This window comes from Arthrobacter sp. RT-1, from assembly GCF_003367205.1.
Taxonomy (GTDB): Bacteria; Actinomycetota; Actinomycetes; order Actinomycetales; family Micrococcaceae; genus Arthrobacter.
This window is the reverse complement of sequence record NZ_QRGQ01000014.1, coordinates 57,672-111,232: the sequence shown is the minus strand read 5'-3', so window position 1 is coordinate 111,232 and position 53,561 is coordinate 57,672. Positions and strand designations below refer to the sequence as shown.

63 protein-coding genes and 1 pseudogene (2 of these 64 cut by a window edge) are annotated in these 53,561 nt (G+C 66.2%); 30 read left to right on the top strand and 34 right to left on the bottom strand.

Features of this window, described 5'->3' with window-relative positions; translation table 11 throughout:
- Window positions 1-1,004, top strand: the 3' portion of a protein-coding gene (gene chrA / locus DXK94_RS13740; RefSeq protein WP_115525397.1) for a chromate efflux transporter. Its footprint begins 220 nt before the window's first position; 1,004 of the gene's 1,224 nt are visible here — the last part of the coding sequence; its start codon lies beyond the left edge, outside the window; it ends in the stop codon at window positions 1,002-1,004.
- 87 nt (window positions 1,005-1,091) lie between these two features.
- Window positions 1,092-1,610: a DUF2243 domain-containing protein gene (locus DXK94_RS13735; protein WP_258868550.1), complete on the top strand. Its 519-nt coding sequence runs from the start codon at window positions 1,092-1,094 to the stop codon at window positions 1,608-1,610.
- 87 nt (window positions 1,611-1,697) lie between these two features.
- Here DXK94_RS13735 and ctaD read toward each other — a convergent pair whose 3' ends face one another.
- Together ctaD and DXK94_RS13725 are read right to left on the bottom strand one after the other, a co-directional pair.
- Entirely contained in the window at window positions 1,698-3,449 is a 1,752-nt protein-coding gene (gene ctaD / locus DXK94_RS13730; protein WP_115525396.1) for a cytochrome c oxidase subunit I, read from the bottom strand.
- Complete coding sequence (locus DXK94_RS13725) at window positions 3,449-4,342, bottom strand: cytochrome c oxidase subunit II (RefSeq protein WP_115525395.1); 894 nt, start codon at window positions 4,340-4,342, stop codon at window positions 3,449-3,451. The genes ctaD and DXK94_RS13725 overlap by 1 nt, the downstream gene beginning before the upstream one ends.
- Window positions 4,343-4,511: 169 nt before the next feature.
- Here DXK94_RS13725 and DXK94_RS13720 point away from each other — a divergent pair, with 169 nt between their 5' ends.
- Window positions 4,512-5,318, top strand: coding sequence for a carbon-nitrogen hydrolase family protein (locus DXK94_RS13720; RefSeq protein WP_115525394.1), 807 nt, complete (start codon window positions 4,512-4,514; stop codon window positions 5,316-5,318).
- On the opposite strand, the gene DXK94_RS13715 is transcribed toward DXK94_RS13720, so the two are convergent.
- Window positions 5,302-6,633: a cytochrome P450 gene (locus DXK94_RS13715; RefSeq protein WP_115525393.1), complete on the bottom strand. Its 1,332-nt coding sequence runs from the start codon at window positions 6,631-6,633 to the stop codon at window positions 5,302-5,304. The genes DXK94_RS13720 and DXK94_RS13715 overlap by 17 nt on opposite strands.
- 196 nt (window positions 6,634-6,829) lie before the next feature.
- Here DXK94_RS13715 and DXK94_RS13710 point away from each other — a divergent pair, with 196 nt between their 5' ends.
- Window positions 6,830-7,567, top strand: a complete 738-nt coding sequence (locus DXK94_RS13710; protein WP_115525392.1) for a GAF and ANTAR domain-containing protein — start codon at window positions 6,830-6,832, stop codon at window positions 7,565-7,567.
- Window positions 7,568-7,580: 13 nt separating this feature from the next.
- Here DXK94_RS13710 and DXK94_RS13705 read toward each other — a convergent pair whose 3' ends face one another.
- From DXK94_RS13705 to DXK94_RS13685, 5 genes are all read right to left on the bottom strand, one after another.
- The gene (locus DXK94_RS13705) at window positions 7,581-7,898 is read right to left on the bottom strand and encodes a hypothetical protein (protein ID WP_079598739.1); all 318 of its coding nucleotides are present in this window, start codon (window positions 7,896-7,898) and stop codon (window positions 7,581-7,583) included.
- An 11-nt stretch (window positions 7,899-7,909) separates the two neighbouring features.
- Window positions 7,910-8,626: a GAF and ANTAR domain-containing protein gene (locus DXK94_RS13700; protein WP_115525391.1), complete on the bottom strand. Its 717-nt coding sequence runs from the start codon at window positions 8,624-8,626 to the stop codon at window positions 7,910-7,912.
- On the bottom strand, window positions 8,623-8,868 hold the full coding sequence (locus DXK94_RS13695; protein ID WP_115525390.1) for a hypothetical protein: 246 nt from the start codon (window positions 8,866-8,868) through the stop codon (window positions 8,623-8,625). The genes DXK94_RS13700 and DXK94_RS13695 overlap by 4 nt, the downstream gene beginning before the upstream one ends.
- Window positions 8,868-9,125: a hypothetical protein gene (locus DXK94_RS13690; RefSeq protein ID WP_115525389.1), complete on the bottom strand. Its 258-nt coding sequence runs from the start codon at window positions 9,123-9,125 to the stop codon at window positions 8,868-8,870. Before DXK94_RS13690 ends, DXK94_RS13695 begins: the two co-directional genes overlap by 1 nt.
- Before the next feature lie 260 nt (window positions 9,126-9,385).
- Window positions 9,386-9,670: a DUF1540 domain-containing protein gene (locus DXK94_RS13685; protein ID WP_079598736.1), complete on the bottom strand. Its 285-nt coding sequence runs from the start codon at window positions 9,668-9,670 to the stop codon at window positions 9,386-9,388.
- A 273-nt stretch (window positions 9,671-9,943) separates the two neighbouring features.
- Between DXK94_RS13685 and DXK94_RS13680 the strand changes: the two genes are divergently transcribed.
- The 8 genes from DXK94_RS13680 to DXK94_RS13645 all read left to right on the top strand — a co-directional run bounded on the left by DXK94_RS13680 (window position 9,944) and on the right by DXK94_RS13645 (window position 16,459).
- Window positions 9,944-10,837, top strand: a complete 894-nt coding sequence (locus DXK94_RS13680; protein WP_115525388.1) for a metallophosphoesterase — start codon at window positions 9,944-9,946, stop codon at window positions 10,835-10,837.
- A 35-nt stretch (window positions 10,838-10,872) separates the two neighbouring features.
- Entirely contained in the window at window positions 10,873-11,136 is a 264-nt protein-coding gene (locus tag DXK94_RS13675; RefSeq protein WP_147294384.1) for a hypothetical protein, read from the top strand.
- A 131-nt stretch (window positions 11,137-11,267) separates the two neighbouring features.
- Entirely contained in the window at window positions 11,268-11,675 is a 408-nt protein-coding gene (locus tag DXK94_RS13670) for a four-helix bundle copper-binding protein (RefSeq protein WP_115525386.1), read from the top strand.
- Between the two features lie 12 nt (window positions 11,676-11,687).
- A complete protein-coding gene (locus DXK94_RS13665; protein WP_115525385.1) occupies window positions 11,688-12,041 on the top strand; it encodes a hypothetical protein in 354 nt (117 codons plus the stop codon).
- A 39-nt stretch (window positions 12,042-12,080) separates the two neighbouring features.
- Entirely contained in the window at window positions 12,081-13,619 is a 1,539-nt protein-coding gene (locus DXK94_RS13660) for a M20/M25/M40 family metallo-hydrolase (protein ID WP_115525384.1), read from the top strand.
- Window positions 13,600-14,808 (top strand): glutamate--cysteine ligase, encoded by a 1,209-nt coding sequence (locus tag DXK94_RS13655; RefSeq protein WP_115525383.1) that lies wholly within the window; start codon window positions 13,600-13,602, stop codon window positions 14,806-14,808. Before DXK94_RS13660 ends, DXK94_RS13655 begins: the two co-directional genes overlap by 20 nt.
- Before the next feature lie 291 nt (window positions 14,809-15,099).
- Window positions 15,100-15,474 (top strand): cupin domain-containing protein, encoded by a 375-nt coding sequence (locus DXK94_RS13650; RefSeq protein WP_115525382.1) that lies wholly within the window; start codon window positions 15,100-15,102, stop codon window positions 15,472-15,474.
- Window positions 15,475-15,484: 10 nt separating this feature from the next.
- The gene (locus DXK94_RS13645) at window positions 15,485-16,459 is read left to right on the top strand and encodes an alpha/beta fold hydrolase (RefSeq protein WP_115525381.1); all 975 of its coding nucleotides are present in this window, start codon (window positions 15,485-15,487) and stop codon (window positions 16,457-16,459) included.
- A 73-nt stretch (window positions 16,460-16,532) separates the two neighbouring features.
- On the opposite strand, the gene DXK94_RS13640 is transcribed toward DXK94_RS13645, so the two are convergent.
- Complete coding sequence (locus DXK94_RS13640) at window positions 16,533-17,279, bottom strand: ABC transporter permease (RefSeq protein WP_115525380.1); 747 nt, start codon at window positions 17,277-17,279, stop codon at window positions 16,533-16,535.
- Between the two features lie 235 nt (window positions 17,280-17,514).
- Here DXK94_RS13640 and DXK94_RS13635 point away from each other — a divergent pair, with 235 nt between their 5' ends.
- Together DXK94_RS13635 and DXK94_RS13630 are read left to right on the top strand one after the other, a co-directional pair.
- Window positions 17,515-18,459 (top strand): ABC transporter ATP-binding protein, encoded by a 945-nt coding sequence (locus DXK94_RS13635; protein ID WP_115525379.1) that lies wholly within the window; start codon window positions 17,515-17,517, stop codon window positions 18,457-18,459.
- Entirely contained in the window at window positions 18,459-20,078 is a 1,620-nt protein-coding gene (locus tag DXK94_RS13630) for an ABC transporter permease (RefSeq protein WP_115525378.1), read from the top strand. The genes DXK94_RS13635 and DXK94_RS13630 overlap by 1 nt, the downstream gene beginning before the upstream one ends.
- 84 nt (window positions 20,079-20,162) lie before the next feature.
- Here DXK94_RS13630 and DXK94_RS13625 read toward each other — a convergent pair whose 3' ends face one another.
- The 3 genes from DXK94_RS13625 to DXK94_RS13615 form a co-directional block, all read right to left on the bottom strand.
- Window positions 20,163-20,855 (bottom strand): TrkA family potassium uptake protein, encoded by a 693-nt coding sequence (locus DXK94_RS13625; RefSeq protein WP_115525377.1) that lies wholly within the window; start codon window positions 20,853-20,855, stop codon window positions 20,163-20,165.
- Window positions 20,848-22,311 carry a TrkH family potassium uptake protein gene (locus DXK94_RS13620; protein WP_258868549.1) on the bottom strand — a complete coding sequence of 488 codons (1,464 nt, stop codon included), beginning with the start codon at window positions 22,309-22,311 and terminating at the stop codon, window positions 20,848-20,850. Before DXK94_RS13620 ends, DXK94_RS13625 begins: the two co-directional genes overlap by 8 nt.
- 103 nt (window positions 22,312-22,414) lie before the next feature.
- On the bottom strand, window positions 22,415-22,624 hold the full coding sequence (locus DXK94_RS13615) for a hypothetical protein (RefSeq protein WP_115525376.1): 210 nt from the start codon (window positions 22,622-22,624) through the stop codon (window positions 22,415-22,417).
- Between the two features lie 162 nt (window positions 22,625-22,786).
- Here DXK94_RS13615 and DXK94_RS13610 point away from each other — a divergent pair, with 162 nt between their 5' ends.
- The gene (locus DXK94_RS13610; RefSeq protein WP_115525375.1) at window positions 22,787-23,068 is read left to right on the top strand and encodes a hypothetical protein; all 282 of its coding nucleotides are present in this window, start codon (window positions 22,787-22,789) and stop codon (window positions 23,066-23,068) included.
- A gap of 88 nt (window positions 23,069-23,156) precedes the next feature.
- On the opposite strand, the gene DXK94_RS13605 is transcribed toward DXK94_RS13610, so the two are convergent.
- Window positions 23,157-25,655: a beta-glucosidase gene (locus DXK94_RS13605; RefSeq protein ID WP_115525374.1), complete on the bottom strand. Its 2,499-nt coding sequence runs from the start codon at window positions 25,653-25,655 to the stop codon at window positions 23,157-23,159.
- Complete coding sequence (locus DXK94_RS13600; RefSeq protein WP_258868548.1) at window positions 25,656-26,969, bottom strand: MFS transporter; 1,314 nt, start codon at window positions 26,967-26,969, stop codon at window positions 25,656-25,658.
- Window positions 26,970-27,078: 109 nt separating this feature from the next.
- On the opposite strand from DXK94_RS13600, the gene DXK94_RS13595 reads away from it, so the two are divergent.
- A complete protein-coding gene (locus tag DXK94_RS13595) occupies window positions 27,079-27,675 on the top strand; it encodes a TetR/AcrR family transcriptional regulator (RefSeq protein WP_115525373.1) in 597 nt (198 codons plus the stop codon).
- 101 nt (window positions 27,676-27,776) lie between these two features.
- Here DXK94_RS13595 and DXK94_RS13590 read toward each other — a convergent pair whose 3' ends face one another.
- From DXK94_RS13590 to DXK94_RS13565, 6 genes are all read right to left on the bottom strand, one after another.
- Window positions 27,777-28,172, bottom strand: a complete 396-nt coding sequence (locus DXK94_RS13590) for a hypothetical protein (protein WP_115525372.1) — start codon at window positions 28,170-28,172, stop codon at window positions 27,777-27,779.
- A 78-nt stretch (window positions 28,173-28,250) separates the two neighbouring features.
- A complete protein-coding gene (locus DXK94_RS13585) occupies window positions 28,251-28,613 on the bottom strand; it encodes a hypothetical protein (protein WP_181884835.1) in 363 nt (120 codons plus the stop codon).
- A 113-nt stretch (window positions 28,614-28,726) separates the two neighbouring features.
- Window positions 28,727-29,767 (bottom strand): hemolysin family protein, encoded by a 1,041-nt coding sequence (locus tag DXK94_RS13580; RefSeq protein ID WP_115525370.1) that lies wholly within the window; start codon window positions 29,765-29,767, stop codon window positions 28,727-28,729.
- The gene (locus tag DXK94_RS13575; protein ID WP_115525369.1) at window positions 29,760-31,121 is read right to left on the bottom strand and encodes a hemolysin family protein; all 1,362 of its coding nucleotides are present in this window, start codon (window positions 31,119-31,121) and stop codon (window positions 29,760-29,762) included. Before DXK94_RS13575 ends, DXK94_RS13580 begins: the two co-directional genes overlap by 8 nt.
- Before the next feature lie 202 nt (window positions 31,122-31,323).
- Window positions 31,324-31,836, bottom strand: a complete 513-nt coding sequence (locus DXK94_RS13570; RefSeq protein WP_115525368.1) for a hypothetical protein — start codon at window positions 31,834-31,836, stop codon at window positions 31,324-31,326.
- Window positions 31,833-33,110, bottom strand: a complete 1,278-nt coding sequence (locus DXK94_RS13565; RefSeq protein ID WP_115525367.1) for a serine/threonine-protein kinase — start codon at window positions 33,108-33,110, stop codon at window positions 31,833-31,835. The genes DXK94_RS13570 and DXK94_RS13565 overlap by 4 nt, the downstream gene beginning before the upstream one ends.
- A gap of 126 nt (window positions 33,111-33,236) precedes the next feature.
- Between DXK94_RS13565 and DXK94_RS13560 the strand changes: the two genes are divergently transcribed.
- From DXK94_RS13560 to DXK94_RS13535, 6 genes are all read left to right on the top strand, one after another.
- Window positions 33,237-34,523: an MFS transporter gene (locus tag DXK94_RS13560; RefSeq protein ID WP_115525366.1), complete on the top strand. Its 1,287-nt coding sequence runs from the start codon at window positions 33,237-33,239 to the stop codon at window positions 34,521-34,523.
- Complete coding sequence (locus DXK94_RS13555; protein ID WP_181884834.1) at window positions 34,483-34,860, top strand: helix-turn-helix transcriptional regulator; 378 nt, start codon at window positions 34,483-34,485, stop codon at window positions 34,858-34,860. The genes DXK94_RS13560 and DXK94_RS13555 overlap by 41 nt, the downstream gene beginning before the upstream one ends.
- A 61-nt stretch (window positions 34,861-34,921) precedes the next feature.
- Window positions 34,922-35,572 (top strand): hypothetical protein, encoded by a 651-nt coding sequence (locus DXK94_RS13550; RefSeq protein ID WP_115525365.1) that lies wholly within the window; start codon window positions 34,922-34,924, stop codon window positions 35,570-35,572.
- A gap of 86 nt (window positions 35,573-35,658) precedes the next feature.
- On the top strand, window positions 35,659-36,288 hold the full coding sequence (locus tag DXK94_RS13545) for a copper resistance CopC family protein (RefSeq protein ID WP_115525364.1): 630 nt from the start codon (window positions 35,659-35,661) through the stop codon (window positions 36,286-36,288).
- Between the two features lie 316 nt (window positions 36,289-36,604).
- A complete protein-coding gene (locus DXK94_RS13540; RefSeq protein ID WP_115525363.1) occupies window positions 36,605-38,932 on the top strand; it encodes a bifunctional polysaccharide deacetylase/glycosyltransferase family 2 protein in 2,328 nt (775 codons plus the stop codon).
- A 94-nt stretch (window positions 38,933-39,026) separates the two neighbouring features.
- Entirely contained in the window at window positions 39,027-39,341 is a 315-nt protein-coding gene (locus tag DXK94_RS13535) for a hypothetical protein (protein ID WP_079598708.1), read from the top strand.
- Window positions 39,342-39,347: 6 nt separating this feature from the next.
- Here DXK94_RS13535 and DXK94_RS13530 read toward each other — a convergent pair.
- Together DXK94_RS13530 and DXK94_RS13525 are read right to left on the bottom strand one after the other, a co-directional pair.
- Window positions 39,348-39,871, bottom strand: a pseudogene (locus DXK94_RS13530) (GNAT family N-acetyltransferase).
- Window positions 39,872-39,888: 17 nt separating this feature from the next.
- Window positions 39,889-40,629: an MIP/aquaporin family protein gene (locus tag DXK94_RS13525; RefSeq protein WP_115525362.1), complete on the bottom strand. Its 741-nt coding sequence runs from the start codon at window positions 40,627-40,629 to the stop codon at window positions 39,889-39,891.
- Window positions 40,630-40,674: 45 nt separating this feature from the next.
- Between DXK94_RS13525 and DXK94_RS13520 the strand changes: the two genes are divergently transcribed.
- The 4 genes from DXK94_RS13520 (at window position 40,675) to DXK94_RS13505 (ending at window position 44,127) form a co-directional block, all read left to right on the top strand.
- Window positions 40,675-41,349 carry a metalloregulator ArsR/SmtB family transcription factor gene (locus DXK94_RS13520; RefSeq protein ID WP_115525361.1) on the top strand — a complete coding sequence of 225 codons (675 nt, stop codon included), beginning with the start codon at window positions 40,675-40,677 and terminating at the stop codon, window positions 41,347-41,349.
- 143 nt (window positions 41,350-41,492) lie between these two features.
- Window positions 41,493-41,915 carry an arsenate reductase ArsC gene (locus DXK94_RS13515; protein WP_115525360.1) on the top strand — a complete coding sequence of 141 codons (423 nt, stop codon included), beginning with the start codon at window positions 41,493-41,495 and terminating at the stop codon, window positions 41,913-41,915.
- A gap of 214 nt (window positions 41,916-42,129) precedes the next feature.
- The gene (locus DXK94_RS13510; protein ID WP_115525359.1) at window positions 42,130-43,512 is read left to right on the top strand and encodes an NAD(P)-binding domain-containing protein; all 1,383 of its coding nucleotides are present in this window, start codon (window positions 42,130-42,132) and stop codon (window positions 43,510-43,512) included.
- Between the two features lie 126 nt (window positions 43,513-43,638).
- The gene (locus DXK94_RS13505) at window positions 43,639-44,127 is read left to right on the top strand and encodes a universal stress protein (protein WP_115525358.1); all 489 of its coding nucleotides are present in this window, start codon (window positions 43,639-43,641) and stop codon (window positions 44,125-44,127) included.
- A 51-nt stretch (window positions 44,128-44,178) separates the two neighbouring features.
- Here the strand turns inward: DXK94_RS13505 and DXK94_RS13500 are convergent, their stop codons facing one another.
- Window positions 44,179-44,367, bottom strand: a complete 189-nt coding sequence (locus DXK94_RS13500) for a three-helix bundle dimerization domain-containing protein (protein ID WP_115525357.1) — start codon at window positions 44,365-44,367, stop codon at window positions 44,179-44,181.
- 260 nt (window positions 44,368-44,627) lie between these two features.
- On the opposite strand from DXK94_RS13500, the gene DXK94_RS13495 reads away from it, so the two are divergent.
- Window positions 44,628-44,837, top strand: a complete 210-nt coding sequence (locus DXK94_RS13495) for a hypothetical protein (RefSeq protein WP_181884833.1) — start codon at window positions 44,628-44,630, stop codon at window positions 44,835-44,837.
- A gap of 23 nt (window positions 44,838-44,860) precedes the next feature.
- On the opposite strand, the gene DXK94_RS21690 is transcribed toward DXK94_RS13495, so the two are convergent.
- The 6 genes from DXK94_RS21690 to DXK94_RS13470 form a co-directional block, all read right to left on the bottom strand.
- Window positions 44,861-45,052, bottom strand: a complete 192-nt coding sequence (locus tag DXK94_RS21690; protein WP_258868547.1) for an ANTAR domain-containing protein — start codon at window positions 45,050-45,052, stop codon at window positions 44,861-44,863.
- A gap of 143 nt (window positions 45,053-45,195) precedes the next feature.
- A complete protein-coding gene (locus DXK94_RS21685; protein ID WP_258868546.1) occupies window positions 45,196-45,609 on the bottom strand; it encodes a GAF domain-containing protein in 414 nt (137 codons plus the stop codon).
- Window positions 45,610-45,766: 157 nt separating this feature from the next.
- A complete protein-coding gene (locus DXK94_RS13485) occupies window positions 45,767-45,970 on the bottom strand; it encodes a hypothetical protein (protein WP_079598695.1) in 204 nt (67 codons plus the stop codon).
- Window positions 45,971-46,145: 175 nt separating this feature from the next.
- A complete protein-coding gene (locus tag DXK94_RS13480; RefSeq protein WP_139386275.1) occupies window positions 46,146-46,376 on the bottom strand; it encodes a hypothetical protein in 231 nt (76 codons plus the stop codon).
- A gap of 109 nt (window positions 46,377-46,485) precedes the next feature.
- Window positions 46,486-46,638: an LPXTG cell wall anchor domain-containing protein gene (locus DXK94_RS13475; RefSeq protein WP_115525355.1), complete on the bottom strand. Its 153-nt coding sequence runs from the start codon at window positions 46,636-46,638 to the stop codon at window positions 46,486-46,488.
- Between the two features lie 47 nt (window positions 46,639-46,685).
- Window positions 46,686-47,510, bottom strand: a complete 825-nt coding sequence (locus DXK94_RS13470) for an MBL fold metallo-hydrolase (RefSeq protein WP_115525354.1) — start codon at window positions 47,508-47,510, stop codon at window positions 46,686-46,688.
- Between the two features lie 248 nt (window positions 47,511-47,758).
- On the opposite strand from DXK94_RS13470, the gene DXK94_RS13465 reads away from it, so the two are divergent.
- From DXK94_RS13465 to DXK94_RS13455, 3 genes are all read left to right on the top strand, one after another.
- Window positions 47,759-48,649: a helix-turn-helix domain-containing protein gene (locus DXK94_RS13465; protein WP_258868545.1), complete on the top strand. Its 891-nt coding sequence runs from the start codon at window positions 47,759-47,761 to the stop codon at window positions 48,647-48,649.
- 82 nt (window positions 48,650-48,731) lie between these two features.
- The gene (locus DXK94_RS13460) at window positions 48,732-49,814 is read left to right on the top strand and encodes a Fic family protein (RefSeq protein WP_115525352.1); all 1,083 of its coding nucleotides are present in this window, start codon (window positions 48,732-48,734) and stop codon (window positions 49,812-49,814) included.
- 55 nt (window positions 49,815-49,869) lie between these two features.
- On the top strand, window positions 49,870-50,466 hold the full coding sequence (locus DXK94_RS13455; RefSeq protein WP_147294383.1) for a hypothetical protein: 597 nt from the start codon (window positions 49,870-49,872) through the stop codon (window positions 50,464-50,466).
- A gap of 15 nt (window positions 50,467-50,481) precedes the next feature.
- On the opposite strand, the gene DXK94_RS13450 is transcribed toward DXK94_RS13455, so the two are convergent.
- The 5 genes from DXK94_RS13450 to DXK94_RS21845 form a co-directional block, all read right to left on the bottom strand.
- Entirely contained in the window at window positions 50,482-50,679 is a 198-nt protein-coding gene (locus DXK94_RS13450; RefSeq protein ID WP_115525350.1) for a DUF2795 domain-containing protein, read from the bottom strand.
- A 128-nt stretch (window positions 50,680-50,807) separates the two neighbouring features.
- Entirely contained in the window at window positions 50,808-51,416 is a 609-nt protein-coding gene (locus tag DXK94_RS13445) for a flavodoxin family protein (RefSeq protein WP_115525349.1), read from the bottom strand.
- A gap of 298 nt (window positions 51,417-51,714) precedes the next feature.
- Window positions 51,715-52,083, bottom strand: coding sequence for a hypothetical protein (locus DXK94_RS13440; protein WP_220272978.1), 369 nt, complete (start codon window positions 52,081-52,083; stop codon window positions 51,715-51,717).
- Between the two features lie 32 nt (window positions 52,084-52,115).
- Window positions 52,116-52,664, bottom strand: coding sequence for a hypothetical protein (locus tag DXK94_RS13435; protein WP_115525348.1), 549 nt, complete (start codon window positions 52,662-52,664; stop codon window positions 52,116-52,118).
- 90 nt (window positions 52,665-52,754) lie between these two features.
- Window positions 52,755-53,561, bottom strand: the final stretch of a protein-coding gene (locus tag DXK94_RS21845; protein ID WP_115525347.1) for a LuxR C-terminal-related transcriptional regulator. The gene runs 837 nt beyond the window's last position; only the last 807 of its 1,644 coding nucleotides appear in the window; its start codon lies off the right edge, out of view; the stop codon is at window positions 52,755-52,757.

The window sequence follows — 53,561 nt, the reverse complement described above, 5'->3', positions numbered from 1 at the left end:
GCCAGGTGGGATTCGGGATGGGCCTGCACCGCGCCGGTCCCCTTGGGGCCCTCGCTGCGTTCGTCGCCTTCACCCTGCCCTCGGCGGCCCTGCTGGTGGCATTCGCCGCCGGCGCCTCGCTGTTCCAGGGAGCCATTGGTTCGGGCATCCTCACGGGCCTGAAAATCGTCGCTGTCGCCATCGTGGCCCAGGCCGTGTGGGGGATGGCGAAAGCCCTGACCCCGGACCGGGAGCGGGCCACGATTGCCGTGGTGGCGGCCCTGGCAGCCATCCTGCTGGCCGGCTCGCTCGGGCAAATTGCCGCCATCCTCATCGGCGCCCTGGCCGGGCTGGTTGTCTGCCGGGCAGGGACGGGCGATGTCACGGGGATGATGCGGTTCCCTGTCAGCCGGACGGCCGGAACCGTCTGCCTGGTCCTGTTCCTTGCCCTGCTGCTGGGGCTGCCCCTGCTGGCGCCGGCCGTGGGTTCGGCGGGCCTCACCCTGTTTGAGGCGTTTTATCGGGCAGGGGCACTGGTCTTCGGCGGCGGGCACGTTGTCCTGCCGCTCCTGCAGTCGGGCGTGGTGGACCCCGGCTGGGTCACCTCTGAGCAGTTCCTGGCCGGCTACGGTGCGGCGCAGGCAGTGCCGGGGCCGCTGTTTACGTTCGCCGCCTACCTGGGCACGCTCTCCGCCTTCGGCCCGGGAGGCGTCGCCGGTGCCGCCATCGCACTGGCCGGGATCTTCCTGCCCGGTTTCCTCCTCCTGACAGGCGTGCTGCCGTTCTGGAACAGGTTCCGGTCCAGGCCGCAGGCCCGGGCGCTGATGCGCGGTGCCAACGCTGCTGTGGTGGGAATCCTCGCCGCGGCCCTCTACAACCCGGTGTTCACCACGGCAATCACGGGACCGGGCCCGTTCTGCCTGGGCCTTGTGTGCTTCGTGCTGCTGATCGCCTGGAAGACGCCGCCCTGGGCCGTGGTCCTGGTCGGCGCGGCGGGAGGCATCCTGCTCGGCCTGCTCGGCTAGGTTCTCCTGGGGGCTCACGGCGGTTAGCGCGTCCGACGGCGGGTAGGGACTTGGTGGAAGGACTCACCAGGCGAGGGGGAACAGAACGTGGCACAGGAAGCCCACAGCTCATCGGCCAGGCCCACCGGGCGGGCCATGCCACCTGCCGTGGCGCCCGCGTTCCTGTTCGGGATGGGCGTGGGCGGCTTCGTCGACGGCATCGTGCTGCACCAGCTGCTGCAGTGGCACCACATGCTCAGCCACACCGAAAGCGGCAACACCAAAACCGTGGCCGGGCTGGAGCTGAACACCATGGCCGACGGACTCTTCCACAGCGCCATGTGGGTGCTGGTGGTGGCCGCCGCCGTCCTCACGGTCCGGGCCCGGCGGCAGGGGCGGCTGTCCGCGAGCTGGCGGTTCCACACCGGGCTGGTGCTGGCCGGCTGGGGTGTGTTCAACGTCGTCGAGGGCCTTGTTAACCACCAGCTGCTGCAGATCCACCACGTGCGGGACGACCTGGGTGGGCCGTTGGCCTGGGATCTGGGGTTCTTGGGCCTGAGCGTGCTCCTGGTTGCAGCGGGCTGGCTCCTGTTCCGGCAGGGCAAACGGGAAAACCCGGCCAGCTAACTGCAACGCGGGGTCCCTCCCGGCCCAATAAACTGTTGGAATTGGGCCGGGAGTGACCCCGCGTTTGGGGTGGAAAAACGCAGTCCGCTACTGGTTCGGGTCCGGGCTCCGGACGTCCCGCTCGCCGATGTCGGCGGCGCCCAAGACGTCCGCTGCTACACCGTGCACCGGCGCGTGCTCACGAACACTCAGCTCGGGATGGTGCAGGTCCAGGGCCGGGCGCTCGGACCGGATCCGGGGCAGCGAGGTGAAGTTGTGGCGCGGCGGCGGGCAGGACGTGGCCCACTCCAGCGAGGCACCGAAGCCCCAGGGATCATCCACCGTGACCTTCTTGCCGGTCCGCCAGGTGTGATAGACGTTCCACAGGAACGGGATCATCGATGCGCCCAGCAGGTAGGAGCCGAAGCTGGAGAACTGGTTCATCAGGGTGAAATTGTCCTCCGGCATGTAGTCCGCATAGCGCCGGGGCATGCCCAGCACGCCGAGCCAGTGCTGGATGAGGAACGTGGCGTGGAAGCCCAGGAACAGCATCCAGAAGTGGATCTTGCCGAGGCGCTCGTTCAGCATGGTGCCGGTGAACTTGGGCCACCAGAAATAGAACCCGGCGAACATCGCGAACACCACGGTGCCGAACACCACGTAGTGGAAGTGGGCAACTACGAAGTAGGAGTCGGACACGTGGAAGTCCAGCGGCGGGGCGGCCAGGATAATCCCGGTCAGGCCACCGAAAAGGAACGTCGCCAGGAACCCGATGCTCCACAGCATGGGGGTCTCGAAGGTGATGGACCCGCCCCACATGGTGCCGATCCAGTTGAAGAACTTCACGCCGGTGGGCACTGCGATCAGCATGGTCATGAACGCGAAGAACGGCAGGAACACCGCACCCGTGACGTACATGTGGTGGGCCCACACCGTCACGGAGAGGGCGCCGATGGCGATGGTGGCGTACACGATGCCCTTATAGCCGAACAGGGGTTTGCGGCTGAAGACCGGGAAGATCTCGGACACAATACCGAAGAAAGGCAGCGCGATGATGTACACCTCGGGGTGGCCGAAGAACCAGAACAGGTGCTGCCAGAGGATGGCGCCGCCGTTGGCGGGATCGAAGATGTGGGCACCGAATTTCCTGTCGGCCCCGAGCGCGAACAGCGCCGAGGCCAGCGGCGGGAAGGCCATCAGCACCAGGATGCCGGTGACCAGGGTGTTCCACGTGAAGATCGGCATCCGCCACATCGTGAGCCCGGGGGCCCGCATGCAGATGATGGTGGTGATGAAGTTGACCGAACCCAGGATGGTTCCGAAACCGGACAACGCCAGCCCGAACACCCACAGGTCACCGCCGATCCCCGGCGTGAACGTGGTGTTGGACAGCGGCGCGTAGGCGAACCAGCCGAAGGAGGCAGCACCCTGCGGCGTGATGAACCCCGCGGTCGCGATGGTGGAGCCGAACAGGAAGAACCAGAAAGCCAGCGCGTTCAACCGCGGGAACGCCACGTCCGGGGCGCCGATCTGCAGCGGCATGATGACATTCGCGAACCCGGCGAACAGCGGGGTGGCGAACATCAGCAGCATGAGCGTGCCGTGCATGGTGAACAGCTGGTTGTACTGCTCCTTGGTCTGCAGGATCTGCATGCCGGGCTGGAACAGCTCCGCCCGGATCAGCAGCGCCATCACGCCAGCCAGGAGGAAGAACACAAAGGACGCGATCAGGTACATGTACCCGATGGTCTTGTGGTCGGTGGAGGTGATCCAGCTGACCACGATGCTGCCCTTGGGCCGCCTGACCGTTGACGGTGCCGCGGTGGCCGAGGTGACGCCCGTGTTCTGGGTGGTGGTCATTACGGTTCCGTCCTTTGCTGTGCCTCTTCCAGGGCCGGCCGTGCCGGGTTCCGGTCGAATTCGTCACCCAGGATGCCGGTGTTGCCCCGGGCCCGGAGTTCGGCGATGTGGTTGTCGTACTCCTGCTGGCTCACCACCCGGACCCTGAAGAGCATCTCGGAGTGGTACTCACCGCACAGCTCTGCGCATTTGCCGGTGAATTCGCCGGTGCGGGTGGGGGTGAGGTTGATGAACCGGTGGTACTGGTTTTCGCCCGGGTACATGTCGCGCTTCTGCATGAACTGCACCACCCAGAACGAGTGCTGGACATCGCGGGAGTTCAGCTGCAGTTCCACGGTTTTCCCTACCGGCAGGTACAGGGTGGGCAGCCGGTCCGGGGTGCCGAACTCGCCGTTCAGGTGGGCCTGGACCCCGGGATCTTCATGCACGTCTTCCTTGACGTAGCCGAAGTCCCAGGACCATTGCTTGCCGCGGACGTCGATGATCACGTCGGGATTGGGGTCCCGGGTGTCGATGGCCCGCTGCTCCCGGTCGGTAAAGATAAAGAGGACGCCCACGATCATGAGCGGCACGGACAGGTAGAAGACTTCCAGCGGCAGGTTGTAGCTCATCTGCACCGGGAACCCCACCGTGTTCTTCCGGCGCCGGTAGGCAACGATCACCCAGATCATCAGGCCCCAGGTGATGATCCCGATGATGACCGCCGCGATCCAGGAATTAACCCACAGGTCGGTGATCAGGGGAGTGTTGTCCGTCGTGTCCCGCTCGCCGGGAAGGAAGCCGCGCTGGACTTCGGCACTGCAGGACGTCAGTGCCGCCAGGACCCCGAGGCCCGTGAGCAAGGCGGTAACCCGCCGTCGTACATGCTTCTTCAAGGGTTTGGCGCCCACCATGCTCCCTCCGGAGTGCCTCCAGAGGCCCAACTGCTTGAGCCCGCCGCTCCAGCCCCTGGCCGGACGGTTGTGTGCCAACAGTAACGCGGGGAGGATGCTATGGGAAGAGGCCGGAGCCCGGCCGTGGAGAGCAGGGACAGCAAATGGTTTTCGGGCAGGAAGGGCAGCCATGAAGGTGGCGTTGGGCCAGTTCAGCGCAGGTACGGACCCTGCTGAAAATACGACGGCGGCGGGCTTGCTGATCAAGTCGGCTGCAGGGGCGGGGGCGGAGCTGGTGGTGCTCCCCGAGTCCAGCCTCTTTGCCACCAGCGGGGGTGCAGGCGCGGTAGCCGCCGTTGCGGAGGACCTGGACGGGCCGTTCGTCTCTGCCATCGCAACCCAGGCCAAGCGGCACGGGATCGCGGTGGTGGTGGGAACGTACGAAAAGGGGCCGGGGCGGCTTCCGTATAACACCCTGGTGGCCATGGACAGCAGTGGCGATCTCCTCGGGTGCTACCGAAAGGTCCACCTCTACGATGCCTTCGGCTACCGGGAAAGCGATGGAATTTCGGCGGGCAACCCCGAGGAGCCGCTGGTGTTCCGGCTGGGAGGCTTCCGGTTCGGCGCGTTCACCTGTTACGACCTTCGTTTTCCGGAAAGCGCCCGTTCGGCCGTGGATGGCGGTGCGGACGTCCTGCTGGTTCCGGCCATGTGGATCCGCGGGCCGGGCAAGGAGGACCACTGGACCACCCTCCTTAAGGCACGGGCCATCGAGAACACGGCCTACGTCCTGGCCGCCAACCAGGCAGGACCGCTGGCCACCGGGTACTCCATGGCGGTGGACCCGGCGGGGGTGGTCATTGCCAACGCAGGTGAGGAGCCGGGGCTGGTGATGGCGGACCTCAGCGGGGACCGGCTGGAGCAGGTGCGCAGCCGGGTGCCGGTGCTGGCGAACCGGCGCTACGCCGTCGTGCCCCGCCCTAAACCCCTGCCCTGACAGTGGGAGTGAACCGCAGGGTATAGGGGTTGAGCTCTCCCGGCATGGGCCGGCCGGGGGACAGCCGGTGGCCGTCCTGGAAGGTGAACGCTGTGTCCTTCAGCAGGCAGGACAGCAGGGTGCTGGTGAGCAGCAGGGTCAGCTGGCGGCCGGGGCAGCTGACCGGTCCGGCGCTGAAGGGGACCACGCCCCAGTCCTCCTGGTCGTCATCGCGGAGCCAGAGGGCCGGATCGAACCTGTCTGCCTGCGGGAGCCGCTGATGGTTCCGGTGGAAGAACGGGACGAAAATCAGGACCCCGCACTTCGCGGGCATGGTTCCGGTGTCCCAGCTGACCTCACGCGTGGTCTGCCGCAAAATCATTGGCGTGGTGGGCCACAGCCGCACGGACTCGAGCACCGTGGCCCGCAGGAAGGGGAGGTGCCTGCCTCCGGTGCTGTCGTTGGTGATTTCCTCCGAAGCCAACAGTGCCTGGTTGGGATGCGTTGCCAGCAGGGCCAGGGCGCGGATCGCCGCCATCCCCGATGTCTCCAACGCGAACAGCCACTGCGGCACCTGGTCTTGTGGCGCAGCCGCATCAGGCTCCGGCCTGCTGCCCATGACAGATGCCAGGCTGCCGGGCTCGGCGGTGTCTATCCGTTCCTGGACGCGCCGCAGGAACTCGTCCCGGACCCCCCTGCGCCGCGGCTTCAGCACAGACCAGTTGGCATCCTTGCGCAGCCTGGTCAGCATCTTCGTCAGCTCCTGGTCGTCACGTGCGGAGTCACCAAAGGCGATGCGCCGGACGCCACGCTGCCAGCACCGGCTGAACACGTCCCAGTCCAGGACGCCCTTGGCTTGGGCCGCGGCCAGCATGGCGTCCGCCTCCTCCCGGACCACCGGCAGGAGGGTGTCAGCGAACCGGTGCACCGGGCTGGAGGTGTCCAGGGCCTGCTCGTGCAGCGCCCGGCGGACCGTCCGCTCGGCGCGGGTGGAGGCCAGGACGTTGCGCGGCTCGAAGTGGGCCAGGGCGCCGCGCTTTTCGCTGCTTGCCGGCGAGAAGGGATCGGGAGACTGGGTCAGGACGGCATGCAGGTGCCCGGGACGCAGGATTAAGGCCTGGTTCCGGACGGGCAGCCGGAGGAGCAGGGGGCCCTCCGGATACTTCCGGTCCAGCTCCTGCATCCGCCGGACCGCCCGCTCGTCCAGCTTCAGCCGCTCGGCCAAGGCCTCAGCGCGGGGCCGGCGGAGCAGGGGACCTTTTGCCGCCGTCGGAATGAAAACGTCCAGGAGGAAGCCGGCGGTGTCACGGACGCTGGCCTTGGGAAGGGAAGTCATGGATGCCTGCCTCGGCTGGTGGGGGACGGTTAACAATCCCGTACCCGTTCTGGGCAGCCGTAGTCGGGGGGAGCAGGGCGGGTGCGGGACCACTCATGGGGCGTAGGCTGGAAGGGCCGCACGGTTTCGGGCGGTGACGGTCCCGGCTTTTGGCTCGTGGGGGCGGCCCGCGCAGGGCATGACCAGGAAGCCTGCCATGGCTGAAAACATAACTGCGGAATCAATCCGCGTACATCTGGACGATCTGGTGCTCAGCAGCTCCCACGTGGAGGAGTTCCTCCACGAACTTGCGGTGGCTGCTGCCGCCGACCTGTCGTCCTCCGCGCAGGACGTCTCATGCTCGGTCACGGTAGTGCGGCGCAAGAAGGCTGCGACGGCGGGCAGCAGCGATGCGCGTGCCCTCGCCATGGATGAGCTCCAGTACGCCTTCCTGGACGGGCCTTGCCTGTCAAGCCTCCGGGAGAACGCCACAGTCCACGTCCCGGACCTGGAGACCGAACACCGGTGGCCGGAGTATGTGGCCGCCGTGAACCACAACGTGCTCGGGTCCATGCTGGCAGTGCCGTTCCGTGGAGGCGGGGAATTCCAGGCGGCCCTGAATGTCTATTCGGCACGCAGACACGCGTTCTCCGGTGAAGCGATCGGCCGGGCGGAGAGCTTTGCCGTCCAGGGAAGCTCGTCGCTGAGGCTTGCGCTCCGCATCGCCCAGCTGACCGATGCCCGGGACGACCTCGCCGCAGCCATGGTGTCGCGCACCACCATTAACCTGGCCGCCGGCGCCATCATGGCCCAGAACCGCTGCAGCCAGGAAACAGCGATGGCCATCCTCAAGCGGGCCTCCAGCACGCGCAACATCAAGCTCCGCGACCTTGCCGCCTCGGTCATCGCCTCGGTGACGGACAACCCCACGGTCACCACCCACTTCGACGTGTGACGCGAAGGGATGATTACGACGGCGGCGCGTCCCGCCGTCGTACTTCGCCTGAAGGGACGTCGTCCGGCTCGGCGCCGACAATCTGGTCCGCGTACGGTGCGTACTTCGGCGGGGTCTCCGCGATCATCTCATTGCAGGCAAGGGCCAGCAGATCCCGCTGGGTGACGGGCAGGGAAATGAGGCCCTGCAGGTAGGCGTGGACCTCATATTCGCCGGCGCTGCCGCTCATGCTGAAATACCGCAGCCACAACTCGCCCACAGTGATGTCAGCCGCGGACAGGGCGTCCTTGAGCTGGCTGCGCTGTTCCGGCTCATGTGGATCGAAACCCACGGCTGCACCCCCTACCGTTCCGCAGGCGGCACCCTGGTGACCAGCTGTTCGCTGACCTCAACCAAGGTGGCACCTGCCGCCCGCGCGTTTTGGATCAATTCCTGCATCGCCTGGTCGTGGCTAACGCCGTGCCGTTCCATCAGCATGCCGCAGGCGCGGTTGATGAGGTCCCGGCTGGACACGGTGGCCTTGAGGCTTTCCGTCATCTTCAGCGGTGCCTCGCTGCCCTGGATGTGCGCCAGGAGGGTGGCGGCCGTGCCGGCGAACAGGCTCAGCACCCGGCCGGTGGACTCGTCATACTGTCCCGGCAGGGCGGAGTAGATCTTCAGCGCGCCCAGCGCTTCCTTCCCCGCCATGAGTGGCGTGCTCACCACCGAGCGGACCGGCATCCCGAGGACCGCGTCCCGCCAACGCGGCCAACGCTCGTCCGTGTGGACGTCGTCAATAATGACCACTTCCTCGGAAGCCCATGCCGTGAGGCACGGACCCTCGCCCAGCGAGTACTGGATGGCGTCCGCCTGCTCCACCATGGCGTCCGTGGAGGCGCTGCTGGTGCGCTTTCCCCCGGCATCCAGCAGCGAAACCCCGGTTCCCGGATTGCCGGGCATGGATTCCTTGATGGCCCTGGCCAGGAGGGAAACAGCACGGTCCACCTTCTCCTCCGTGAGCAGCAGTCCCCGGATGCGCGCGATGGTCGCGGTCAAGTCATCCAGGGGGAGCCTGGTCATTCCAACACCGCGGGGTTCTGGTCCGGGATCTCCATCTGGAAACCGCAGGCGCAGCGCAGCACCCTGGTGGCGAGGTAGACGCTCAGCGTCTCGGGCATTTGCCTGCTGTTGTAGGTGCCGCGGATGCTGCGCATTTCGGCGCCCGCGGTAGCCATGGGCTCGCCGGAGTGCATGTACTGCCCGTCGTAAACCAGCACGTCCGGGATGTTGCGGGGGCGATAGCGGTCCGGATGGATGGACATCACGCCACCGCCGGGTAGCTGCTGAGGATGTAGTCGGCAGCGGCGGGGCCCGTCATGTGCAGCCGGCTGTTGTGGACATCCACCCCGCACCGGAGCATGCCGGCGCGGAAGGCCTGATCGGGCTTCGGGGTCATCCCGTGCAGCGTTGCCCAGCTGACGTACAGGCCGTAAAGGCAATCAGGCCCCAGCGTGGAATCGCTGGAGGGATCGAAAATGGTTGCTTCTTCTAGGAACTGCTGGAAATGCGATGTCGCCACGGTAGGGATCTTTCGCTTCTGCAAGTGTGCCGCCGTTGGGCTACAGCAGCTGCTCCGACGGCCTGTGCAGAGGTGGCCTGGAGGACGGGCCATGATTCCCGTCACATTTCGAATCTACTCGCGGTGGCAGGGGTTTGTACAGCAGGTGGACGGAGTCGGATGGCGGGAGAGCCTGATGCCGCATGGGCCGAGCCGGGGCAGCAACGGAGCGCCCGGGGGCGTTGCCGCCCGGGCGCTCCGGAGCCTTCAGTCACTTTGTCCTAGGCGTGCGAGTAGGTGAGGCAGTCGGCGTTGTCCCGGCCGGGGCCAACGTGGACTTCGGGTGCGTTGCACATCAGATGGTCGTTGTGGATGCACTCGCTGCGCTGGCAGGCTCCGACGTCGGCGAGGACCTTGGGCAGGCCGCCGTGCAGGCCGGTCTCGATGAACGTGGCGCAGTGGGCGTGGTTTTCGGCGCCGCCGACGGTGATGGCGGCGGCGTTGCAGTTCGTATGGTCGTTAAAGGAACAGTTCGTTACGCTGCAGTCCGCGACGTGCGTTGTCATTGGAAAGTCCTCCTTGGCCGGCCACCCCGGACGGGCGACTCCGTGGGTCTACCGTAAGCCCGCACGGCCCATTCAAAAAGACCCAATAATGTGCGCTAATTCCCGGTATTTCCGGGCCGGCGCACCGGCGAGTGCCGGCGCGTCGCCGGGAAACTCTTCCCCCGGTTTTATAAGCGTGCTTATTATGTTGTTCACTTCGGCGGCAAGCAGAGCCCGTCAGCGGATCCTCATGCGTTGCAAACCGCCGTATTGGGACCAGCTGAAAGGCTTTTGATGCAGATCCTCCAGGCGGAATACCCCGCACCCAACCACGTGCTGGTCCACATCACCGACCCGCACTTTGTCGCAGAGGGGCTGCTGTATGGGGAGATGGATCCGAAGCCGGGGCTGGTACAGGTCCTGGACGCCATCGAGGGAACCATGATGGAACCTGAAGCCATCATCGTCTCCGGGGATCTCACGGATAAAGGCAAGGCCGAGGCGTACCGGCAGCTGAAGACCGTCTGCGACGCCTATGCCGCACGGATTGGTACACGGATCATCTGGGCCATGGGTAACCACGATGATCGCACCAACTTCCAGCGCATCATGCTGGACGAGGAGCCGCGGCCCGGGCCGGTGGACCGCCAGTATGACCTGGGCGGCCTCCGGGTGCTGGTGCTGGATTCCTCCATCCCGGGCTTCCACCACGGCGAGATCGATGAGGACCAGCTGCGCTGGCTGGCGAAGGAGCTGGAAGCGCCGGCCGACGACGGCACCCTCCTGGTGCTCCACCACCCGCCGGTGCCCCCGGTACAGGACCTCGCGGTGCTGTCCGAGCTGCGGAACCAGACGGGCCTGGCGCAGGTCCTCGAGGGCAGTGACGTGATCGGTATCCTCTCCGGCCACACGCACTGCTCCCTCTTTTCGACGTTCGCCAACATTCCTGTGTCCGTGGCCGCATCCACCAGCTACACCCAGGACCTCGCGATTCCCGCGGGGGCGATGCAGGGCCGGGATGGTGCGCGGTCCTTCAACCTGGTGCGCATCCACGGCCGCACCCCGGTCACGGCAGTGGTTCCGGTGGGCAAGTACCGGAGTTTCGGCACGCCGATATCGGCCGAAGAAACACGGCGCCGGCTTGAGGAAGCGGCCATCACCATTCCGCCGTACCAACCCATCAACTGAAGCCGTACCCACCCATCGACTGAAAGGGCAGTGCCGTGTATGAACCCCTGAGTGAGGCTTTGAATGAGCCTTTGAACCCGGTGGATGACATCAATCTGCGGCTGGCCGTGGCTGCGGCGGACATCGCCGAGCTGCGGGCGGAGGTGGCCCGGCTGGACCGGGCCCTGGAGGAATCGCGGCGGCTGAACAAGAGAGCCTCGGAGGTGCTGGAACTGGTATACGAGCACCTGGCGAACGACCCGCAACCCGCCCCGCAGCGGGCCTGGCCGCGCGCCACGGTAACCGGGCCCACCGCCTGACGTTCCACGCTCCGCCGGATGGGGGAGTCCGCCCTCTGTACCAAGTCCCGCAATCCCGGTACCGTGAAAGAAGTAAGTGTACTTACTAAGTCCTGACCGTTGCTGATCAAGGGGGAAGGAGGAGAAAAGGCATGACCCACATACGGTCCATGATTGACACGTATCCCAAGGACCTCGGTGACATCGACGTGACCAGGCTTGCCGAGTGCATCAGCGCCTGCTTTGAGTGCGCCCAGACGTGCACCGCCTGCGCTGACGCCTGCCTGGCCGAGGACATGGTGGCGGACCTTGCCACGTGCATCCGCACCGACCTGGACTGCGCGGATATCTGCGCCGCCACGGGAATGGTGCTGTCCCGGCGCACCGGTTACAACCCTGCCACCACCCGCGCCCTGCTGGAGGCCTGCCGCACGGCCTGCCGGGCCTGCGCGGACGAATGCGAACGGCACGCCGACATGCATGACCACTGCCAGGTCTGCGCCGAAGCGTGCCGGCGCTGCGAACAGGCCTGCGCTGACTTGCTCACCTCACTAGCCTAAGGAGCCCGGACAATGAATGACGCATCCCGGAACGATGTTCCCCAGCACAAGGACCTGCCCCTTCCCGACTACGACCACCTGCCCGTAGGGACACTCCCCACCCGCATCTCCGGACTGGAGGAAGCGGACGTGGCGCAGCTGGTCAGCTACGAGAAGGCGCACGGCAACCGGCTGCCCATCCTGCAGATCCTCGAGAAGAGGCTTCAGGATCTTCAGGGCGGTGCCGTTCCCAGCGGCCCCCGGACCCCCGGCACACCCGAGGTGAACACCGGCCAGCCGGTGTCCCCGCAAAGCCCGTCAGTGCCTGGACCACCGGTCAACCCGCCGTCGCAGGGGGTGCCCACCAACCCTTCCCAGCCGCGGTGATGCCGCAATGAACCGGCTGGAATAGCGGGAGGGGCGGGTATGGACAGGCAGGAGTACGACGGCGGCGCGCGCTTGCATGCCTACCTCCGCTCCCATCACAGCAGCATTGAGAAGCAGCTGGCAGAGTGGGTGCGCGTTCCGGGCATCCTGGGTGTGCCGGAGCACCAGCGGGACCTGCTCCGCTCCGCGAACTGGCTCGCTGCCGCCTTCCGTGAGGCGGGCTTCCCCGTGGTTGACGTGCAGCCCACGGGGGAGTCTCACGCGGTCTGCGCGGAGTGGTGTGAGGCGCCGGGAGCTCCCACCGTCCTGGTCTACAGCCACCACGATGTCCGCGCGGTCAACCCGGACAACTGGGAGCAGACCTCGCCGTTCGAACCGGTGGTCCGCGAAGGCAGGCTCTACGGGCGGGGAAGCTCGGACGCCAAGGCCCAGGTCCTGGCGCACCTTTGGGGCATCCGCGCCCACCTGCACCAACGCTCTCTCACCTTTGACCGCCAAAACCCGCACGCTCTCTCACGTTTGGACGCCACAAACCAAACGCTCCTGCACTCCACTTCCCCTGCACAGGCACACCCCGCCCAGCCCGCGCCCGCCGTCAACCTCAAGTTCATCGTCGAGGGCGAGGAGGAAGGCGGCTCCCCGCATCTCGCGGCACTCCTGGAGGAACAGACGGAAAGGTTCCAGGCCGACGTCGTACTTTTCTCCGACACCCTCCTCTGGCACGAAGACCACCCCGCGCTGTGTGTAGGTTTGCGCGGCATGCTTAGCGCCAGCCTGGAGGTGTTCGGGCCGGAGCGCGACGTCCACAGCGGGGCTGTTTCCGGCAACGCCCCCAACCCGGCCTTCGAGCTGGCCAGGCTCCTGGCGCTCCTGCATGACGCGGACGGCAGGATCGCCATTCCGGGGTTTTACGACGACGTCGAGCCGCTTCCGGAGGACCTTCGGCAGGCGCTCGCGGAGCTTCCCTACAGCGACGAGGACTGGCTGAAGCGGTCCGAAAGCGGCGCCATTACTGGCGAGAAGGGGTACACGCCGCTGGAGCGGCTGTGGCTGCGTCCCGCCGTCGAAGTCACCTCGATCATCGCCGGCGATCCCATCGGTGTGTCGCGTGCCGCGGTGCCGGCCGTGGCGTCGGCGGACCTGAGCTTCCGGACCGTGCCCGGCCAGCGGGTGGAGAAGGTGGCTGACCAGCTGCGGCAGTGGGTGGAAAACACCATCGGGGACGCTTTCGGGCACACGCTGACGCCGGACCTGGAAACGGCGCAGGAGCCGTACCGCACTCCGGACCACCCCGCCGTCGCCGCACTGGAGCGGGCCATGGCCGTGGGGTTCCACAGCGGCAAGGTGGGGCGGATGGGGAACGCCGGCGGGGGACCGGCCGAACTGCTCGGCCGCATGCTGCAGGCGCCGGTGCTGTTCTTCGGCACCGGGCTTGTGGAGGACCACTGGCACGACAGCGATGAGAGCGTCAGCCTGGAGGTCCTGATGAACGGCGCCGTGACGCAGGCCTGCTTCTGGGATGAGCTTGCAAAGATGCAACGAGCAAAGGACGACGGCGATGGACACCTCAGGCAATGACCGCACCGTTCGCGACGGTACAGGGAGCGCCGGTGCGGTCAATGGCGGTACCGGCGGTACCGGCGGTGCCGGACGGGTGCGGACGTTCGGGATAGAGGAGGAGCTGCTCCTGGTGGACCCCGGCAAGGGGGAGCCCGTGCCCATGGCCGGCGCGCTCCTGGACCTGTACGTGCGTCCGATGGAATCGAGTTCCGGGCCGGTCCTCACCGCGGAGTTCCAGCAGGAAATGATCGAGGTGGTCACCCCGCCGCATTCCACCATGGACTCGCTGGAGGCGGACATCATCGCCGGCCGGGCCATCGCGGACAGGGCAGCGCAGGACGTCGGGGTGCGGGTGGCCGCCCTGGCCACATCACCGCTGCCCTGTGACCCGCACCCGGTACGGCTCCGGCGCTTTGCCGCCATGGCCGAGGAGTACGGGCTGACCGCCAGGGAACAGCTCACCTGCGGTTGCCACATCCACGTCTCGGTTGACTCGCCGGAGGAAGGCGTGGCCGTCCTGGACCGGATCCGGATCTGGCTGCCGGTGCTGACCGCGCTGAGCGCCAACTCCCCGTTCTGGCACGGCGAGGACACCGGGTACGCCAGCTACCGCTCGCAGGTCTGGAACCGGTGGCCGTCCGCCGGCCCGCTGGAAATCCTCGGCTCAGCCGACGCCTACCACCAGCTGGTGCATGAGATGGTGAGCACCGGCGTCGCGCTGGATGAGGGAATGGTCTACTTCGACGCCCGGCTCTCGCGGCACTATCCCACGGTGGAAATCCGCATCGCGGACGTGTGCCTGCGGCCCCAGAACACCGTGCTCCTGGCCGGCATCGCCCGCGGGCTGGTGGAGACCGCCGCGCGGGAGTGGCGGGAAGGCAAAGAGCCTGTCGGCGCGCCGTCGGCTCTGATCCGGCTGGCGGGCTGGAAGGCCAGCCGCTGGGGACTGCGCGGGGAACTGCTGGACCCGCACACTCACCGCCCGGTGCCGGCGCTCGCCGTCGTCAATTCCCTGCTGAACCATATTCATGGGGCGCTGGAGGACAGCGGTGACCTGCAACGGGTGGAGGAGCTGGTGGACGATCTGCTGCTGACCGGTACGGGCGCAGTCCGGCAACTGGAGGTGCTGCACCGCACCGGTGACCTGGAGGACGTGGTGAACGACGCCGCCGACTGCACCGTGGGACTCCCCGCTGAAGGAAGCTGAACTGCACCAGCAACGCGGGGTCACTAAACGCCCAAAAACCGCCGCTCTTTGGGCCAGGAGTGACCCCGCGTTGGTCCTGTCTACGGTGAGTCTTACCGAGGGATCCCCCCCATCTCGCGAAGGGGGAGTGCGCCGTATTGACAGCGCCTATGCCCGGGCGCACGCTGATAGCGCTAGTTGCAGCGTTGGCGGGCGTTCAAGGCCTCGGTAGGCCGGCCAACCCATCCCTCCTGGAGATGTCTCAGCGCCCCGGACGAACAGTTGCAATCCCTCCCTGTCAGGAGAATGAAAATGGCCGGCGTTACTGTCAGAACCCTTGAAGCGAAGTCCTTCGACCAGCCCGATGAAAAACGGCGCCCGCCGAAGACCGAGGTGGACGTGGTCAACATCGGTGACACAACCCTGGGCAGGTTCACCTTCCAGCCGGGATGGAAGTGGTCCGAAACGGTCAAGACCGTGGTCCAAACGGACAGCTGCCAGGTCAACCACGTGGGAATCTGCGCCGCCGGGACCCTGACGGTCCAGATGGAGGATGGAGCCCGGACCACCATAACCCCCGGCAACGCGTACACCATTCCGGCCGGCCACGACGCCTGGGTGGAAGGCGACGAGACGTTCGTGGGGTACGAGATCATGAGCGCGGCCACCTTCGCGAAGCCAGCCTAAAATCTAGAACGTGGCGACGGATACCGGTTCCCGGAAGAAGCCCCGGCGCGGGCTGCGCCGGGCCGGTATCGCCGCGCTCATCGTCCTGGGGCTGATCCTGGTGTCCACGGTGGTCAACCTGGTCCTGGAGTCCACGGAGAAATCGGGTACGGCACCGTACGGTGAGCGGGTCGCGGTGAGCGGGGGCAGCCTGAACGTGGTCCGGAACGGGGACCAGGGCCAGCCGATCGTCCTTCTGAGCGGCCTGGGAACTGCGGCCCCCGGCCTCGACTTCGCTCCGCTGGTCCGCGAACTCGGCGGCTTCGACGCCATTGTGGTGGAGGGGTTCGGGTACGGCTACAGCGACCTCGAAGGCCCCGCGCGGTCCAACGAAAACATCAGCACCGAACTTCACGACGTGCTGGCGAAGCTCCAGGTCCGGCCGCCCTATGTCCTGGCAGGGCATTCCATCGCCGGCTTCTACATGCTGGATTACGCCAACCGGTACCCCGCGGAGGTGTCCGCCGTCGTCGGAATTGACGCCACTATTCCCAAGCCCGGGGACGGGCCGGTGGAAGACCCGCAGCCGGGCATCAACGTGGAGCGGGCACTGGCCGTCACCGGTGTGGTCCGCGTGGTTGCGGCGCTCGCCCCAGGCTTCCTTGACCCGGACAGTGACGCCTATACCGCCGAGGAACTGCACCGGATGCGCATGATGATGAGCTGGAACTACGGCAACCCCGCTGTCACCGACGAAACGGCCCGGATTGCGAACAACGCGGCGGCCCTCCGGGGAGTCACGTACCCCGATGACATTCCCGTCCTGGCGTTTGTTGCCGATGAAGGCTCCGATTCAACCGCCACCAAAACCGCAGCGGCCGAGAACCTGCTGAAGAACGTCCGGCGGCACCAGGTTGTTCCTATCGAGGGCGGCCACTACCTGCACTGGACCCAGTCCAAGCGGATGGCGGACGAGATCCGCGCCTTCCTTGCCACACCGCAATAAACCAGCAACGCGGGGTCACTCAATGCCCTCCGCGGGCGGTTTATTGGGCCGGGAGTGACCCCGCGTTGCAGTGTCAGAGAGGTTCCGGACGCACCTTCACCGAGCGCAGGGAGCGGATCAGCGCGACGGCGGTGATGGAGCCCGCCGCCATGATGGACGCCAGCACCACCACCTGGAACCGGCCCGCCTCCAGCGGTGAGGCACCGCCGAAGATCGCACCCACGAACGCGCCAGGCAGGGTGACCAGGCCGGTGGTTTTGGTCTGGTCGATCGATGGGATCAGGGCCGCATGGACGGAGAAGCGGGCCTGGGTGAGGGTTGCGCGGCTCGGCTGCGCACCCAGCGCCAGCCAGCCTTCAACCTCGCTCCACTGGTCCCGCACAGCTTCGAAGAACCGGCGCCCGGCCAGCACGGCGATGCTCATGCAGTTGCCGATCACAATGCCGCCCACCGCCAGCACATACCGCGGCGTGAATTCGATCGCCCCGGTGCCGAACACCACGGCCAGGGTCACCAGGATGCCCAGCGCCATGGTTGCGGCCACCGCCGCGAACCGCCGCCAGGACCACGTGAGCCGGCGGGTTGCCGTCGCCACGGCCACCGTGAACATGACCAGCAGCGCCACCGCCACCCACAGCGGATCGTTGATGATGCCGCCCAGCACCAGGCTGATCAGGGCCAGCTGGGCAGCGCCGCGGAGGATGGCAACGGCCGGGGCAACGAACGACGGCGTCCGCGAGCCCCAGAGCACAGCCACCGTGAGTGCCACCAGGATGGCGAGGGCCACGAGGGTGGGCACCAGGGCGGCAAGGTCAGGCATCCTGCCAGCTTAACGGTGCCAACTGACCCGCACGAACCGGGGGTTGAGCCCGTCGAAACCCCGACAGGTTCAACCCCCGGATCACGATCATCCACCGCCTCTTCCGCACCCGATGCACCGCTTGTAAGATGTGGACCGGAGAGCCGGGAAGCCTGGTCGGCCCGTATGCGGAAACGCTTGCGGCATGCCCCTGGCAGCCGCCTTGGGTGTGATAGCTGCGACCAAGGAACCGGCCATGACCACAGATGCAACTCCCGTCATCTCCACCAGCCAGCTTGTAAAGAACTTTGGGCGGACAAGAGCCCTCGCGGGCCTGAACCTGTCCGTCAGGTCCGGAGAGGTCCACGGTTTCCTGGGACCCAACGGGGCAGGGAAGTCCACCACCCTCCGAATCCTCCTGGGCCTGATCCGGCCAACCTCCGGAACGGCCCGGGTGTTCGACATCGATCCATGGGCTGAACCGGTGCGGGCACACCGGGATGTTGCCTATGTCCCAGGGGATGTGACGCTCTGGCCCAACCTGACCGGCGGCGAGGTCATTGACCTGCTCGCCGGGCTGCGCGGCGGTGCGGATGAAAGCCTGCGCCGGCAGCTGATCGACGAGTTCGATTTCGATCCCCGGAAAAAGGCCCGGACCTACTCGAGGGGCAACCGGCAGAAGGCCGCCCTCATCGCGGCTTTTTCCCGCCCGGCCAGGCTCTACCTGCTGGATGAACCGAGCTCGGGCCTGGACCCGGTCATGGACGCGGTGTTCCGCAGGCACGTCCGCCGGGTCACCGCGGACGGGGCCACGGTGCTGCTGTCCAGCCACATCCTGGCCGAGGTGGAACAACTGTGTAGCAGGGTGACCATCATCCGGTCCGGGGTGGCCGTGGAATCCGGGACCCTGGCCGAACTTCGGCACCTCACCCGCACCCGCTTCCGGGTCACGTCGCCGGCATCGCCTGAGCTGCTGTCCACGTGGCGGGGCATCCACGACCTCCGCGTTGACGGGACAGCCTTGGAGTTCGACGCCGATGCGGCCGACCTGGGCCATGTCCTGGAGGCCTTGGCTACAGCAGGCATCACGGGCATCACAGCGGCGCCGCCTTCCCTCGAGGAGCTGTTCATGCGCCACTACGGCGGCACGGCTGCTCCCGGACGGGGGAGCCAAAAAGACCAGAAGAGCCAGGTGCTGTGATGCGCGCCGTTTTTCGGCTTGCCCTGCTCCAGGCCCGCAGGGACCGCGGGACGCTGGCTGCCTGGATCCTGGGCATCGCCGGCCTGGGATACGCGGCAGCCACCGCCGTCACCACGCAGTTCGGGGAGGACAACGAGCGGGCAGCCCTGATTTCCGTGGCCGCGGCAAGCCCGGCCTTCCTGTTCCTCCGGGGGCTCCCGGACGGCATCAGTTCCGGAGCGGTCACCTTCTTCCAGGGCTATTCCTTTACGGCCGTCCTGGCGGGGTTGATGAGTGCCTTTCTGGTGGTCCGGCATACGCGCGGGGACGAGGACCAGGGCCGGTTCGAGCTGGTCGGCTCTACGCAGGTCACCCGGGTGTCTTCCCTGTATGCCACCCTGCTTCTCGGCACCTGCGCAAACGTCGTCCTTGCCCTGGCCGTTGCCGCCGGATTCATCGGCGCAGGACTCCCGGTGGAAGGATCGTTCCTGGCAGGCGCAGCCGTTGGCGCCGTGGGCCTGTTCTTCATGGCGGCCGCCGCGCTGGTGGCACAGCTCATGCCGTCCGCGCGGAGCGCCAACGGTACGGCGTCGGCGCTGGTGGGTGCCGCCTACCTGGTCCGCGGTGCCGGTGACGCGCTGGGGACTGCGGACCAATCGCTGCTGCATGTCACCGCAGCCTGGCCCTCCCTGTTGTCACCCATTGGCTGGGGACAGCGCATCCGGCCCTTCACGGAGGCGGACATGCTGCCGTTGCTGGTGATCGGCGCCGGGACAGCAGTCCTGGCAGGGGTGGCCGTGGCGCTCCGCAAGAGCAGGGACTTGGGGGCCAGCTATATCGCCGCGAACGAGGCGGGCCCGGGCAGGGCGGGCGCCGGCCTGGCGTCGATGCTGGGCTTGGCATGGCGCCTCCAGAGTGGAGGCCTGGCCAGTTGGTGCATCATCTCCGCCGCGCTGGGGGCCGTGGCCGGCGGACTTGGCCCGGTGGTACGCGACGCACTGGAAGGAAACCCGTCCGTGGCGGAGCTGATGAGCCGCATCGTTCCCGGTGACGCGGGCCTCGTCGACTTGTTTACCACGGCCATGCTGGGCATCAGCGGGGTCCTGGCAGCTGCCGCGGGGATCGAGGCGGTGCTGCGGCTGCGGGCGGAAGAAGCGGCAGGGCGCGCTGAACTGCTCCTGGCCGTGCCGGCGTCGCGCCTTCGCTGGCTGGGGGGAACGCTGGCCGTCGCAGCAATCACGACGACGGCGGTCGCGGCCTCCGCGGGGGCATCGGCGGCCGTCGTGCTTGCCTTGTCGCAGGCGGGTGGCAGCAGTCCGGGCACCGTGCTGGCAGCCGCACTGGCTCACATCCCGGCGGCACTCGTCTTTCCCGCCGTGACCGCGCTGGTGTTCGCCCTGGCATCCAGGTGGAGCAGCGCCGTCGGCTGGGGTGCGTTGGCTGCTGCCCTGGTCCTGGGACAGTTCGGGGAGCTGCTGGGCCTGCCAACCTGGCTGCAGGACCTCAGTCCGTTCCGGCACTCTTCGGCCATGCCCGTTGAGGCCTTCCACCCGGAGGGCGCCCTCCTGATGGCCGCCGTCGCGATCACCGCGGCGGCAGCAGCCGCCCGCCTGGTGCGGGAACGGGACCTGGCGGCTTAAGGGTGGTTGGGCCTGCCGAATTGACGGTGGTTGAGCTTGTCGAAACCCGGGGCTTCGACAAGCTCAACCACCGGTAAGGCCTCCTTAGGCCATGGTGCTGAAACCCTCGGCCAGGTTCTTGGGGCCCTGGACGATGATCTGGTCGTCGTCGTAGAGGACGGTCTGCGCCGTGGTGTGGGTCCAGACAGTCCCCGGCCGCTTCACCGCCACGATCGTGATGCCGTATTTGTCCCGCAGCCCGAGCACCCCCAGCGGCCGGTCCCGTGCTTCGGTGGGCGGCTGGGTGCGGATCATCACGAAGTCATCCTCGAACTCCACGTAGTCCAGGATCGATCCGCGCACCAGGTGCGCCACCCGCTTGCCCATGTCGTGCTCGGGCCGGATGACGTTCTCGACGCCCAGCTGGCCCAGGATCTCGGCGTGCGGTTCGCTGATGGCCTTGGCCCAGATCTGCGGGTGCTTGAAGGTCAGCAGCCGCGAGGTGGTCAGGATGCTGGCCTCAAGGTCGGTGCCGATGCCCACCACAACCCGGTCGAACTCGTGGACGGAGAGCTGCCGCAGGACCTCCTCCTTCGTGGAGTCGGCCCGGACAACGTGGGTGAGCAGGCCGTTGTAGGACTGCACGATGTCCTCGTTGCTGTCGATGCCCAGCACGTCTGTACCCTGGGCTTCGAGCTCAAGTGCAAGGGCGCCGCCGAAGCGGCCCAGGCCGATCACGGCCACGGAGTCCGTTTGAGCCACGCGCCCGGCTTTGCGGGAGAACAAGTCCTTAGCCAATGAGGGGCCTTTCCTTCGGGTATTCGTACATGATCGGTCGGCCGCGGACGGCGAGTGCGGTGCCAAGTGTGACAGGGCCGAGGCGGCCGATGAACATCAGCAGGATCAGGACCACCTGCCCGGCCGGCGGCATCCCGGCCGTGATGCCGGTGGACAGGCCCACCGTGGCAAAGGCCGAGACCACTTCGAAGAGGATCCGCTCCTGCCCGAAATCGGTGATCAGCATGAGGAACATCGTGGACACCACGATCAGCGCGATGGCCAGGAGCACCACGGTGATGGCCTGCCGGTGCACGGCCCGGGAAAGCCGCTTGCCGAAAATATTCACCGCGGTGCCGCCGCGCAGTTCGGTGGCCAGGATGAAGAACAGGACGGCGAAGGTGGTGATCTTCAGGCCACCGGCGGTTCCCGCGGGACCGCCGCCGATAAACATCAGGATGTCCATCCCCATCCAGGACACGGGATGCATCTGCGCGATGTCGATGCTGTTGAACCCGGCCGTGCGGGTGATGACGGACTGGAAGAACCCGCCCAGGATGCGGTCGCCGGGCGGGAGCCCGCCCAGGGTGGCGGGATTGGTCCACTCGGCGGCGGTGAGGAAGGCCGTGCCGCCGGCGAGCAGCACGGCGCTGCCCACCAGGACCAGTTTGGTGTTCATGCTCCAGAAGACGGGCCGGTACTGGCGCCGCAGCTCGAACAGGACCGGGAAACCGAGCCCGCCCAGGATTACGCCGGCAGCAATGGGAAGGCAGATCCAAGGATCGCTCACGAAGCCCATGAGGTTGTCCGAGTACAGCGCGAAGCCGGCGTTGTTGAACGCGGAAATGGAATGGAAGACCCCGTGCCAGGCCGCTTCCCAGGGCTGGTAGCCGTAGCCCAGCATAAAGCGCAGCATCAGGATCAGGGCCAGTGCGGTTTCAACGATGACCGTAATGAGGAAAACGCCCAGCAGGACGCGGCGCACGTCGCCAAAGCCGTGGCTTTTGGTTTCGGCGGCGGCCAGCATCCGGGAGCGCAGGCCCAGCCGGCGGGCCATCAGCACGCCCAGGAGGGTACCGAAGGACATGACGCCGAACCCGCCCACCTGGATCAGCGCCAGGATAACGGCGTGCCCGAATCCGCTCCAGAACACGGGGGTGTCCACGGTGGTCAGCCCGGTGACGCAGACGGCGGACGTTGCCGTGAAGAGGGCTTCCAGCAGGGAGGCGCCGCCGTCGCCGGCTTTGGCCACCGGCAGCATGAGCAGGCCGGTGCCCGCGGCGATCGCGAGTGCGAAGCCGAGCGCAATCACCTGGGCGGGATGCCGGGGAACCAGACGCCGGACTAGCCGTTGCAGGGTGGACAGCTGCCGCTCCTGGAAGGCTGCCGCGGACCGGCCGTACCCGGCGAGGACCGTACTTGGCTTTTGTCTCCGGCGGCGCGGGGCAGGGCTTCGCTGGTAAGCCTTCAGGTGCATAGGCGTCACGTTAGCACCACAGCGGACGACGTCGGCGCCACCGTCCGCGCTATGTGGACGGCGGCTGCCGTCCCCGGTGGTTGAGCCTGTCGAAACTACCGGGTTACTGCGGGGCTTCTTCGCCGCTACCGTTTTCGTCCTGCTCGTCATGAGGATCTTGCTTGTGGCGTGCTTCCTGGAGGTGGTGTTCCAGCTTCTCCTCGGCGTCGCGGCGGCGCTGGCCAACGGTGCGCATTTGTTGCGTGGTCGGAGACGTGTGGGCGTGCAGGTGCTGCCCGTGGGTCCCCTCGTTGCCGCTCATGTTGTTGTTCATGAGGAAATCCTTGCACTGCGGGTCTGCGTCAGGAAGACCTGCATTTTTGGCACCCATCCACCGGGATAGCGGCTCCGAACTACTTGCGAGGTTCTGCTGCCGCGCGCTGCCGCGCGGCCCTGGAACCCGGGTCCGTGGGTTCTTAGCAGGAGGTTTACAGATATGAGTGTGCCGAATTGCAGCCGTTTTCTTTTGGAATGCATCACCTGTGACCCGGACAAGCAGCCGGGCCTGCGCGAGGACGAGGTGTACGGGCTGTACCTGAGCTGGTGTTTCCTCAATGGCGAGGAGCCAATTGCCAGCGCTTCACTGTGGATCGCCATGCGCCGGCAAACCCAGGTTGAGCCGTACGTCCGCGGCGGCCAGCTGGTGTGGCCGGGGCTGTCGATGACCGGTCCTGCGGCGCTGGACTACATTTTGTCGAGCCAGCCCAGCTTGGTGTAACCCCAGGCTGCCCGAAGGAAAAGCCATGAAGGCCGGGCTGGATCCGAAGTGTTCGGATCCAGCCCGGCCTTGGTTGTAACGTCCTGTGTTACCGCAGTTCGATGTCCAGCACCTGGAAGTCGTCAGCGGCGTGGCGGCCCACCAGCAGGCGGAACGTGCCCTGCTCAAATTGCCAGCCGCCGTCGTAATGGCCAAAGGACCGTGCCGGGATCCGCACTTCCACGCTTTCCGTACCTCCCGGCGCCAGGTGCGTTCCCGCGTAGCCGGCGAGCCAGCGGACGGGGCGCTCCACGGCGGAGCCGGGGCGGTCCAGGTACACCTGCACCGTTTCACGGCCGGTGCGCTTGCCCGTGTTGAGGACCGGAACGTGCACCACGACGTCCTGGCCGGCAGTCACGTACTGGGGAGCGTGGGCTGTTCCCAGTTCGAAGGTGGTGTAGCCCATGCCGAAGCCGAAAGGGAGGGCAGGGGCGGCGCCGCCGGCAGCTTCCTGCTTGAGCCAGGCCCGGTAGCCAACGTGGATGCCTTCGGAGTAGACCACCTTGCCGTCCACCGGTGTGGTGTTCAGGACCGGAACGTCCTCCAGGGCTGCGGGCCAGGTGGTGGGCAGGCGGCCGCCTGGCTCCTCGACGCCGAGGAGGATGTCCGCGATGGCACGGCCGAATTCCTGGCCGCCGAACCAGCCGAGCAGGACGGCTCCCACCTTGTCGAGCCACGGCATCAGGACCGGTGAGCCGGAGTTGACCACCACGACGGTGCGCGGGTTGACAGCGGCAACGGCTTCGACCAGTTGGTTCTGCAGGCCGGGAAGGTCAAGGTCCTTGCGGTCAAAGCCCTCGGACTCGATCGCGGCGCTGGTTCCCACCACCACGATGGCCACGTCCGCCGCTTTTGCCGCTTCCACTGCCGCGTCAATATCGGCCTGGGGGTCCTCCACGACGGTCTCCTCGCCCAGGAGGATGGCGGTGAACGGGATGACCTGCTGCTTGGGCAGCCCGTAAACGGCTTCGATGCGCACCGTTTCGCCCGCAGCGGTTTTCACGGGGTGGACGGTCTTGGGCGGGTCGAAGAGGGCGGCGCCGAGCACGTCGGTGTCATCCTTGATCTCGCCGTTGAAAACTTCCTCGCCCTGCAGCGACAGGCGGATGTGTCCCACCGTTCCCACGCCCAGGTGATGGATGCCTGCCGTGGGGGCCGTCCAATCAGCTTCCATGCGGATGGCGGCAGCACCCTCCGGGATCCCGACGCCGAACCAGATCAGGTGGGACGCCAGCCGGTCCTCACCGGAGATTTCCGTACCGTCTTCGGACAGGAAGGTCACCCGCAGGCCGGGAACGCCGGAAACGGGGTTGTGCAGGGAGGTGCGCGGGAAAGCCTGCAGGCCTTCGGCTACCTTGGCTCCGCGGGCATAGCTGACGCTGACGCTTTCCGGCAGGGCTTCACGCAGGCCCTCTAGGGGAGAAACAGTGTACTTGGGCATGACGGTGGCACTGCCGCCGCCCTGCGTGCGGGCCTCTTCGGCGTTGTGGCCGCTCACCGCCACACTGGCCAGTGCTGACGGGTCAAGGGGCAGGAGCCCGTCCTTGTTGCGGACCAGGACGGCGCCCCGGACCGCCACTTCACGGGCGACGGCGGCGGCGTCGAGGGCCGGCGGAAGGTCGGCCACAGCGGGGGAGACGCCTTCAAGCGATCCGACACGGGCAGCCAGGCGGAGGATGCGGACGACTTTTTCCAGGATGGCGGCGCGGCTGACGCGTCCATCCTCAACGGCTGCGAGCAGTTTGGGTCCCCAGTGGCCTACCGGGCCGGGCATCTCGAGGTCCTGGTGGGCATTGGCCGCCTCGACGGACCGGACGCCGGTCCAGTCCGAAACGACGACGCCGTCAAAGCCCCACTCGGTGGACAGCGGGGTCTTCAGGAGGTGGTTCTCGCTGGCCGTGGTGCCGTTGATGGAGTTGTAGGAGCTCATGACCAGCCAGGCGCGTGCCTCGGTGATGGCGTCTTCGAAGGCTGCGAGGTAGAGTTCGCGCAGGGGGCGCTCGTCAACTACGGAGTCGGCGGTGAAGCGGTCCGTTTCGGCCTCGTTGGCCAGGTAGTGCTTGGGTGTTGCCCCGACCCTCATGGACTGCACGCCGGCCACGTAGCCGGCGGCCAGGGTTGCGGTGAGCCGGGGGTCTTCGCTCATGCACTCGAAGTGCCTTCCGCCCAAGGGTGAGCGGTGCAGGTTGATGGTGGGGCCAAGTACGGCGTGGACGCCCTTGCGGCGGGCTTCCTGGCCCAGGACCTGGCCGTAGCGGCGTGCGACGTCCACGCTCCACGTGGCGGACAGGGCGGACGACGACGGCAGGGAGACGGAGTCGTGCCGCTCGTCGAAGTCTTCACCACGGACCCCCGAGGGACCGTCCGAGAGGACCACGCGGGAAAGGCCGATGGAAGGAAGGGCGTGCGTTGCCCAGACATCCGCGCCCGTCAGGAGCTGGATCTGCTGTTCAAGGGAAAGGTTTTCGGCTATTTCGCGGATGCGTGTTTCGGCGTCGGGCGAACCGGCGGCCGGGGCGGTTGCGGCAGGGGAGAGGGTGGGGTTCATCTATTTGACTCCTTTGATGCGGGTGACGAGGACGGCGCCGATGATGCCGACGACGGCCCCGCCGATGAAGAGTGCGGGGTAACCGCCGAGCGTGATGACGGGGAATGCGATGGCCGGCACCAGGGACTGGGGCAGTGCCTGGGCGATGTTGAAGACACCAAAGGTTTTCGCGTTCTCGCTCTGGTCCTTGGGCAGCAGATCGGTGATGAGGGCAACGTCCACGGCTCCGAAGCAGCCAAGGCCGAGGCCGGTGATTGCCTGTCCGACCAGGACCTGGTCCGTGGTGGTGCTGGTGGCGATGACGATCAGGCCGAGCATCACGATGATTGCCGAGGCGATGACCATTGCCTTGCGCTTGCCGATGCGGTCGCTGATCCAGCCTCCGGCGAGGCTGGTGAGGACCGTGCCGGCGGAGTTGACCAGGGTTGCCTGGAAGACCAGGGCGGTGACATCCGCTTCGGCCACCTTGAGGTGGTCGATGAAGAAGTAGGGCAGGTACAGCAGGCCTGCGCAGTACCCGATGTACACCAGGAACTTGGTGAACCAGGCCCACCCCAGTCCGGGGTTGGTGCGGGGGTTGAAGTAGAACGAGCCCGCGATCTCCTTCAGGTTCAGCGGGGCAGGCTTCTCGGTCAGGACCCGGTCTTTGAACGTGAAGGCAAAGGCGATGGCCACCACGGTGCCGATGATGCCGGGCACCACTGCCATCTGCAGGGCGTTATCGAACAGCTGTGCAAGGAACGCGGCGGCAACCAGGCCGAGGGGAAGCGTCATGCCAATCAGGCCGGAGAGACGGCCGCGTTCGGTGGGGCCGGCCTGGTCAGGAAGCGTGGCAACCAGGGCAGAAAGGGCGGCATTGAAGCTGAGCTGCGTAAACAGCCAGGCAACCAGCACGCCGACTACGTCGGTGGCCGAACCCAGGAAAAAGAGGGACACGAGCCCGACCAGGGAACCGCCAACAATCCAGGGCTTGCGCATACCGAACCGGGATGTGGTGCGGTCGCTCAGCCTCCCGAAGAACGGGTTGGCCAGCAGCGCTGCCAGGGCGCCGACGCCGGCAACCAGGCTCAGGGCTCCTGCCCGGGTTTCCGGGGTGGTGATCTCGGAAACCTTGATGGCCAGCACCACAAGCGCCGGAGCCAGCACAGCCATCCAGAGCCCGGCGCTGGCGATGGGCATGCCGATGACGTAGGCGCGGGGTGCCTTGACTGGTGAAGGGGCGCCGGTTCCGGCGGCGGTGACTCCTGTGCTGCTGCCCAAGGCACCGCTGGCCGGAGATGCAGCGGGATCTTGGGAAATGGTCTTCTCGGCCACATTGCCTCCTGATGAAAGCGACCCTCCGTTGGGCCGTGAAAAGGATCATATACACAAAAACCAAGTAAGACTAGGTTTTCAGGAGGGGCGCTTGAAATAAACTGTCGTGATGCCGACATCAAAGCCGCGTGGCCAGTACGCCAAAGGAGCGGAGCGCCGGGAGCAAATCATCCAGACAGCAACGGATGTCTTCGCCACTGAGGGCTTTGAGGGTGCGGCGCTGAAACGGGTGGCCGAGCTCGTAGGGGTGAAGGAAGCCACCCTGTTCCACTACTTCAGGGGCAAGCAGGAGCTGCTGACTGCCGTCCTGTCCGAGCGGGACCGACGGGTCCTCAGTACTGCCGATGACGCCAAGACAGGACTGAGGCTGCTCGCGCCCGTCGCGGAACGGAACCGCAACGAGCCTGGACTCACCACGCTTTACGCCGTGGCCTCAGCGACGGCCAGCGATCCCGGGCACGACTCACACCCGTATTTCGTGGACCGCTACGCCATGCTTGTGACGGAGTTGGGCGAGGACATCCAACGCCGCCAGGAGTCGGGTGAAGTGCGCAAGGATGTTCCCGCGCAGGCTCTTGCGAGGCTGGTCATCGCAGCCTTTGACGGACTGCAGCTGCAATGGCTTTACGACAAGAATGTGGACATGGCCGGCGGCCTGACGCAACTCACGGACATCCTCATGAAGCCGCCCTCAAAGGACAGATGAAGGCATATCCCGGTTCGGCAGGGGGGGCATCCCGCCGGGGGATGCAGTTTCAAGGAAGTGGGACACCCCTTGGGGTGAAAAATGGTGCCTCGGGCACGGCGCTAAAGCATCATGAGGACGAAACCGGCGATCGCGCTTGCGATGCCCACGCCGGTCAGTACCAGGCCCAGGACGGTGGCGGTGTTGTCGTGCCTTGGGGGTTCCAGCCGCCAGCGTGCGGGGTGGCAGATGTCGTAGTGCAGGACCGCTACGTGTCCGGCCTGAAGTTCCGGTGCCTGGTCGGGCTCCAAAAGGCCGCGGCGGGAGGTGCTGGTGTTGTCGGTCCATTGCAGTCCCCGGTACCGTCCGGCGGTAAAAACTTCACCGTCGGTGGTGGACCAGTTGCACCGGCGCTTGCGGATGATCCAGCCGATGATCAGAAGCGGCACGCCCGGTACGACCCCGACCCAGGTCATCAGCTCCAGGATGGGGCCCAGGAATTCCGTGGGGCTGGCCATGGAGCGATCATATCGTCAGGGCACACGGGGTGAATGGGTAATCCGGGTTGTGGAAGGAAGCGAGGAGTGACAAAGACTTCAGCTGGAGATGGTGGTAAGCGCCAGACCCGCAACGGCACAAAGGACGCCGGCTCCGGTCAGGATCCAGCCCAGAACGAGAAGCGGGTTCTGCTGCCGCGGAGGATACATGGACCAGTGGGCAGGGTGGCAGGTGTCGTAGTAGAAGACGATGAACGTTCCGGCAGTCACCTTCGCGGCTTCATCAGCCGGCAGCAGGATGAGACGGGATGTTGCCTCGTCCTTGGGCCTCCACTGAAGGGCTTTGTAGGCACCTGCGGTGACGACTTCGCCCGCAGCCTGGGCCCAGGGGCATTGCTTCTTGGCGATGACCAGCCCCGTAATGATCAAAGGGATGCCGGGGACGATACCGATCCAGGTCATGAGTTCCAGGATGGGACCCAGTAAGTCAGCGGAAAAGGGCATTGTGCTCCAGACCGGTCATGCCCGGCAGCAGTGTTGCTACCGCTGCCGGGCACGAAAGCAAGGGGTGACTGTCAGGCGCTGGTGGCGTCCTGGACTTCGCCCACGAGTTCTTCGATGATGTCCTCGAGGAACAGGACACCGGTGGTGTTGCCCTGGGCGTCGAACACCCGGGCAACGTGGGCGCCGGTGCGCCGCATCGTGGCCAGCGCGTCCTCGAGCTCACCGCCGCTGAAAGCGGAGGCGAGGCGGCGGATCCGCTTCGCCGGAACGGGCTGGGTGAACTTCTCCGGCGTCACCAGGTCCATCACATCCTTGAGGTGCAGGTAGCCGGAGGGGACGCCGGCCTCATCGGTGAGGATGTACCGGGAGTAGCCGTGTTGGGCCACTGCGCGCTGGATGTCCGCCGGGGTGGCGGAGGCGGGCAGGAGCACCATCTCGCTGATAGGTACCTCCACGTCCGCTACGGTCTTGGCGGTGAACTCGAACGCGGCCGTCAACGTGCCACTGGTGTCGCTTAGCATGCCGTCGCGGGTGGACTGCTCCACGATGTTGGCCACCTCGTCCAGGGTGTAGGCGCTGGTGGCTTCGTCCTTGGGCTCCACCCTGAACAGCCGCAGGATCGAGTTGGCGATGCCGTTCAGGGTCCAGATCACCGGCTTGAACACCCGGGAGACCATCACCAGTGGCGGGGCCAGGATCAACGCCGCACGGGTGGGGACGGAGAAAGAGATGTTCTTGGGGACCATCTCGCCCAGGACCACGTGCAGGAAGGTCACCAGCAGCAGGGCAATGACGAACGCGATGATGCTGATCGCCTCGTAGGACAGGGAGGTCAGGCCCAGCGGGATTTCCAGCAAGTGGTGGATGGCCGGTTCGGAGACGTTCAGGATCACCAGCGAACACACCGTGATGCCCAGCTGGCTGGTGGCCAGCATGAGGGTGGCGTGCTCCATGGCCCACAGCGTGGTCTTCGCGGCTTTGCTGCCAGCCTCGGCCTTGGGTTCGATCTGGGAACGGCGGGCGGAAATGACGGCGAACTCGGCGCCCACGAAGAACGCGTTGACCACCAGGAGCACCACCAGCCAGATAATGCCGGGAAGGTATTCACTCATGGGTCAGCTCCGAGGTGAGATTGTCGATGATGCGGTCATGGGCGCTCTGGGGCGGTTCCTGCGTCTGGTCCGGCGTGAAGCGGATCCGCTCCACGTGCGTGCCCAGGACGCGCTCCACACGGAGCGTCCCGCCGTCGATCTGCACTTCATCGCCGAGTTCCGGGATGCGGTCCAGCTGGTCCGTGACGAACCCGGCGATGGTGTCGTAGTCCTCGTCATCCGGGACAGTGATGCCGGTCCGGTCCAGCAGTTCGTCCGGCCGCAGCGACGCATCGAAGGTGATGGACCGGCCAACCCGGACCACGCCGGCGCGCGCCCGGTCGTGCTCGTCCTCGAGTTCACCCACGATCTCTTCCACCAGGTCCTCAAGGGTGACGATGCCGGCGGTGCCGCCGTGCTCGTCAGAAACGATCGCCACCTGGAGCCCCTGCTTGCGGAGCAGGACCAGCAGCGTGTCGACCCCCATCGACTCAGGCACCCTCAATGGTGCGATCATCAGCTCTGAAGCGGTGACGCGGTCCCGGTCTTCCAGGGGCACGGCGAAGGCCTGCTTGACGTGCAGGACGCCCAGGACGTCGTCGCGGTCTTCTCCAATGACGGGGAACCGGGAGTAGCCGGTGGTGGTGGCCAGGGCGATAATCTCTTCGGCCGTGTCATCGTCGTTAACGGCAGTCATGCGCACGCGCGGCGTCAGGACGTCCGCGGCGGAGTGTTCGGAGAAGCGCAGGGTGCGGTGCAGCAGGACTGCGTGGTCGGCGTCGAGCACGCCTTCCAGTGCAGAGCGCCGCACCAAGGAGCTGAGTTCCTCGGCGCTGCGGGCGCCGGACAGTTCTTCCTTGGGTTCGATGCCGAAGGACCGGATGATCGCGTTCGCGGTGTTGTTGAACAGCAGGATCACGGGTTTGAACACGGCGGTGAAGAGCGCCTGGAACGGCACCACCACCTTCGCCGTCGCCAAGGGCAGCGCGAGGGCGAAGTTCTTGGGGACCAGCTCGCCGATCACCATCGAGAAGATGGTGGCAAGGAAGATCCCGACGACGGAGCCCACCGCGGGCACGGCGCCTTCGGGGAGTCCGGCGGCGAGCAGGGGGCCGCTGAGCATGCGGCTGATGGCCGGTTCGAACGTGTAGCCGGTCAGCAGCGTGGTGAGCGTGATGCCCAGCTGCGCACCGGACAGGTGCGTCGAGGTGATCTTGAGGGCCTTGATGGTGGGCCCAAGGCGCTTTTCGCCGCGCGACTGGCGGGCTTCAAGATCGCCGCGGTCAAGGTTGACCAGCGCGAACTCGGAAGCAACAAAGAAACCGGTACCGACCGTCAGGACAAGGCCGATACCGAGCATGATCCATTCATACATTCGGGCGCCCCTCTCCCGTGGTGGCCGGTGAACCGGTCAGAAGGTGGAGGGGCCAGGGCATATGTGAAGGAGGGTCATCCATAATGCTTCCACTTTACGCGGTGCCAACTCTCGGCCGGGCCGTGTGCGCCGTGGGCGAACTCCTGGCATCCACGACCGAAACAGGTAGCGCCGGTGTGGGCCGCCGGGGCCACGTCAACGCTTAGTCCCTGTTCCGCTGCTTTTCAGCTTCCTCCTGGGCTTCCTTGCGTTGCTTTTCGGCTTGCTCCTGTGCCTCTTCCAGCTGCTTTTCGGCCTCCTTCTGCGCTTCCTCGCGCTGTTTCTCAGCCTCTTTTTGCGCCTCTTCGAGCCGCTCCTGTTCGTCCTTGGTCAGCGGCCGATCGGTTGCGGGAGACGTTGGTGCCGGTGCCAGGGCTGCTTCCAGTTCACTCCTGATCGTGCTGATGGCCGCCTCGATCCGGGCTTTCCGCTGCTGCGAGACCTTGCCCTGGTCCGCAGCGGTTGCCACGTCCTGGTTCATCTGCTGAAGCTCGGCCAGCGCCGACGGGAAGTCCTGTGCCGCAGCCAGTTTCTTTGCCGAGGCCACGCGCGTCTGCAGTTGCCCAGCCACCGCAGTGTCCAGGTCGGGCGCAGGGGAGCACCCGCCAAGCAGCGCCACGCCCAGGCAGGCCCCAAGAACAGTGGCGGTCAGCTTGCGGCGGGGATGGCGGTTCATGGCCTGACGCTTTCTTCGAGTTCCTTGAAATGCTCGCCCAGCTGCCCGGGGATGGCGGGCCCCGGGTCAACCGGCGCGGGTGTCGGCCGCTGGAGGGACGTCAGCAGGACAGCCCCGAGGATAAGAACGACGACGGCGGCCGCGGCCAGGATCCACAGGCGGCGGCGCCGCAGGGGGCCGGGTTTGTCCCCGGGACGCTTCCGGGCAGGCTTCGGATGTGCCGAGGCAGGTGCCCGCGCCGGCAACTGTGGGGCAGGCTTCCATGACGTGGCGTTGGTGGCCTGGCTGTCGGAGAGGACGGGCAACCTGCTTCCCTGCGCGGCCGGGCTCCCGGCCATCCGGGTCCCGGCGTCACCCGCGTTCAGGATCCGCGTGGCCGGGTGGGGCGATGCGACGGCAGTACGAGCCTCACCTGCTCCTTCCGCCGGCAGGCTCCAGCCGCCAGTTCCCAGGATCCTGGCGACGCCCGCTGCGTCCGGCCTGTCCTGCGGATCCAGGGACGTCATGCCGGTCAGCAGCGACTTCCACTGGGGACCCAGGGAGTCGGGAATGTCCGGGAGCCGCGAGAGCCGTGCCACTGCGGCTTCGAGCGGAGGTCCGGGGAATGCCACCGTCCCTGTGAGGGCCTCCAGCAGCACGAGGCCCAGCGAGTAGATGTCCGCCGGCGGCCCCACCGTGTCCCCGCGGGCCTGCTCAGGACTCAGGTAGGCCGCTGTTCCCGGAACCATGTTGGTGGCGGTGAGCCGGGCGCCGTCGAGCATTCTTGCGATGCCGAAGTCTGCCAGCTTGGGCCGCAGCGGGGAGTCTGCCGCGTAGCGGGTCAGCAGGATGTTCGCGGGTTTTACGTCGCGGTGGACCACGCCGCGCTGATGGATGTACTGCAGTGCGTCAGCCAGTTCGGCTCCCAGCCGCGCCGCTTCGTCCCCGGCCAACGGCCCGGCTGCGAGGTGGCGGCGAAGGTCGGTTCCGTTAACAAGCTCCATGACCAGGAAGGGCACTTCCCTGTGGCCTCGGAGCAGTGTGCCGGTATCGAAAAGCGTGACCAGGCCGTGGTGGTTCAGCTGGGCGAGCATCCGGGCTTCCGCCTGCTGCCGGGCCAGTTCCTCCGGGTCGGTGACGTCCTCGCGGAAGATCTTCAGTGCCACCTGCCGGTCAAGAACCAGGTCGGTCCCGCGGTAGACGCTGCCCATGCCGCCGTGGCCAAGGACTTCTTCCACTCGGTACCGCTCGCGCAGGACGGTTCCCGCCAAGCCGGTGTGCGTCTCTTCGGTCATGGTTGATGCCTTCCGTCCAGCACCTACTGTAGCGATGCCTTGCCGGTTCAACCGCTCGCCAACCGTGCGGGGAGGCGTAGGATTAGGTGCATACTTACGCACGTATGAACTTGAAAGGGTCTCGAAATGCTGGCCGTTTTGCGGAACGTGACCTACCGGCGGTTGTTCGCCGCGCAGGTGGTGGCGCTGCTGGGAACGGGGCTCCTCACAGTCGCGCTGGGGTTGCTCGCCTTTGACCTGGCAGGCAGCAACGCCGGCGCCGTCATGGGTACGGCCCTGCTGATCAAGATGCTGGCCTACGTGGGCTTCGCTCCGGTGATCAACGCGGTGGTGGCACGGTTGCCGAAGAAGCCCGTGCTGATAGGTGCCGACCTGGTCCGTGGCGCGATGGCGCTGTGCCTGCCGTTCATTACCGAGGCGTGGCAGATCTACGTGGTGGTGTTCCTGCTGCAGTCGGCATCGGCCACCTTCACGCCGGCGTTCCAGTCGCTGATTCCCACAGTGCTGAAGAAGGAACGGGACTACACGCGGGCCCTTTCCCTGTCCCGGCTCGCGTACGACATGGAAGCCCTGGTCAGCCCCGCCGCGGCGGCACTGCTGCTGACCGTCGTCAGCTACAACAACTTGTTCCTGGGCACCGTGTTCGGGTTCCTTTTCTCGGCGCTGATGGTCGCCGTAACCGTCCTCCCGAAAATTGAAGCGACAGCCGCGCCGGCAACATCGCTGTGGCACCGGACCACCCTCGGTGCCCGGATTTTCTGGCGGACCAGCCGGCTGCGGTCCCTGCTGGCCCTGAACGTGGTGGTCGCCGCACCCACCGCCATGGTCCTGGTCAACACCGTGGTCTACGTCCGTGACGTGCTCGGCCGCGCCGACACGGACCTTGCACTGGCACTGGCATCCTTCGGCGTCGGCTCCATGCTCGTAGCCCTGTTTGCCCCGCGGGTACTGGAGCGCTTCGGTGACCGCACAGTGATGCTCACCGGCGCTGCCGTGATCCCGGCAGCGCTGGCCGGTTGCGTGGCCGTGGTTGCCTTCGCTGCGCCGGAAGCAGGGTGGTGGTGGCTGCTGGGGCTGTGGTTCGTCCTTGGCGCGGGCAACTCAACCATCCTTACACCGTCGTCGCGGCTGCTGCGGGACGCCTCCACGGAGGAGACCCGGCCCTATGTTTTCACGGCCCAGTTCTCGCTCTCACACGCCTGCTACATCATCGCCTACCCCCTCGCCGGATGGGTGGGGGCGGCCGCCAGCCTGGGGTGGGCAGCAGTGGCGCTGACAATTCTTGCGATACTGGGTAGCGCAGGAGCCTTCCTGTCCTGGCCCCGGCACAGCAGCCCGGCGGCAGACCGGTCCGTTGTAGAGGAGCAGCCCGTTGAGCAGCCAACCGAGCAGTCCTCTCAGCACCGGCACTGAAGAACCCTCGCTCGTCCATGCGGTCGCGCCCGGGGCGGAGCTGCTGGAAACGGCCGCCGGAACACTGCGCATGCTCGCCGAACCCACCCGGCTGCACCTGCTTTGGCAGCTCGCCCAGGGTCCCAAGAGCGTCACGGAACTCACGGCCGCAGCCAGCGTTCCCCGGACAGTGGTCAGCCAACACCTTGCCAAGCTGCGGCTGAGCGGACTGGTGGACACGCGCAAGGACGGCAGGCATGTCATTTACTCGCTGCATGACGGGCACTTGATTAGGCTGATCCGGGAGACCATCAACCACGCAGACCACCGGGTCACCGGCGAACCCATCCACGACTGACACCGGCTCAGCAGCAATCGGGCGGGCAGGTCCGTCCGGACCGAGCATGAAAGGCAGGACCATGCCCGCACAGCCGCCCCTGCGCTTTCTGCGCTCCGGCGTGATCACGGGCTCCGGCATCGGACTTGCGGCTGCCGCGCACACCGCCGGGGGCGGGCACCTGCCCCCGGCTCCTGTCCTGCTCCTGCTGGCAGTCCTGGTCATGGCCCCGGTGATGCTGCTCTCCCGCCGCCGCTTCCGGCTGCCCATCATGGCCCTCATCCTTGGCGGGAGCCAGGCGGCCCTGCACTCGGCCTTCACCGCACTCTCCGGACCGTCGGTGCACTGCGCAGGACCCGGCGTCGCCGCCCATGGCCACCATCGGCAGATCGCCATCCCCAGCTGCGCCGGCGCACCAGCTTCCGCGATGGAGCTGACAGGTCACGCCCTGGCCGCGCTGCCCGCCCCGGCCATGCTGGCAGCGCACCTGCTCGCCATCGCCGCCACCGCCGTCGTACTGGCCCGCGGAGAGGCCGCACTTTGGCAGCTTAAGGCGTGGCTCGCCCCGCTGGCCGCCATCCTGCACCCTGTCCCGCTGCCGGCCGCGTACCGTGTCTGCGCTCTGCCGAAAAAGGCCGTAATGAAGCGGCACCTGGCAGTCCGTATTCCGCCGCGCCGCGGCCCGCCGGCTGCCTCCGGGCGGACATTGTCGGCCATCGGCGCGCCCGCCTGACCAGGCGGGCCCCTTTACCTTCCCCGAATTACGTCCGGCCCGCCCTCACGCCTGGCCGGACACAGTCCCTGAAAGGACAACCACCAATGAGCTTTCCCATCCGCCGCGTACTGACCTCAGGCGCCGCAGCCGCTGCCCTCGCCCTGGGCCTGCTGGCAGGTTCCGCACCCGCCCAGGCCCACGACGCCCTGGCGTCCACCAGCCCTGCCGCCGGTGAAACCGTCACCACAAACCCCGGCAAAGTCTCCATCACCCTGACCAATGCACCGGACACCGGGCTTCCGGGCTCGAACATCATCACTGTCACCGCCCCCGACGGCCACGTGGTCAGCGAGGGTGACATCGCCGTGGATGGTGCAACCCTGAGCATCAACGCCGCCATCGACCACGACGGCGAACATACAGTTGAGTGGCGGGCCGTTTCCGCCGACGGGCACCCCATCGACGGCACCTTTACGTTCACCTACGCCGGAGCCGGGAGCCACGGCCCGGAGGAGACGTCGACGGCGGCCGCCACCACGGAACCATCACCCACCTCAGCTGTCACCTCAGCGGCCCCGAGCCCGGCGCCTGCCACCGAAAGCCCGGCAGCCGCGTCCGCAACATCCGGACAGGACAACACGGGCCTGTTCATCGGCATCGGCGCAGTCCTGCTCCTCCTGGTCGCGGCCGGCGCATACTTCATCGGCCGCCGCGCCAAAGGTGGCACCGAGTAGCTCCCACTATCTGCGTTGCCCCTGATAAGCCCGTCCGGCACTTCGCCGGGCGGGCTGATCTTTTTGGCTACCGGACGATGTACCCGCACTGCCGCCTCAAAGGTCTAAGCAGGTATGGCAAGGAAAAAATTCGAGTACATACTTCGGATGTTTTCTGAGGCTGCGTCTTCTACAGTCGGTAGGAAGGCGGCCCCTCGGGGTTTTGCTGTGCCCCGGTTCCAGATGGGCAGGTCAGGCCCCGATCTGATTTCATCCATGGTCGCTGTGTTTGGCCCTGTCAAGAAATGTGCAGGTACGGTTCCTTCGCTAGGAAGTCATGACTGCCCCAGCGCCCCAGATTTCACCTGGCCGGGCGCCAGTCTTCTTCGATGCCACAGGCAACCGCTGGCGAAGAATTTTGAGCCTTGTGTTTGCCGGGCTTCTGCTGGTGGTGCTGTCCATCGTTGCGATCCTCCCGGCCGCGACCGCTCCGGTACGCCCGGCACAGCAGAACCAGGCTGTGGCGTATCCACGGCAGCTGCTGAACCTGCAGGACCTAGAGAGCATCCCAAGGATCGGCCCCGACAAGGGCCTGGCCACATTCCACCGGATCGCAGTCGTAGAACGAGTGGATGGAAAAACGCTGCTCGAGGATCCGTTCAGTGACGCTGTCTGGAGGGAGGCAACTCCGGATGAGACATTACTGATCGGCGCCAGTCCGTACGTCGTTGAGGCCTACGGCCTGCCCCTGGAGCGCACGCTGATGCTCACCTTCGACGACGGCCCTGACCCCACCTACACGCCCGAAATCCTGGACCTGCTCTCGCGGGAAGGTGTTCCGGCAACCTTCTTTTCGGTGGGGGACAACGTGGTCAAATATCCCGACCTGTTGCGGCGCATTGTCCGCGAGGGCCACATGGTGGGCAACCACTCTGAATCCCACATCGACTTCTGGTCCCACGACGATGTGTACAACCGCCAGCAGATCATCGGGATGGACCGGATCATGCGTGCGGTCAGTAACTACGAATCCAGGCTGTTCCGGATCCCCACCGGTGACCCGGAGAACAACACGCTGGCGCTTTTGCTTTCGCAGCAGCTGGGGTATCTCCACGTCAGCTTTGACCTTGACACCCGCGACTGGGAGCACGGACCGGCCGAATCCATTGCACTGCCGGAATTGAGCGGCCCGGGCCACGTTGTGCTCGTCCACGACGGCGGCGGCGACCGCACCGCCACGATCGACATGCTCAAGGAGTTCATCCCCCAGGCCAAAGCCCAGGGCTACACATTCACCACGCTCCAGCCTCTGCTGCCACCCGAGTTCGTGCCGCAGCACAACGTGCCGGCGTCCATAGAGGACAACGTAACCCTTGCTGCCCTGACCTCTTACCTCGTGACCCCCAACGTGCTGCTCACCTGGCTGTTCTGGTTCGGTATCGGCTCCCTGACGATACTGACGTTCCTGTTCGTCATCCTGGCGCTGGTCAACAATTCCCGGCAGAAAAAACGTCAATGGGATGAGGTCAAGGAGACCGAATGGCCCTTCGTCAGCGTGGTCCTGCCCGTGTACAACGAGGAACTTGTGGTGGCGAAAACCCTGGATGCCCTTCGAGCCAGCGACTATCCCCTGATGGAAGTGGTGGCAGTCAACGACGGGTCAACCGACGGGACGCTCGCCGTGCTGACGGAGTATGCCACGACGTGGGCGGCACTGCGCGTCATCAACCAGCCCAATGGCGGCAAATCGGCTGCGAGCAATCACGGCATCGACGAGTCGTGGGGCCAGGTTGTGGTCACACTGGACGGGGACACCTTGTTCGAGCCGCAGACCATCAAGATGTTTGCCCGCCATTTCCTGGCACCCCGAAGCGGCAAGGAAGTGGGGGCAGTGGCCGGCCACGTCAAAGTCGGGAACCGGCAGAATCTCATCACCGCCTGGCAAAGCCTGGAGTATCTCTCCGGCATCTGCGTCACCCGCATGGCTGAAGGGCTGATGGGCGCGATTTCCATTGTCCCGGGTGCCTGCGCTGCCTGGCGCCGGGAGGCACTGGTCAGGGCAGGAGGCTACTCCCACGACACCATGGCCGAAGACGCAGACCTGACACTGTCACTGCAGCGGCTCGGCTACAGCATCGTCCAGGAGAACCAAGCAGTTGCCTGGACCGAGGCACCCCTGACAGTGCGGGGGTTGTTCAAGCAAAGGCTCCGGTGGACCTACGGCAACATCCAGACCCTCTACAAGCACCGGGCCATGATCTTCAACCCCAAGTACGGCGCCCTGGGCATGCTCAGCATGCCGTACGCGCTGATCTCCGTGCTGGTGCCCCTGGTCTTTATGCCGCTGACCGTGGTCGTCGCCGTCATCAGCCTCACTCACGGGGAATGGCAGGCCATCGCGATCTTCTCGGCTTTCGTCGCAGCAACCCACATGCTCATCTCCATCGTGGCGGTACTGATGGTCCATGAGAACCTGCTGCACCTGCTCATGGTGCCCGCGTACCGGCTGATCTACGAGCCCCTGCGGGCCTACGTCGTTTTCGGATCGGCCATCCAGGCCTTGCGCGGTTCCGCCGTGGGCTGGTACCGGCCCGCACGCACCAACAGCGTGGACCTTTCCGAAGCATCCGGGAAGCTGGGCCCCTTGGCGCCCAGTTCCACCTGACCGGGGCCGGCCATTCGGGCACAACACGTCCCAGGGTTCTGGTGGGAGAAGGGATGAGTCCTGTGGAACCACTCTGCGTAAAGCTGGAGGTGCTGTGGGCGAGATACTGATGGCGATAGCAACCGCGTTTCTCATCCCAGCCCTCAGCGCTGTGTGGTCCCGCCGCCGCAAAAGCGATGCCGAAGCGGCCGAATCACTCATATTCGGGCTCTTGATCCTGGCAGCGGCCATTTCGTGCTTCTACTTCGGGCTCACGCTGCCGATCGCGGTTGACGTCGAGGTGCTGGAAACGCTCCTCGTCATCCTGAAAATCATGTTGTTTGCGGCCGGAGTCTTCGGCGGGATGGCGGCAGCCGCCATCATCTGGGAATCCTTCAAGGGCTTCTCAGAAGGCACGAAACGAGGATGAGCAGGTTTAGATGACAGGGGAGCGGCGTTCGATCAGGATGGTGTCGCGCCATGTGCCGCGGAGGGGTCCGTGGCCCATTTGGGCTATGCGCTGCCGGCGCCCGACCACGACGTAGCCGTTGGCGAGGTGCAGTTTGAGGCTCGCTTCATTCTCGGGGAAAACGCTGGCTTGGATGGTCCAGATGCCACCGGCTTCGGTGGATGCGGACAGGGCCCGCAGCAGGGCCGTGCCAACCCCGAGGCCGCGAGCTTCTCCCGCAACGTACACCGAGTGTTCCACGACGCCCGAGTAGACGGGGCGGGCTGACACCGGGGAGACAGCGGCCAGCCCACGATGCGGCCATCCGCCGTCACGGCGACGAGGCGATGGGCGGGGTGGCGGGACGCGTCGAACCTGTCCCAGCCGGGCGCCTCCGACTCGAACGTGGCCTGGCCGGTATCGATCCCCTCCTGGTAAATATCCCGGACGGACGGCCAGTCCTCCGGACGCATGGAACGGACAGTCAGGGTAGGGGGCGCCGCTGGGGTCATCTACCCATTAGACATGCCTACGGCTTGGTTGCCCGGGTGCCGTGCGGGATAACGACATCGTCCGCGGCGCGCGCGGCAGCCGGGAACAGCAGGAGCAGCAGGCCCAGGCCGACGGCGGCGCCCACCAGCTGGGCGACCACAAACGGGGGCACGGAGCCCGGGGCGATGCCGGCGAACGTGTCGCTGAAGATCCTGCCGACGGTCACTGCGGGATTGGCGAACGCGGTTGAGGAAGTGAACCAGTACCCGGCCCCGATGTAGGAACCCACGGCGGGTGCGGCGAGGGCGCCGCGGTTGGTCGCGGCCAGGGCGAAGATGAGCAGGACCAGTCCGGCGGTGGCCACCACTTCGCCCAGCAGGTGCCCCCCGCTTGCCCGGTCCTTGGCGGAGAAGGAGGTCCCGACGTCGAACATTGCGTTGGCGAGCACGCTGCCACCGATGGCCCCGGTGACCTGGGCGGCGACATAGGCGCCGAGGTCCGCCAGGGTCAGGCCCGAGCGGCTGCGCCGGCCGAGGAACCAGTCGGCCAGGGAGACGACGGGGTTGAAGTGCGCGCCGCTGACCGGGCCGAACACCAGGATCAGCACCGTCAGGCCAAGGACGGTGGCGGTGCTGTTCTGGAGCAGCTGCAGGCCCACGTCGTTGGGGGAGAGCTGCTGGGCGGCGATACCGGACCCCACAACGATGGCAACGAGCAGGGCGGTGCCGAGCAGTTCGGCCACGGCGCGGCGCCACAACGGCGGCTGGTTCAAAGTCATGCCACCAGCTTGACGCACCAAGATAGCTCAGTCAAAATTGAATCAATGAAGATTGAGCCAGCTTCCGACTTTGAAGCGCGCGTCGCCCGGCATGCGGCTCTCGCCGATCCGGCACGCCTGCGCATCGTTGACCTCCTGACGCTGGGGGATTTCTCGCCCACGGAACTCCAGGCGGAGTTGGGCATGTCCTCCAACCTGCTCTCACATCACCTGAAAACCCTGGAGGACGCCGGCCTGGCAACCCGGCACCGGTCCGAGGCGGACAGGCGCCGCAGCTACCTCCGGCTGGCACCCGGGGCTTTGGACGGGCTGGTTTTCGGCGCGGTCCACGGCGCGCAGCGGGTCCTGTTCGTCTGCACGCGCAACAGCGCCCGCTCGCAGCTGGCCGCCGCCCTGTGGCGCCAGGCCAGTACCGTCCCGTCCGCGTCTGCCGGGACGCACCCCGCGGACCGCATCGCCCCCGGGGCCGTCGACGCCGCCCGCCGCCACGGGCTCCATCTGCCCGCCGTTGCACCTCAGGCCCTGGATGACGTCGCCAGTGACGCGGATTTCGTGGTGACCGTATGCGACAACGCGCACGAGGAACTGACCGGGCTGACGGGAATCCACTGGTCCATCCCGGACCCGCTGCGCCTGGGCACCAAGGACGCCTTCGACGCTGCCTTTGCCGACATTGCCAGCCGGGTCACGGACCTAGCGCCCCGCATTACGGCTGCCTGATCCACTCGTAGAACTTTTCGCAACCACATATTGACATTCATCAATGTAGGGTCAGATACTCGCTATATCGATCATCATCAATGTTCGGTTCGGGAGTGTCAGCACCGCCGCAGTCCAACCCAACCGATACCAGGAGACAACCCGTGAGCACCGAAACCGCCAAGAAGCCCTCCGTCCTGTTCGTCTGCGTCCACAACGCCGGCCGTTCCCAGATGGCCGCGGCGTTCCTCACCACGCTCGGCAAGGGCCAGATCGAGGTCCGCTCCGCCGGGTCCCAGCCTGCCGAGAAGATCAATCCCGCCGCCGTTGAAGCCATGGCAGAGATCGGGATCGACATGTCCGCCGAGGTGCCCAAGGTCCTCACCACCGAGGCTGTCAAGGAGTCGGACGTGGTGATCACCATGGGCTGCGGCGACGAGTGCCCCTACTTCCCCGGCAAGCGCTACGAGGACTGGGTGCTGGAGGACCCGGCCGGCAAGGGCGTCGACTCCGTCCGGCCCATCCGGGACGAGATCAAGAGCCGAATTGAGGGCCTCATCGACTCCCTCACCCCGGCCGCCAAGTAACCCGAATCTGACAGGGGAGGGGGTGAGCCTCATGACCAACGGATGCTGCGGCGACTCAGGTTGCTGCGACGACGAGGACTGCTGCTGACCCCCCACCCCAACTAGGTCGCAGTAGTTGTCGTTTTGGGGCCTCAAAACGACGACTACTGCGACCTAGTTGGGCAGCCCCGCCGCTAACCGCACCGCACCGCCGCTACGGATGAAAGAGGACACCATGGATTCAGTGAAGAAGCTTCCGGTCGCCGTGATCGGCGCCGGGCCCATTGGCCTGGCCGCCGCCGCCCACCTGCTTGAGCGGGGCCTGGAACCGCTGATCCTTGAAGCAGGTACGACGGCGGGCGCGGCCATTGAGCACTGGCGCCACATCCGTCTTTTCTCACCGTGGCGGTTCAACACGGACGCCGCTGCCGTCCGCCTCCTCGAAGCGGCCGGCTGGGAAGCGCCCCGGCCCACCGCACTGCCCTACGGCGGCGAGCTGATCGACAACTACCTGTCACCCCTGGCCACCCTTCCCCAGATCTCTTCCCGCCTGCAGACCGGCGCGCGCGTCACCGCCGTCACCCGGCAGGGCCTGGACAAAACTCACATCAAGGGCAGGGACACCACACCCTTCGTGGTGCGCGTGGAGCACGCTGACGGCGAAACCCGCGACCACACCGTGGCAGCAGTCATCGACGCCTCCGGCACCTGGTCCACCCGCAACCCGCTGGGCACCTCGGGCCTTGCCGCCATCGGCGAAGAAGCAGCAGGGGACTGGATCTCCGCGCCGCTGCCCGACGTCGCCGGCCGTGATCGCGCCGCCTTTGCCGGCCGCCGCGTCCTGGTGGTCGGTGCCGGGCACTCCGCCGCCAACACACTCATCAACCTCGCAGACCTCGCAAAGGAAGAGCCGGACACCCGGATCCTGTGGGCAGTCCGTGGCGCAACTGTGGACAAGGTCTACGGCGGAGGCGACCTGGACGGGCTGCCTGCCCGCGGCCAGCTTGGCGGCCGGGTCCGCCGGCTCGTGGAGGCCGGAAAACTCGAACTTCACACCGGCTTCGGGATCAGCTCGATCAAATCCCTGGACTCCTCCGTCACCGTCGGTGCCGTGGACGGCCGCACCCTCGAGGCCGACGTCGTGGTTCCCTGCACGGGCTTCCGCCCGGACCTGGACATCCTGCGTGAACTCCGCCTCAACCTGGACCCCGCCGTCGAAGCCCCGATGGAACTGGGCCCGCTGATCGACCCCGAATTCCACTCCTGCGGCACCGTCCCGCCTCACGGTGCCAAGCTGCTCGCCCACCCGGACAAGGACTTCTACATTGTCGGGATGAAGTCCTACGGCCGGGCCCCCACCTTCCTGCTGGCCACCGGCTACGAGCAGGTCCGCTCCGTGGCCGCCGCCCTCGCCGGCGACCAGGAATCAGCCGACACGGTCCACCTCGAACTCCCCGAAACCGGCGTCTGCTCCACGGACGCCGGCACCAGCTGCGACGTCCCCGCCACGGCACTGGCGGCAGAGACCTCAGAGTCCGGTTGCTGCGCCGCACCCGAACCGGTGCTGGTGGGCTTCCCCACCGGCCTGGCCCACGGCCGCTCCGGCACCACCAACTGAAAAGGAAACAACCTCCTCATGACCCAGGAAAACGCCGTCTACACGGAGCTCAGCGGGAAGTAGCCATGTCCGCCGCCGCTGGAACTGGCCCGCTTTTCGCGGCCGCGACGTTCGTGCGGGGACAGCATGTCCGGTAAGGAATGGCCGGACGGGCCCATCGTCGTCGGCGTTGAATGGAACTTCTCCGAGCACCTGGTCCGCACCGCCGCGGCCCTCGCAGCGGCAATGGGAGAGCACCTGATCTGCGCGTTCGTCGATCCGGCCAGCTACCTCACGGAATGGGCGCCGGCGAACCAGCGGACAGCCCTGTCCCTGGATCCGAGCATCAACGAAGAAGCCGAGTTCCCTTCCGCGCACCTGCAGCGGCGGCTTGAAGATGTTCTGGGGGAACCGGGGGAGTCCTGGTCCTTCCGCGTACTCAACGGCGACGTTTCCAAGGCCCTCAACCGCCTGGCCAGGAACACCGATGCGGCGCTGCTCGTGGTGGGCGCCGGCCGGCCGGGGTCTGTGGCGTGGCTGGACAGGGTCCTCGAGGGGTCCGTGCCTGCCGCCCTGATCCGGCACCAGCAGCGGCCCGTCCTCGTTGTCCCGGAGGGCGGGGTAGGCGGGGCGTGAGGGCGTACGACGGCGGCGCGCGGTTGCGCTTATTGGCGCGGACCGGTTGGGCTACTGATGGGCGAGGCGCAGCTTTGCCGCCCGTTCCACAAGGAGCGGTACGTAGTCCCGGACGGGCCCGTCGTCGAGCAGGCCGTGCTCTTCGGCGACCACATCTTCAATGACGGAGCGTTGGTGGTGGGGGAACCGCTCGGCCAGCCGGTCGATGACAGCCATCAGCGCTTCAGGTTCTTTGGTCATCCCCAAAGCTTCGGCCTGCCGGCCGGGAGAGTCAACAACTACTTTTAACCGCTGCGCGAGTCTAAGATCGCTGACGTCAGTCGTACTGAGGATCGTCCACTCGTTGACCAAATTACTTGCCTGTAACGTCAGTTTTGGAAAGCCCGTCGGTCCCCCACCGGCGGGCTTTCTTCGTCCCTGCACAAGCTTCCAGTTTCACCCGTGAGAGACCGCCCGTTACTGCTCTTGCAGGGTGGGTGTAGCAGAAGCGAGCATTGGTCATGGAAGACCTGCGGCAGGCAGCCACCATGCTCCTGGGGCGTGCGGATGTGTCCTTGATAGACCTTTGGATCTCGTATTGGAACCACGGCGGGCGCTGTCATCCCTTCGAATTCGACGCCTTTGTTCATGGCATCCTGGTTGCCCGCTGGTTTGACACGGAGGCTCTCGCGTCCGCGCTTGAAGAACTCTCCCTGGACGCCGCCAGCTGAAGAGTGGCAGAGGAACCCGGGCGTTATTCGTCGAAAAATGTGCGCAAGGGTGTATGGGGTGAAACGGATTCGATGACTGCGGCCGCTACGTTGTGAAGTTTCATGTTGCGGGAGCTGGAGGCTTTCCTCAGGATGGTTATCGCCGCATCCTGGCTGCACCGGTTCTGCGCCATGATCACGCCGACTGCAATATCGATGGCCGTCCGGTTCTTCATCGCCGCTTCCAGGTTGTCTTTTGCGTCCTGGAGCCTCGTCAGGCGCAGCTCCAGCCGGAGGGTCTTGGCGGACTGTTCGCCGAACAGCTCAGCGCGGGCGATGTCCTCACCCGATATTCCATAAGGACGCGAGGAGTAGATGTTTAAAGCAGCGGTGGAGTCTCCCTCCAGGCGCAGGGGAACACCCAGATTGACTGGATCCCCTTTTGCGCGACGGCGCGGATGTATTCCGGCCAGCGGCGCTCCATCGAAACGTCGGGGACGTACGCGGTGGTGCCGGTACGCATGGCTGTCAGGCAAGGCCCGTCGCCGAAGGCGTATTGGAGCTCATCCATCTCCCGCGCCCTGGGGCTGCTGCAGGCTACCGTGACGGGCTTTTTCCTGCGCACCACGGTGACGTTGCAGTGAACCTTCGATTCGGGCGGAGAGAGAAGCGACGCGGAGAAGTCGGCCAGTTCCTGGAAGAACTCCTCGGCATCGGAAGTCTCCAGGACCATGTCCTGAAGCCGGGAGGCAATGCCGTCCTGCAGTTCCGTGCTGAGAGGCATAGCGTCCATGGCGCGTCCTTCCGGAGTGTCTTCAACCGCGATGAAGAACATGCGGCGTGAAAGCGCCCACCTCCAGACGGTTCCTTCCCAGCTTACGCCGGAACCGCCTGCCCGGAAGGTTGTGGAGCCAGGAAGCGCACCGCTCCTGCATTCTGTGGCCGCCGAGTCACGAATGCAGCGCGAAGTCCTCGAGAGCCCACGCCAGGATTTTCAGGTCAAAGGCGTCAAGAACCATGAGGTCGTAGAGGCAGGCATCGAATTCCACCAGGCCTGCGTTCCCGCCGTTTCCCCAGTACCAGCCCCACAGAATGGGAAGTGATGAGACATCGTCGCGGATGAGGACCTGTGCCTGTGCCAATGGATCCAGCATGAGAAAACCTAGCCACTGCCGCCGGCACCGAATGCAAGGCAAGGACAGTAATTAAAAGGCCTCCGAATTGGAAGCGTCCTCTCATAATCGCAGACCGCGACCCGCAAGTAACCCCTTGATTGTGGGGGGGTATCTGCTAGCGCGCCGGAAGCGCCGCCAAGGAGCGACAAAAGGGCTAGTTGCCGGCGCGCTGGGCCTCCAGCCATCGGCGCACCACGTCAAGGACTTCGTCCGGATCAGCGGTGGCAAACCTGTTCGGCTCCCCGCCCGTGGCCTTGCCGTACGTGATCCGGGCCCGGAAACCGGATTCGCCCCTGGGCTCAAACCACGTCCGGATGACCATGGTCTCGCCGCTCAGGGCGTCCCCGCCCCCGTCCGCGGCGCCTGTGCCGCCGTCGTCCATCATGATGTCCCCCAACTCTCGTGCGTCAACCTGCCCCGATCCTGCGGCATAAGCATCAGGAACGTGCGGGATTTTCTGAAAGATTGGCGCAAGGTTGGGTGGCGCAGGGGCGTCAGGTCCTGGCTCTGCGTTTGACCCAGCCCCAGGCAGCCGTGGCAGCGAACAGCACCAGGCCGATGAGGGCCAGCCACAACAGGCCCTCGATGATGAAGCCCAGAATGGACAAAACAAGCCAGATGATCAGCAGTGTGATGATGAGTCCCATGACCGAAGCCTAGTCCCAAGACACAGGCGCGGACACGGGCAGCACCGCTAGCCGGAGGTCGTCTCGCCCTGGCTCTTCTGGGCGAGCCGCTGGAGTTGCCAGTCATGCACCTCCGGCAGCCAGTCCAACGGGGCTGATGGACCCACCCGCGGGTCATCGGGAACGCGGCCGTCCCGCAGGGCCTGCACGTACGCGCGGTCCTGTTCGACGCGTGCCCGCAACTGTCCAGCTCCGCCCACTGAGCCGTGGCCGGGGATGACGGCATCGGCATCGTCTGCAACGCCGTCGAACAGCCGCAGCGCGGCGAGGTAGTCCCCGAGCGGATCCGCGGCCTCCAGGTCGAGGAACGGCATCAGGATGTCGGACAGCATGTCGCCGGCCACGAGGACCCGGCGCTCCTCGATCAACAGCGCAGCGTGGCCGGGAGCATGCGCCTGATGCTCGATGATCCGGATGTTGGGGCCGTCCCAGGGAATGTGCGCAGCGTCGGCGGGCAGGCCGGTAATAAGGCCGAGCAGATCCATCGGGATCTCATCGGCGTGCTCCGGCGGCAGCCCCTCGGCTACGCGGTCCTTCCAGTCCGGGTCTGCCAGCACACCCCGGATGGAGGCGGCGCAGCGGGCTGTTCCATAGCGGGGCGCGTCGCCGAAGTCCGGGTGCCAGAGCACGTGGTCCCAGTCGGGATGCGTGGAGAAGCCTGCGACGACGGGCTGGCCCAGCCGGCGGAGGTCGTTCGCGAGGTCCGCCATTTCGCTGCCGGTGATGCCGGGGTCGATGAGCAGCACGCCGTCCCGGCCCTGCACAACAACGGAATTGCTCTGGATGAACCCGCTCTCGTGGACCAGGACGCCCTCAGCCACTTCCTTCAGCATGGAATGCCTTCCGCTTGTGGTGTGGAACCGCTAGGGGAGACGGTATGGCCCGGCGGTGGCAGGTGGCAAGCACTTGACGTACGACGGCGGCCCGCCCCGCCGTCGTACGTCCGGTCAGTGCCGCCAAAGGTGGCCCCTGCCGCACGCGTGCCCCTGCCGCCCGACGGGAACGGGCATGGATTGTCGGACCCGGCCGGGCGGCGCATGGCTAACGTGGAGCCGACAACGAAATGCAGGGAGGGCAGCAGGTGGATCTCTGGAACAGGGCGATCGAGCACATCGAGCAGCAGATCTCCGACGGTGCAGGGTACCGCTCTGACGGTGAGGTGGATGTGGCTGCGCTGGCGCGGATCACCCTGACGTCGGAGTACCACTTCCGGCGGATGTTCTCGGTGCTGGCCGGAATGCCGGTCTCGGAATACATCCGGCGGCGGCGCATGACAGCCGCGGCCTCCGCCGTGGTTTCAGGTGATGAGCCGCTGCAGGACGTTGCCGTGCGCTTCGGCTACGCCTCGGCCGACGCCTTCAGCAGGGCTTTCCGGGCCGTGCACGGCGTAAATCCGGCCGAGGCTCGCCGCGCCGGCGCCGTGCTGCGCTCGCAGCCCCCGCTGCGCTTCTCCCTCTCAGTGAAAGGAAAACAACAGATGGACTACCGGCTGCAGAACGAGGACGCATTCACGCTTGTGGGGCGGCGGCGGAGGATGCCGCTGGTTCACCACGGTCCCAACCCGGCACTGGAGCAGTTCCGTGAAGAACTGGGCCTGGAGGTGCTCAGGGAGATCAGCAGCCTGTCCACCAGGTCCCCGCGCGGTGTGCTGGCCGTGAGCACGGATTTCGCTGAGGACCGGGCGGACGGGAGTACCTTCGAGTACTGGCTTGCGGCAGCCACCGATGAAGCTCCGGCGGCGGGCAGCGGGCACGAGTCACTCAATGTTCCGCCGCACCAGTGGTTGGTGCTGGAGTCGCAGGGCATGGAAACGGAGGAGGTCCAGCAGTTGTGGGCAAAGGCGTACGGCGAATGGTTCCCGGCCAACCCTTACGAGCCGCTCGCGGAACCGGAGCTGCTGGCGACGGTCTTCGACCAGGAGGGGAAGCCGGACCACATGGAGCTGTGGCTGGCGGTGTCGGCTACGGGCTGAGCCGGCGCCTGCTCTCCCGAGTGAAATTGAAAAGATCTGCACCGGATCTTTTCAGTTCTACCCATAAGTGAAATAGTTGGGGATGGCAGCGATCCCGTCCTTCATTAGGGACAACGTCTATATCGCCTCGAGTGAAGTGACGGCTGCGGCCGAAGATGCGGCGTTGGCCATCCGCGACTTTGACCACGAGTTCGGTTCCGACATCGCGCCGTTTTCGGCCATCCTGCTGCGGACCGAATCAGTCTCCTCATCCCAGATCGAAAATGTGACCGCCAACGCCCGGAGCATCGAGATGGCAGTGCTTGGGGACGACTCCAAGCGAAACGCCACCCTGGTTGTGGACAACGTGGCGGCCATGAACGCTGCCCTTGCCGCCGCTGATGCTTTGGATACGGCAGCCGTCCTGGAAATGCACAGGGCACTCATGAAGCATGCCGACCCGAAGGGCGCGGGTATCTGGCGTAGTGAGCCTGTCTGGATCGGCAGGTCCAGTTCGAGTCCGGTAGGAGCGGACTTCGTCGCTCCCGATGCCAAGCGCGTGCCGGCACTCATGGACGATCTCATGGCCTATGCCGGACGGAACGATGTCCAGGTCCTGTCCCAAGCGGCAATCGCCCATGCCCAGTTTGAAACTATCCACCCTTTTACCGACGGCAATGGCAGGACCGGCCGGGCGCTGATGCACGCCATGTTGCGGAACAAGGGCCTCACAAGGGCGGTGACCGTCCCAGTCTCGGCCGGGCTGCTGAATGACGTCAGGGGATACCACGATGCACTGACCGCTTACCGGGAAGGGGACCCCAACAGGATCATCCTGCTCACCTCGGAAGCCACGTTCCGTGCTATTGACAACGGCCGCCGGCTCGCCGGAGACATCACCGCGGCAAGGGCCCGGTGGAAGGACGTCATCAAGGCCCGCAAGGACGCGGCAGCGTGGAAGATTGCCGACCTGTTGGCCCGCCAGCCTGTTGTCAACGCCAAGCTGTTGGAAGACCGGTTGGGACTATCGGGGCCGACGATCTGGCGCCAGATGCAGGTCTTGGAGGAGGCGGGCGTGGTGCAGGGCTTTGACAAGTTCAAGCGCGGCCGGCACTGGAAAAGCGACGAGATCCTGGACGCGCTGGATGCGTTTGCCGCGCGCTCCGGGAGGCGCGGCCGCAGCTGAGCCTCACAGGTAGGGGTGTTATGTTCATCCCTAACTGCGAGACAGGGGGTGCCGCATGGGCCGACGAGTCCTTCCGCTGGCGGGCGTGCTCGCGTTGGTTCTGGCCGCCGGCGCGTGTACAAACCAGGAGCCCCCGCCGCCTCCCGAGGACACGGTGGGTGAGCAGGTGTACATAACTGCCTACACCTGGTTCGACAACACCCCTCCGGGCTCACCCATCATCAGCCACCCGGTCCTGCATAAGACGGCCGGCGGGACCGGCACCTACGAGGATCCGGTGACCATCGCCGTCGGGCATTCAAAGGAGACGGGGAAGGACGTTCTGGACTACCCGCCCGGGACCCGCATATATCTGCCCAACGTGCGCCGGTACTTCATCGTGGAGGATACCTGCGGGGACGGTGACGCGCCCGAGGAAGGTCCGTGCCACACCGGGGCGGAGGAGTTCGGGAACGCCTCCATTTGGCTGGACATCTGGATCGGCGGCGAGGACGAAGGCGCCGAGTTCGCCCGCCGCTGCACCAGGGAAGTCACGGGCGTCCAGACAGCGGTTTTTGACCCTGCGGACAACTACATGGTGGCCGCGGGGGACGGCGTCATCCACGACGGTGAGTGCGATTCCGGCTACGGCAACGAACTGGTCACCAGATGATTTTTTGCCGGCTGTTCAGTTGCTGTCGGAAACCGCTGAGCTGACGGCCGTTGGGCTGTCGTATTCCTTGTCGGGGATGGCCTCAAGGGCCTGAATCACGTTGTTGTCGGCGCCGGAGTCCTTTGCCTTGGACAGCAACGCGTCGCGGCTGGCGGGGTAGTCCACGCCGCCCAGGAACTTCTGAATCTGGATCGGGTTCGGAGTTTCGGCCATGGTTTCGGTTCCCTTCCATTTGTCAGCTCTTGATGTCGGCGGCTCCTCCGCTGGCGCGGCGGGCCACACAGGAGTTCATCCTAGGCATGGACGCTCCGCGGCGAAAGGGGGGCGTCCGACGACGGCCCTCACCCTGCCGGGTAAGGCGCCTGGGCCAGGGCCCGGGCAAGGTGGGCGGCGTTGCGGGCGGCTCCTGCAGTGGCGGAAGCGACCTTTTCGGGGACGGTGTCCAGGTCTTTGTAGTCCACGGTCTGCATCGCCTCGCCCACCCAGTACGTGGCGCCCTGCGCAGGCAGGGTGAAGCCGACGTCGTTCAGCGCCTGCTGCGTGTCCGCCACGGTCTTGTGTGCCCCGTCCTCGTTGCCCACCACGGCAACGATGGCGACTTTTCCGTACATGATCGGCCGGCCCGCATCATCGGTCTCGGAAAGGTCGGCATCGAGCCGCTCTATCACGCGCTGGGTGATGCTGCTCGGGTGCCCCATCCAGATTGGTGTTGCGAGGACCAGGATGTCAGCGGCGAGGATCTTGTCGCGGATCCCAGGCCAGGCGTCGTCGTCGCCCATGCTGATCTGGACTCCCGGCATCACGTTGTGGTCCACGATCCGCAGCGACGTTCCGCTGACGCCGTGGGTGGCGAGTTCGTCCAGCACGTGGCGGGCCAGCAGCTCGCTGCTGGACGGCTCCGGCGACGGCGTCAGGGAGCAAATGAGTGCAAGCGCAGTGAGGTCAGCCATGATTTGTCCTTCTTCCTGGTCGGTTGTATCGGTGTCAGTGGTTCGCGGCGAACGGCCGGAGGGACTGGCCGAATTCGCGGAGGCCATTGCCGAACAGATAGCAAGTGTGCTTACTATCTAACCAGTCGCCCCAACCAACCAAAGGACAGACGCCGTGAAGAAACTGCTCTTCGCTTTGCTTCCCGTCATCTTCAAGCGGGTCATGCAGGCCCGGAAAGCTCGACAGGCACCCACTGCCCATCCCCGCCCGCCGCGGAACCGCCGCTAAAAACCGGAGCAAGCCCGGGCGGGTTACCGCCTAACCCTCGATGTTCTGCCCTACCACCGCCAGGGTCCGGGCCAGTTCCTCCGTGGGGCTGAACTCCACCAGCACCGTTCCGGGATCGAGTTCGTCGGTATGGCCCGGAGGCGTGTAGTACGCCTCCCCGGCTTCGACGACCTCGTCGCCGTCGGGCATGTGCATAATGAGCCGGCCCTTCACGACGTATCCCCAGTGGTGGCTTTGGCACCGGTCATCCGGCAATCCCTTGTAGAACGGCGTAAAGTCGCCTCCCTCTTCGAATTTTTCGAAAGCGATGGTGTAGCCGTCCGTCTCCCGGTAGCGGCCTTCGTAGCCGGTCATCCGTTCCACCCGTGCGGTCTGGTCATCAATCGATAGCTTTGCCATTGTCCTTTTCCTTCCTTGAGTCCGGCGCCGGCTTATGCCTGCGCCGTGGTTTCCGCCGCTGCGGTAAGCCGCCGCAGTCCTGCCCTGCTTGCCCGTGCCCACTCAAGCCGGGCCAGTGACCTGAGCACCGGGATTCCGTACATGGCCAGCAGGCCCGGCAGTCCGCTCGCCCGGACCAGCCGGCATGTGTAGGTGACGTTGCTCTGGTTCCCGTCCGCCTCGATGTCGTAGCGGTGCACCAGCAGCCAATCCGCCGTCGTCCCGTTTCTCTTTGAGGCCACAGCCGATTCGGTGACCCGTTCGAACCTCGCGGGCCGGACGGCCTCGGTGACCACGGAGGAGTCCGTCATCCGGCACGTGCCGTCCTCGGCCGTGGAAATGAATTCCGTTCCCGCCGTTGCCTGCCCCTCAGGGGCTTCCATGGACAGAAGCGTCGAGGCCTCGGCTCCTCCCCATTGCATGTGCCCGGTCAGGTTGGCCAGGACATCGAAAACAACAGGGGAGGGGGCGGTGGTGTGTTCCCGGACGGTCACGGCGATCTCATGTTTGAGGACGTTGCCCGCCGTTTGTTGCCGTTTCATCCTGCACCTCCTGAATGTCGTCGGGATACTTCAAGGATGGGACGACGGCGGGAGGAGAGGATGGGGGGAATCCCCCATTTACCGCCCTATTCAGGGGAAGTGCCGCAGGGCGAACGCGCCTGCTTCGCCGCGGCTGCGCAGGTGCAGCTTGGCGAGGATGTTGCTGACGTGATGCTCGGCGGTCTTGGTGCTGATGAACAAGCGCTCACCGATCTCGGCGTTCGTCAACGCTTCGGCGAGCAGCCTGAGCACTTCCCGCTCACGCCGGGACAGCAGTCCGAGCGCCTTCGGGCCGGTCCGGGCGGGACCGCCAAGCGCACGGAGCAGGGCTGCTGCCTTGTCAGCCATGGCCGCCGCCCCCGCCTCGTCGAACGCGGCCAGGGCCAGCTCGGCTTCGTGCACGGCAACCTCCGGGTCTAAATCGCGCAGGGCCTCGGCCATGGACAGGCGTGCCCGCGCGGCCTCCAGCGGCATTTTTAGCTCGCCAAAGATCTCAATCGCGGAGTCCAGCCGTGCACGGGCCGAGGACGCGTCCCCGCCGGCGGCCGCGGCGCGGCCGGCCGCGAGGTGTGCGGTGGCCAATGCCCGGGGCCAGCGGGTTTCGGCCGCAATCCCGTCAAGACGCCTGGACGTTTCCAGTGCTTGGCCGGGGTTGCCCTGTGCCAGCTCCACTTCGGCAAGCAGCGCCAGCAGCGGGACGGCGAGGAGCCCGCCCGCCACGTGATGGATCCGCCGGTGCAGGAGGGCCGCCGCAACGGCTGTGTCTCCGGCAGCCAGCCGGACGGCCGCCGTCGCGAGCAATGCATCCGGGCGGTCCTCAAAGCCCGCGAGCAACCTGCCGGCCTCCTCCACCCGGCCTTGGAGCAGGCGCAGTTCAGCCAGTTTCGCTGCCGGGTG

Bases quoted from the DNA above. Each gene is read 5' to 3' on its own strand.
- ctaD (WP_115525396.1), bottom strand. From the start codon at position 3,449: ATGACCACCACCCAGAACACGGGCGTCACCTCGGCCACCGCGGCACCG.
- DXK94_RS13725 (WP_115525395.1), bottom strand. From the start codon at position 4,342: ATGGTGGGCGCCAAACCCTTGAAGAAGCATGTACGACGGCGGGTTACC.
- DXK94_RS13720 (WP_115525394.1), top strand. From the start codon at position 4,512: ATGAAGGTGGCGTTGGGCCAGTTCAGCGCAGGTACGGACCCTGCTGAA.
- DXK94_RS13715 (WP_115525393.1), bottom strand. From the start codon at position 6,633: ATGACTTCCCTTCCCAAGGCCAGCGTCCGTGACACCGCCGGCTTCCTC.
- DXK94_RS13710 (WP_115525392.1), top strand. From the start codon at position 6,830: ATGGCTGAAAACATAACTGCGGAATCAATCCGCGTACATCTGGACGAT.
- DXK94_RS13700 (WP_115525391.1), bottom strand. From the start codon at position 8,626: ATGACCAGGCTCCCCCTGGATGACTTGACCGCGACCATCGCGCGCATC.
- DXK94_RS13695 (WP_115525390.1), bottom strand. From the start codon at position 8,868: ATGTCCATCCATCCGGACCGCTATCGCCCCCGCAACATCCCGGACGTG.
- DXK94_RS13685 (WP_079598736.1), bottom strand. From the start codon at position 9,670: ATGACAACGCACGTCGCGGACTGCAGCGTAACGAACTGTTCCTTTAAC.
- DXK94_RS13680 (WP_115525388.1), top strand. From the start codon at position 9,944: ATGCAGATCCTCCAGGCGGAATACCCCGCACCCAACCACGTGCTGGTC.
- DXK94_RS13670 (WP_115525386.1), top strand. From the start codon at position 11,268: ATGACCCACATACGGTCCATGATTGACACGTATCCCAAGGACCTCGGT.
- DXK94_RS13665 (WP_115525385.1), top strand. From the start codon at position 11,688: ATGAATGACGCATCCCGGAACGATGTTCCCCAGCACAAGGACCTGCCC.
- DXK94_RS13660 (WP_115525384.1), top strand. From the start codon at position 12,081: ATGGACAGGCAGGAGTACGACGGCGGCGCGCGCTTGCATGCCTACCTC.
- DXK94_RS13655 (WP_115525383.1), top strand. From the start codon at position 13,600: ATGGACACCTCAGGCAATGACCGCACCGTTCGCGACGGTACAGGGAGC.
- DXK94_RS13650 (WP_115525382.1), top strand. From the start codon at position 15,100: ATGGCCGGCGTTACTGTCAGAACCCTTGAAGCGAAGTCCTTCGACCAG.
- DXK94_RS13640 (WP_115525380.1), bottom strand. From the start codon at position 17,279: ATGCCTGACCTTGCCGCCCTGGTGCCCACCCTCGTGGCCCTCGCCATC.
- DXK94_RS13635 (WP_115525379.1), top strand. From the start codon at position 17,515: ATGACCACAGATGCAACTCCCGTCATCTCCACCAGCCAGCTTGTAAAG.
- DXK94_RS13630 (WP_115525378.1), top strand. From the start codon at position 18,459: ATGCGCGCCGTTTTTCGGCTTGCCCTGCTCCAGGCCCGCAGGGACCGC.
- DXK94_RS13620 (WP_258868549.1), bottom strand. From the start codon at position 22,311: ATGCACCTGAAGGCTTACCAGCGAAGCCCTGCCCCGCGCCGCCGGAGA.
- DXK94_RS13615 (WP_115525376.1), bottom strand. From the start codon at position 22,624: ATGAACAACAACATGAGCGGCAACGAGGGGACCCACGGGCAGCACCTG.
- DXK94_RS13610 (WP_115525375.1), top strand. From the start codon at position 22,787: ATGAGTGTGCCGAATTGCAGCCGTTTTCTTTTGGAATGCATCACCTGT.
- DXK94_RS13605 (WP_115525374.1), bottom strand. From the start codon at position 25,655: ATGAACCCCACCCTCTCCCCTGCCGCAACCGCCCCGGCCGCCGGTTCG.
- DXK94_RS13595 (WP_115525373.1), top strand. From the start codon at position 27,079: ATGCCGACATCAAAGCCGCGTGGCCAGTACGCCAAAGGAGCGGAGCGC.
- DXK94_RS13590 (WP_115525372.1), bottom strand. From the start codon at position 28,172: ATGGCCAGCCCCACGGAATTCCTGGGCCCCATCCTGGAGCTGATGACC.
- DXK94_RS13585 (WP_181884835.1), bottom strand. From the start codon at position 28,613: ATGACCTGGATCGGTATCGTCCCCGGCATCCCTTTGATCATTACGGGG.
- DXK94_RS13580 (WP_115525370.1), bottom strand. From the start codon at position 29,767: ATGAGTGAATACCTTCCCGGCATTATCTGGCTGGTGGTGCTCCTGGTG.
- DXK94_RS13575 (WP_115525369.1), bottom strand. From the start codon at position 31,121: ATGTATGAATGGATCATGCTCGGTATCGGCCTTGTCCTGACGGTCGGT.
- DXK94_RS13570 (WP_115525368.1), bottom strand. From the start codon at position 31,836: ATGAACCGCCATCCCCGCCGCAAGCTGACCGCCACTGTTCTTGGGGCC.
- DXK94_RS13565 (WP_115525367.1), bottom strand. From the start codon at position 33,110: ATGACCGAAGAGACGCACACCGGCTTGGCGGGAACCGTCCTGCGCGAG.
- DXK94_RS13560 (WP_115525366.1), top strand. From the start codon at position 33,237: ATGCTGGCCGTTTTGCGGAACGTGACCTACCGGCGGTTGTTCGCCGCG.
- DXK94_RS13550 (WP_115525365.1), top strand. From the start codon at position 34,922: ATGCCCGCACAGCCGCCCCTGCGCTTTCTGCGCTCCGGCGTGATCACG.
- DXK94_RS13545 (WP_115525364.1), top strand. From the start codon at position 35,659: ATGAGCTTTCCCATCCGCCGCGTACTGACCTCAGGCGCCGCAGCCGCT.
- DXK94_RS13540 (WP_115525363.1), top strand. From the start codon at position 36,605: ATGACTGCCCCAGCGCCCCAGATTTCACCTGGCCGGGCGCCAGTCTTC.
- DXK94_RS13525 (WP_115525362.1), bottom strand. From the start codon at position 40,629: ATGACTTTGAACCAGCCGCCGTTGTGGCGCCGCGCCGTGGCCGAACTG.
- DXK94_RS13520 (WP_115525361.1), top strand. From the start codon at position 40,675: ATGAAGATTGAGCCAGCTTCCGACTTTGAAGCGCGCGTCGCCCGGCAT.
- DXK94_RS13510 (WP_115525359.1), top strand. From the start codon at position 42,130: ATGGATTCAGTGAAGAAGCTTCCGGTCGCCGTGATCGGCGCCGGGCCC.
- DXK94_RS13505 (WP_115525358.1), top strand. From the start codon at position 43,639: ATGTCCGGTAAGGAATGGCCGGACGGGCCCATCGTCGTCGGCGTTGAA.
- DXK94_RS13500 (WP_115525357.1), bottom strand. From the start codon at position 44,367: ATGACCAAAGAACCTGAAGCGCTGATGGCTGTCATCGACCGGCTGGCC.
- DXK94_RS13495 (WP_181884833.1), top strand. From the start codon at position 44,628: ATGGAAGACCTGCGGCAGGCAGCCACCATGCTCCTGGGGCGTGCGGAT.
- DXK94_RS21690 (WP_258868547.1), bottom strand. From the start codon at position 45,052: ATGAAGAACCGGACGGCCATCGATATTGCAGTCGGCGTGATCATGGCG.
- DXK94_RS21685 (WP_258868546.1), bottom strand. From the start codon at position 45,609: ATGGACGCTATGCCTCTCAGCACGGAACTGCAGGACGGCATTGCCTCC.
- DXK94_RS13485 (WP_079598695.1), bottom strand. From the start codon at position 45,970: ATGCTGGATCCATTGGCACAGGCACAGGTCCTCATCCGCGACGATGTC.
- DXK94_RS13480 (WP_139386275.1), bottom strand. From the start codon at position 46,376: ATGATGGACGACGGCGGCACAGGCGCCGCGGACGGGGGCGGGGACGCC.
- DXK94_RS13475 (WP_115525355.1), bottom strand. From the start codon at position 46,638: ATGGGACTCATCATCACACTGCTGATCATCTGGCTTGTTTTGTCCATT.
- DXK94_RS13470 (WP_115525354.1), bottom strand. From the start codon at position 47,510: ATGCTGAAGGAAGTGGCTGAGGGCGTCCTGGTCCACGAGAGCGGGTTC.
- DXK94_RS13460 (WP_115525352.1), top strand. From the start codon at position 48,732: ATGGCAGCGATCCCGTCCTTCATTAGGGACAACGTCTATATCGCCTCG.
- DXK94_RS13455 (WP_147294383.1), top strand. From the start codon at position 49,870: ATGGGCCGACGAGTCCTTCCGCTGGCGGGCGTGCTCGCGTTGGTTCTG.
- DXK94_RS13450 (WP_115525350.1), bottom strand. From the start codon at position 50,679: ATGGCCGAAACTCCGAACCCGATCCAGATTCAGAAGTTCCTGGGCGGC.
- DXK94_RS13445 (WP_115525349.1), bottom strand. From the start codon at position 51,416: ATGGCTGACCTCACTGCGCTTGCACTCATTTGCTCCCTGACGCCGTCG.
- DXK94_RS13440 (WP_220272978.1), bottom strand. From the start codon at position 52,083: ATGGCAAAGCTATCGATTGATGACCAGACCGCACGGGTGGAACGGATG.
- DXK94_RS13435 (WP_115525348.1), bottom strand. From the start codon at position 52,664: ATGAAACGGCAACAAACGGCGGGCAACGTCCTCAAACATGAGATCGCC.